The organism is Cryobacterium sp. MP_M3, assembly GCF_015752155.1.
Classification (GTDB): Bacteria; Actinomycetota; Actinomycetes; order Actinomycetales; family Microbacteriaceae; genus Cryobacterium.
Genome location: NZ_JADOVI010000005.1, coordinates 171,007 through 226,719 on the forward strand (window position 1 = coordinate 171,007; position 55,713 = coordinate 226,719).

Annotated in this window: 52 protein-coding genes and 5 pseudogenes (2 of these 57 cut by a window edge); 20 read left to right on the forward strand and 37 right to left on the reverse strand. The window is 63.2% G+C overall.

The window, feature by feature from the left end; genetic code table 11:
- Window positions 1-644: the 5' portion of a DUF6603 domain-containing protein gene (locus IWX89_RS08195; RefSeq protein ID WP_196903072.1), read on the reverse strand. The gene continues 2,446 nt to the left of window position 1, outside the view; only the first 644 of its 3,090 coding nucleotides appear in the window; the start codon lies at window positions 642-644; its stop codon lies beyond the left edge, outside the window.
- Between the two features lie 330 nt (window positions 645-974).
- Between IWX89_RS08195 and IWX89_RS08200 the strand changes: the two genes are divergently transcribed.
- The gene (locus IWX89_RS08200) at window positions 975-2,267 is read left to right on the forward strand and encodes a DUF2235 domain-containing protein (RefSeq protein WP_196903073.1); all 1,293 of its coding nucleotides are present in this window, start codon (window positions 975-977) and stop codon (window positions 2,265-2,267) included.
- Here the strand turns inward: IWX89_RS08200 and IWX89_RS08205 are convergent.
- Together IWX89_RS08205 and IWX89_RS08210 are read right to left on the reverse strand one after the other, a co-directional pair.
- Window positions 2,257-3,540, reverse strand: a complete 1,284-nt coding sequence (locus IWX89_RS08205) for a hypothetical protein (protein ID WP_196903074.1) — start codon at window positions 3,538-3,540, stop codon at window positions 2,257-2,259. The two genes, IWX89_RS08200 and IWX89_RS08205, sit on opposite strands and share 11 nt — an antisense overlap.
- Window positions 3,533-5,569 (reverse strand): hypothetical protein, encoded by a 2,037-nt coding sequence (locus tag IWX89_RS08210; RefSeq protein WP_196903075.1) that lies wholly within the window; start codon window positions 5,567-5,569, stop codon window positions 3,533-3,535. Before IWX89_RS08210 ends, IWX89_RS08205 begins: the two co-directional genes overlap by 8 nt.
- Before the next feature lie 257 nt (window positions 5,570-5,826).
- Between IWX89_RS08210 and IWX89_RS08215 the strand changes: the two genes are divergently transcribed.
- On the forward strand, window positions 5,827-8,166 hold the full coding sequence (locus IWX89_RS08215) for an FdhF/YdeP family oxidoreductase (RefSeq protein ID WP_196903136.1): 2,340 nt from the start codon (window positions 5,827-5,829) through the stop codon (window positions 8,164-8,166).
- A 29-nt stretch (window positions 8,167-8,195) separates the two neighbouring features.
- Here the strand turns inward: IWX89_RS08215 and IWX89_RS08220 are convergent, their stop codons facing one another.
- Together IWX89_RS08220 and IWX89_RS08225 are read right to left on the reverse strand one after the other, a co-directional pair.
- The gene (locus IWX89_RS08220; RefSeq protein ID WP_196903076.1) at window positions 8,196-8,510 is read right to left on the reverse strand and encodes a DUF6457 domain-containing protein; all 315 of its coding nucleotides are present in this window, start codon (window positions 8,508-8,510) and stop codon (window positions 8,196-8,198) included.
- Window positions 8,511-8,651: 141 nt separating this feature from the next.
- Window positions 8,652-9,299, reverse strand: coding sequence for an HAD family hydrolase (locus IWX89_RS08225; protein WP_196903077.1), 648 nt, complete (start codon window positions 9,297-9,299; stop codon window positions 8,652-8,654).
- 265 nt (window positions 9,300-9,564) lie between these two features.
- Here IWX89_RS08225 and IWX89_RS08230 point away from each other — a divergent pair, with 265 nt between their 5' ends.
- Window positions 9,565-11,178 (forward strand): phospholipase D-like domain-containing protein, encoded by a 1,614-nt coding sequence (locus IWX89_RS08230; protein ID WP_307836469.1) that lies wholly within the window; start codon window positions 9,565-9,567, stop codon window positions 11,176-11,178.
- Between the two features lie 79 nt (window positions 11,179-11,257).
- Here the strand turns inward: IWX89_RS08230 and IWX89_RS08235 are convergent, their stop codons facing one another.
- Window positions 11,258-11,914, reverse strand: a complete 657-nt coding sequence (locus IWX89_RS08235) for a histidine phosphatase family protein (protein WP_196903078.1) — start codon at window positions 11,912-11,914, stop codon at window positions 11,258-11,260.
- 362 nt (window positions 11,915-12,276) lie between these two features.
- Between IWX89_RS08235 and IWX89_RS18445 the strand changes: the two genes are divergently transcribed.
- The gene (locus tag IWX89_RS18445) at window positions 12,277-12,426 is read left to right on the forward strand and encodes a hypothetical protein (protein WP_231383043.1); all 150 of its coding nucleotides are present in this window, start codon (window positions 12,277-12,279) and stop codon (window positions 12,424-12,426) included.
- 140 nt (window positions 12,427-12,566) lie between these two features.
- Here IWX89_RS18445 and IWX89_RS08245 read toward each other — a convergent pair whose 3' ends face one another.
- Window positions 12,567-13,595: an aldo/keto reductase gene (locus IWX89_RS08245; protein ID WP_196903079.1), complete on the reverse strand. Its 1,029-nt coding sequence runs from the start codon at window positions 13,593-13,595 to the stop codon at window positions 12,567-12,569.
- Window positions 13,596-13,806: 211 nt separating this feature from the next.
- Window positions 13,807-14,907: an enoyl-CoA hydratase/isomerase family protein gene (locus IWX89_RS08250; protein ID WP_307836470.1), complete on the reverse strand. Its 1,101-nt coding sequence runs from the start codon at window positions 14,905-14,907 to the stop codon at window positions 13,807-13,809.
- A gap of 127 nt (window positions 14,908-15,034) precedes the next feature.
- On the opposite strand from IWX89_RS08250, the pseudogene IWX89_RS08255 reads away from it, so the two are divergent.
- From IWX89_RS08255 to IWX89_RS08265, 3 genes and pseudogenes are all read left to right on the forward strand, one after another.
- A pseudogene (locus IWX89_RS08255) lies at window positions 15,035-15,400 on the forward strand (ATP-binding cassette domain-containing protein); the annotation flags it as partial.
- Between the two features lie 228 nt (window positions 15,401-15,628).
- On the forward strand, window positions 15,629-16,042 hold the full coding sequence (locus tag IWX89_RS08260) for a hypothetical protein (RefSeq protein ID WP_196903081.1): 414 nt from the start codon (window positions 15,629-15,631) through the stop codon (window positions 16,040-16,042).
- Window positions 16,043-16,208: 166 nt separating this feature from the next.
- Entirely contained in the window at window positions 16,209-16,901 is a 693-nt protein-coding gene (locus tag IWX89_RS08265) for a DUF4386 domain-containing protein (RefSeq protein WP_196903082.1), read from the forward strand.
- 242 nt (window positions 16,902-17,143) lie between these two features.
- On the opposite strand, the gene IWX89_RS08270 is transcribed toward IWX89_RS08265, so the two are convergent.
- The 7 genes from IWX89_RS08270 to IWX89_RS08300 form a co-directional block, all read right to left on the reverse strand.
- On the reverse strand, window positions 17,144-18,925 hold the full coding sequence (locus tag IWX89_RS08270) for a DUF2075 domain-containing protein (RefSeq protein ID WP_196903083.1): 1,782 nt from the start codon (window positions 18,923-18,925) through the stop codon (window positions 17,144-17,146).
- Window positions 18,912-19,232 (reverse strand): nucleotide pyrophosphohydrolase, encoded by a 321-nt coding sequence (locus IWX89_RS08275; RefSeq protein ID WP_196903084.1) that lies wholly within the window; start codon window positions 19,230-19,232, stop codon window positions 18,912-18,914. Before IWX89_RS08275 ends, IWX89_RS08270 begins: the two co-directional genes overlap by 14 nt.
- 61 nt (window positions 19,233-19,293) lie before the next feature.
- Window positions 19,294-20,613: a DUF1524 domain-containing protein gene (locus tag IWX89_RS08280; RefSeq protein ID WP_231383044.1), complete on the reverse strand. Its 1,320-nt coding sequence runs from the start codon at window positions 20,611-20,613 to the stop codon at window positions 19,294-19,296.
- Between the two features lie 160 nt (window positions 20,614-20,773).
- Window positions 20,774-21,439, reverse strand: coding sequence for a hypothetical protein (locus tag IWX89_RS08285; protein WP_231383045.1), 666 nt, complete (start codon window positions 21,437-21,439; stop codon window positions 20,774-20,776).
- A gap of 20 nt (window positions 21,440-21,459) precedes the next feature.
- Window positions 21,460-21,723 carry a helix-turn-helix domain-containing protein gene (locus IWX89_RS08290; protein WP_231383046.1) on the reverse strand — a complete coding sequence of 88 codons (264 nt, stop codon included), beginning with the start codon at window positions 21,721-21,723 and terminating at the stop codon, window positions 21,460-21,462.
- Window positions 21,724-22,064: 341 nt separating this feature from the next.
- Complete coding sequence (locus tag IWX89_RS08295; protein ID WP_196903086.1) at window positions 22,065-23,537, reverse strand: APC family permease; 1,473 nt, start codon at window positions 23,535-23,537, stop codon at window positions 22,065-22,067.
- Window positions 23,538-23,583: 46 nt separating this feature from the next.
- Complete coding sequence (locus tag IWX89_RS08300) at window positions 23,584-24,678, reverse strand: alcohol dehydrogenase catalytic domain-containing protein (protein WP_196903087.1); 1,095 nt, start codon at window positions 24,676-24,678, stop codon at window positions 23,584-23,586.
- Window positions 24,679-24,835: 157 nt separating this feature from the next.
- Between IWX89_RS08300 and IWX89_RS08305 the strand changes: the two genes are divergently transcribed.
- Complete coding sequence (locus tag IWX89_RS08305; RefSeq protein ID WP_255548538.1) at window positions 24,836-25,417, forward strand: helix-turn-helix domain-containing protein; 582 nt, start codon at window positions 24,836-24,838, stop codon at window positions 25,415-25,417.
- Window positions 25,418-25,672: 255 nt separating this feature from the next.
- On the opposite strand, the gene IWX89_RS08310 is transcribed toward IWX89_RS08305, so the two are convergent.
- Entirely contained in the window at window positions 25,673-26,014 is a 342-nt protein-coding gene (locus IWX89_RS08310; RefSeq protein WP_196903089.1) for a rhodanese-like domain-containing protein, read from the reverse strand.
- Between the two features lie 82 nt (window positions 26,015-26,096).
- On the opposite strand from IWX89_RS08310, the gene IWX89_RS08315 reads away from it, so the two are divergent.
- On the forward strand, window positions 26,097-26,540 hold the full coding sequence (locus tag IWX89_RS08315; protein ID WP_196903090.1) for a MarR family winged helix-turn-helix transcriptional regulator: 444 nt from the start codon (window positions 26,097-26,099) through the stop codon (window positions 26,538-26,540).
- A 254-nt stretch (window positions 26,541-26,794) separates the two neighbouring features.
- On the opposite strand, the gene IWX89_RS08320 is transcribed toward IWX89_RS08315, so the two are convergent.
- Window positions 26,795-27,757 carry a helix-turn-helix domain-containing protein gene (locus IWX89_RS08320; RefSeq protein ID WP_196903091.1) on the reverse strand — a complete coding sequence of 321 codons (963 nt, stop codon included), beginning with the start codon at window positions 27,755-27,757 and terminating at the stop codon, window positions 26,795-26,797.
- 136 nt (window positions 27,758-27,893) lie between these two features.
- Between IWX89_RS08320 and IWX89_RS08325 the strand changes: the two genes are divergently transcribed.
- Window positions 27,894-28,922: an NAD(P)-dependent alcohol dehydrogenase gene (locus IWX89_RS08325; protein WP_196903092.1), complete on the forward strand. Its 1,029-nt coding sequence runs from the start codon at window positions 27,894-27,896 to the stop codon at window positions 28,920-28,922.
- Between the two features lie 659 nt (window positions 28,923-29,581).
- On the opposite strand, the gene IWX89_RS08330 is transcribed toward IWX89_RS08325, so the two are convergent.
- From IWX89_RS08330 to IWX89_RS08350, 5 genes are all read right to left on the reverse strand, one after another.
- Window positions 29,582-30,190 carry a cysteine hydrolase family protein gene (locus IWX89_RS08330; protein WP_196903093.1) on the reverse strand — a complete coding sequence of 203 codons (609 nt, stop codon included), beginning with the start codon at window positions 30,188-30,190 and terminating at the stop codon, window positions 29,582-29,584.
- Complete coding sequence (locus IWX89_RS08335) at window positions 30,187-30,681, reverse strand: GNAT family N-acetyltransferase (RefSeq protein ID WP_196903139.1); 495 nt, start codon at window positions 30,679-30,681, stop codon at window positions 30,187-30,189. The genes IWX89_RS08330 and IWX89_RS08335 overlap by 4 nt, the downstream gene beginning before the upstream one ends.
- 14 nt (window positions 30,682-30,695) lie before the next feature.
- On the reverse strand, window positions 30,696-30,986 hold the full coding sequence (locus IWX89_RS08340; RefSeq protein ID WP_196903094.1) for a hypothetical protein: 291 nt from the start codon (window positions 30,984-30,986) through the stop codon (window positions 30,696-30,698).
- A gap of 425 nt (window positions 30,987-31,411) precedes the next feature.
- A complete protein-coding gene (locus tag IWX89_RS08345; RefSeq protein WP_196903095.1) occupies window positions 31,412-32,770 on the reverse strand; it encodes an NAD(P)-binding domain-containing protein in 1,359 nt (452 codons plus the stop codon).
- Window positions 32,771-33,281: 511 nt separating this feature from the next.
- Window positions 33,282-34,196 carry an alpha/beta fold hydrolase gene (locus IWX89_RS08350; RefSeq protein ID WP_196903096.1) on the reverse strand — a complete coding sequence of 305 codons (915 nt, stop codon included), beginning with the start codon at window positions 34,194-34,196 and terminating at the stop codon, window positions 33,282-33,284.
- A 79-nt stretch (window positions 34,197-34,275) separates the two neighbouring features.
- Here IWX89_RS08350 and IWX89_RS08355 point away from each other — a divergent pair, with 79 nt between their 5' ends.
- Window positions 34,276-34,995, forward strand: a complete 720-nt coding sequence (locus tag IWX89_RS08355) for a TetR/AcrR family transcriptional regulator (RefSeq protein WP_196903097.1) — start codon at window positions 34,276-34,278, stop codon at window positions 34,993-34,995.
- Here IWX89_RS08355 and IWX89_RS08360 read toward each other — a convergent pair.
- Entirely contained in the window at window positions 34,953-35,906 is a 954-nt protein-coding gene (locus IWX89_RS08360; protein WP_196903098.1) for a DUF5937 family protein, read from the reverse strand. The genes IWX89_RS08355 and IWX89_RS08360 overlap by 43 nt on opposite strands.
- A gap of 55 nt (window positions 35,907-35,961) precedes the next feature.
- On the opposite strand from IWX89_RS08360, the gene IWX89_RS08365 reads away from it, so the two are divergent.
- Entirely contained in the window at window positions 35,962-37,218 is a 1,257-nt protein-coding gene (locus tag IWX89_RS08365; protein ID WP_196903099.1) for an MFS transporter, read from the forward strand.
- A gap of 110 nt (window positions 37,219-37,328) precedes the next feature.
- The gene (locus IWX89_RS08370; RefSeq protein ID WP_196903100.1) at window positions 37,329-38,117 is read left to right on the forward strand and encodes a glycoside hydrolase family 16 protein; all 789 of its coding nucleotides are present in this window, start codon (window positions 37,329-37,331) and stop codon (window positions 38,115-38,117) included.
- Window positions 38,118-38,222: 105 nt separating this feature from the next.
- Here the strand turns inward: IWX89_RS08370 and IWX89_RS19005 are convergent, their stop codons facing one another.
- The 3 genes from IWX89_RS19005 to IWX89_RS08385 all read right to left on the reverse strand — a co-directional run bounded on the left by IWX89_RS19005 (window position 38,223) and on the right by IWX89_RS08385 (window position 40,334).
- Window positions 38,223-39,077, reverse strand: a complete 855-nt coding sequence (locus IWX89_RS19005) for a carbohydrate kinase family protein (RefSeq protein WP_196903101.1) — start codon at window positions 39,075-39,077, stop codon at window positions 38,223-38,225.
- Window positions 39,078-39,315: 238 nt separating this feature from the next.
- Window positions 39,316-39,537 (reverse strand): hypothetical protein, encoded by a 222-nt coding sequence (locus IWX89_RS08380; protein WP_196903102.1) that lies wholly within the window; start codon window positions 39,535-39,537, stop codon window positions 39,316-39,318.
- A gap of 44 nt (window positions 39,538-39,581) precedes the next feature.
- Window positions 39,582-40,334 carry an MBL fold metallo-hydrolase gene (locus IWX89_RS08385; RefSeq protein ID WP_196903103.1) on the reverse strand — a complete coding sequence of 251 codons (753 nt, stop codon included), beginning with the start codon at window positions 40,332-40,334 and terminating at the stop codon, window positions 39,582-39,584.
- 632 nt (window positions 40,335-40,966) lie between these two features.
- Between IWX89_RS08385 and IWX89_RS08390 the strand changes: the two genes are divergently transcribed.
- Window positions 40,967-42,397: an MFS transporter gene (locus IWX89_RS08390; RefSeq protein ID WP_196903104.1), complete on the forward strand. Its 1,431-nt coding sequence runs from the start codon at window positions 40,967-40,969 to the stop codon at window positions 42,395-42,397.
- 98 nt (window positions 42,398-42,495) lie between these two features.
- On the opposite strand, the gene IWX89_RS19090 is transcribed toward IWX89_RS08390, so the two are convergent.
- The 5 genes and pseudogenes from IWX89_RS19090 to IWX89_RS08415 form a co-directional block, all read right to left on the reverse strand.
- On the reverse strand, window positions 42,496-42,984 hold the full coding sequence (locus IWX89_RS19090; RefSeq protein WP_196903105.1) for a transposase: 489 nt from the start codon (window positions 42,982-42,984) through the stop codon (window positions 42,496-42,498).
- Window positions 42,985-43,009: 25 nt separating this feature from the next.
- Window positions 43,010-43,174: pseudogene (locus IWX89_RS19095) on the reverse strand (transposase); the annotation flags it as partial.
- Window positions 43,137-43,403: pseudogene (locus IWX89_RS19100) on the reverse strand (transposase); the annotation flags it as partial. The pseudogenes IWX89_RS19095 and IWX89_RS19100, both read right to left, overlap by 38 nt.
- A 126-nt stretch (window positions 43,404-43,529) precedes the next feature.
- Window positions 43,530-43,841 carry a metal-sensitive transcriptional regulator gene (locus tag IWX89_RS08410; RefSeq protein WP_304505283.1) on the reverse strand — a complete coding sequence of 104 codons (312 nt, stop codon included), beginning with the start codon at window positions 43,839-43,841 and terminating at the stop codon, window positions 43,530-43,532.
- Window positions 43,842-44,275: 434 nt separating this feature from the next.
- On the reverse strand, window positions 44,276-45,004 hold the full coding sequence (locus tag IWX89_RS08415; protein ID WP_196903106.1) for a hypothetical protein: 729 nt from the start codon (window positions 45,002-45,004) through the stop codon (window positions 44,276-44,278).
- Between the two features lie 564 nt (window positions 45,005-45,568).
- Here IWX89_RS08415 and IWX89_RS08420 point away from each other — a divergent pair.
- A pseudogene (locus tag IWX89_RS08420) lies at window positions 45,569-45,757 on the forward strand (transposase); the annotation flags it as partial.
- 111 nt (window positions 45,758-45,868) lie between these two features.
- Here IWX89_RS08420 and IWX89_RS08425 read toward each other — a convergent pair.
- The 4 genes from IWX89_RS08425 to IWX89_RS08440 are packed head-to-tail and all read right to left on the reverse strand — an operon-like array spanning window position 45,869 to window position 49,672.
- Window positions 45,869-46,141, reverse strand: coding sequence for a YHS domain-containing protein (locus IWX89_RS08425; protein ID WP_196903108.1), 273 nt, complete (start codon window positions 46,139-46,141; stop codon window positions 45,869-45,871).
- A 51-nt stretch (window positions 46,142-46,192) separates the two neighbouring features.
- A complete protein-coding gene (locus tag IWX89_RS08430; protein WP_196903109.1) occupies window positions 46,193-48,460 on the reverse strand; it encodes a cation-translocating P-type ATPase in 2,268 nt (755 codons plus the stop codon).
- 46 nt (window positions 48,461-48,506) lie between these two features.
- Window positions 48,507-49,463 carry a heavy-metal-associated domain-containing protein gene (locus IWX89_RS08435; RefSeq protein WP_196903110.1) on the reverse strand — a complete coding sequence of 319 codons (957 nt, stop codon included), beginning with the start codon at window positions 49,461-49,463 and terminating at the stop codon, window positions 48,507-48,509.
- On the reverse strand, window positions 49,460-49,672 hold the full coding sequence (locus tag IWX89_RS08440; protein ID WP_196903111.1) for a heavy-metal-associated domain-containing protein: 213 nt from the start codon (window positions 49,670-49,672) through the stop codon (window positions 49,460-49,462). Before IWX89_RS08440 ends, IWX89_RS08435 begins: the two co-directional genes overlap by 4 nt.
- A gap of 216 nt (window positions 49,673-49,888) precedes the next feature.
- Between IWX89_RS08440 and IWX89_RS19105 the strand changes: the two genes are divergently transcribed.
- The gene (locus tag IWX89_RS19105; RefSeq protein WP_374220501.1) at window positions 49,889-50,113 is read left to right on the forward strand and encodes a TetR family transcriptional regulator C-terminal domain-containing protein; all 225 of its coding nucleotides are present in this window, start codon (window positions 49,889-49,891) and stop codon (window positions 50,111-50,113) included.
- 142 nt (window positions 50,114-50,255) lie between these two features.
- Here the strand turns inward: IWX89_RS19105 and IWX89_RS08445 are convergent, their stop codons facing one another.
- A complete protein-coding gene (locus IWX89_RS08445) occupies window positions 50,256-50,447 on the reverse strand; it encodes a hypothetical protein (protein ID WP_231383069.1) in 192 nt (63 codons plus the stop codon).
- Window positions 50,448-50,990: 543 nt separating this feature from the next.
- Between IWX89_RS08445 and istA the strand changes: the two are divergent.
- Window positions 50,991-52,503 (forward strand): annotated as a pseudogene (gene istA / locus IWX89_RS08450) (IS21 family transposase).
- A complete protein-coding gene (locus tag IWX89_RS08455; protein ID WP_196903112.1) occupies window positions 52,500-53,249 on the forward strand; it encodes an ATP-binding protein in 750 nt (249 codons plus the stop codon). Before istA ends, IWX89_RS08455 begins: the two are co-directional and overlap by 4 nt.
- A gap of 367 nt (window positions 53,250-53,616) precedes the next feature.
- On the opposite strand, the gene IWX89_RS08460 is transcribed toward IWX89_RS08455, so the two are convergent.
- Window positions 53,617-54,597: a GlxA family transcriptional regulator gene (locus tag IWX89_RS08460; RefSeq protein ID WP_231383047.1), complete on the reverse strand. Its 981-nt coding sequence runs from the start codon at window positions 54,595-54,597 to the stop codon at window positions 53,617-53,619.
- Window positions 54,598-54,642: 45 nt separating this feature from the next.
- Between IWX89_RS08460 and IWX89_RS08465 the strand changes: the two genes are divergently transcribed.
- On the forward strand, window positions 54,643-55,251 hold the full coding sequence (locus tag IWX89_RS08465) for a DJ-1/PfpI family protein (RefSeq protein ID WP_196903113.1): 609 nt from the start codon (window positions 54,643-54,645) through the stop codon (window positions 55,249-55,251).
- Between the two features lie 197 nt (window positions 55,252-55,448).
- Window positions 55,449-55,713, forward strand: partial view of a hypothetical protein gene (locus tag IWX89_RS08470; protein ID WP_196903114.1) — the 5' portion only. The gene runs 128 nt beyond the window's last position; only the first 265 of its 393 coding nucleotides appear in the window; its start codon is at window positions 55,449-55,451; its stop codon lies off the right edge, out of view.

Sequence of the window (55,713 nt, forward strand, 5' to 3'; positions counted from 1 at the left end):
ACCTGGTCGAGCGTCATCGCGCCGAGCTTCACCTGGCCGGAGCGAAGGAACGTGGCCGCGAGGAGGAACTTTCCGTCGGTGCGGTCCAGGGCGAGGTTGTCGCCGAGTTTCTTCACCAGGTCGTCGACGCCGAGCACGTTCTTCCCGAAGCTGTTCAGGAGTTTGCCGGAACCGGCGCCGAGATTCTTGAACGGTTGCGCCCACGGGTTCCACAGGTCCATCAGGCTGGAACGGACGGTCTCGTCGACGGTGCCGTCCGCCTTCTTGGCAAGCTCCTTGGCGACGATGTTGAACGCCTCGTCCATGGCTGCGAGGGCCATGCCGATGCGCACGGCGACCCTCGACGCGGTATCGACGTTGAAGTCGTCCTTGTCGATGTCGTCTGCCGACTCCTTCACCATCTTGGCGATGAGTTCGGTCTGCTTCTTGATCTTCTCGGCAATCGGTTCCACCAGGGCGACGGCGGCCTTGATGTCGGCCTTGAGCTTGTCGAAGGTCGGCTTCACGTCGCCGACGACGCCGAAGGTGACGATCGACTCGAGGAACGGCACCGTGTCTTTGAAGGACGTGCCGCTCATGTGGCCGAGGCGTGAATTGGCGAAGGCTTCGATCCCGTTGAGGAATCCGGTTCCGATGTCGGTCATCGTGTCCCACTTTGTGTTCAGGAGCAGCGCTGGCCTGCGGTCCTGGCTTCGTGCGTCCGTCCGCGGTGCTGGGGACGTTTCGGCTCCGGGCGCGGACCGACGGGTGTGCGGGTGCGGAGCGCGGGCGGAGGACGCCCGAACACAGCGGGCATCGCGAGAATTCAGTTGTTCCGGGGTGGTCAAGTGGCGCGACGTTGCGGGAGCTGAGAACTAATCTGGTGAGGACTATAGTCCCGGGGCAGGGCGGGCGTCTAGAGGCCCGCACCCATCCTCACGTTCGTTCGTCGGTGCGTTCAGGCCGAACAGATCGAGCAGATCGTCAGCAGCCCCGTGGCACCCGCACCACGGCTATCGTGTTATCGATCCGTTCTTCATTGCGATGCGAGCAAGTGGAGGTGCCCCATGGGTAGGAACCTGGTTATCTGTCTCGACGGCACGGGCGCGCAGCCGCGAGCAAAGGGCGACTCGAATGTCATCAAAGTGTTCGGGATGCTCGACCTCACCGATCCGGCGAAACAGATCGCGTACTACGACCCGGGGGTGGGTACATTCTCGTCGTCCGCTTCGTGGGGACCGCTCGCCCGTTGGTTATCGCGCATCGGGGGGCTTGCGTTCGGCAACGGGCTGCGCCAAAACCTTGGCGAGGCGTACACCTGGCTGATGCGGGAGTGGAACCCCGGCGATCGCATTTTCGTGTTCGGATTCAGTCGCGGCGCCTATACAGCGCGCGCCTTGTCTGGCATGCTCCGCACGATCGGCCTTCTGCACGCCGGTTCCGAGAATCTCGTGCCGTACGCGGTTTCCGAGTTCACCAGGCGCAGCAAGGATGACCGCCCTCAGGGAAGCGATGGCGTCACCACCCCGGCCAGCACACCCCCCGGACGCCCGGCACCCCGCACCCCGCAGAACGTCGCCTCGAGGGCATTCTGGGCCGCCATCGACGAGTTTTCCGGGAACTTCGCCCGGAAGGTCAACGGGCGGAGCACCGTGCCCGTCGCCTATATCGGCGCATTCGACACCGTGAAGGCGGCCGGCTTTCTCAGGTGGGACATCAAATGGCCCTACACGCGCAAGCTCGAGAACGATCTGCGCGTGCGCCACGCCGTGTCGATCGATGAGAAGCGTCGGCCGTTCCGCGAATACCTCGTCACGCCGTCTCCTCAGTCCCGGCTGGAGGAGGTCTGGTTCGCGGGCGTGCACACGGATGTCGGGGGCACCTTCGAAGATGACCCGCGCCTCTCGACCGTCACCCTCAAGTGGATCGTCGAGGGCGCCATCGAGGAGGGAATGCTCGTCGAGCCTCGTCCGTACGCGAAAGCGTGCACCGTCGCTGAGCTCAACGCCAACGGAACCGTGCACTCGAACAGCTGGATCTGGAGGATCTTCATCGATCGAACCCGCCCGATCCCGCCGAACGCGTTCATCCACTCGAGCGTCCGGCCCCGAATGGCGACTTCGGGCTCCTATGCCGCTCGCGCCCCGGCGGGCGTCCAGTGGGCCGACCCGAATTGGATGAACCTCGCCCCGCTGACCGGTCAGGCCACCGCTCCCACCGAGCCGGCTCCCGCACCTGCACGATCCCCAGTGCCAGAGGAAGGACCGGTCCGGCCCGTTACACCGTGAAGGTCACCTCACTCCACAGCAATCCCGGATCGACTACCACCTCGGGGGGCGCCGCGACGGGAGCATCCGCCCGGATCAGGTGCGTGTTGTGTTGCGCCAGGGCAGTCAGCAGTTCTGCTTTGGGAATGGTGTTCTCCCAGCGTTTCACCAGTCCCCACGGCAGCATCGCGTAGGCCCCGTCCCCGAGTACGGATTCGACGAACGGCTTCGGAGTCGCGTTGTGTGACCCGTGGTGGCCGATCTTGTAGAACGCCACGTTACTCACCAGCGCCTTTGCCGCGGGGTCGTCGAGGATGTGCTCCCACGCCCCCTCTTGCGAGTCGCCCACGAAGAGCAACCGGGTTCCGACCACGTCGAGCACGAAGTACACGCTGGTGTTGTTCACGGACCGTTCGAGTACGGCAGCTGCCGCGAGTAGCGCGTCGTCGTCGGTGCCGAGCTGGGTGAGGCGAAGGGATGCGCGCGCATCCCGCAGCTCCGAAGGGATCGACTGGACTTCCTCATCCGCCACCACGTAGATCGGCGCGAACATAGTCGGAGTTTCGTCGTCGTCCGCGTTCTGGTCCGGGTCGAGCTGAAGCCACCGTGCCGACGCCGGAGGATCCATCAGCGCGAGCTGCTTTGGATCGCGCGATGGACCCAGCAGGTGGATGCTGGCCCCCTCGATGGGCAGGCCGATCACGTTCTTCGCCGGGTCCACGTCGGGAACGTACATGACCGGCGGCCTGTTCTTGAATTGCGTACCGTTGCGGCTCAGTAGCCGGTCGGTCGCTTTCGCGTTGCCCATTGAGTTCGCTGCCAGCGAGCTCGCCAGCGCAAGCGGGGCCGACATGTTCCCGGAGTTCGCCTTGGCCCTCGCTTCGATGAAGCCGTGGATTTGGGTCGCCGTGGACACGAGCGAATTGCGCAGCGCCCGGGCATCCGGATCGTTCGCGTCTTCCACGAACGGGACCAGCACCTGGCCGACGTCGACACTGGTCCATTTGTCGACGGCGAAGCCGCTGATGTGGTCCTGGTGGTGGTGGGTGGCGACGACGATGTCCAGGTGCGGGGGCGAGCCGGCAGGAGCGACCGCGGTGAGGTCCGCGATGATCGTCTGGACCACATCGGAGATGGTGCGTGTGACGCCGCTGATCGTCGCTCGGCCCTGGCTGTGCACCCCGCAGTCGACGAGCATCCGCCATGCCTTGGCACCGCGCGTGATCGTGATCATGAAACAGTCACCGAAGCCGACGTTGTACATCCGTACCGTGACAGACGTCTGGTCAGGCATGGGGACCTGCTTTCGGCGTCGGGTTCGCCTCTGCAGCGTGCAGCGCCGCAAAGGTCATGCGCAGTAGCGATGGTTGGTCGGTCCAGGCCGCCAGCGCATCCGCCGACGTCACGTGGTCGCTCCACGCCTCCAGCGTTTTCGCCCGCTTCGCGCCCATCTCCTGGCACGATTCCGCGAACGCGCGCACCGCATCCGGTTTCCCGGCGAATGTCTCCGGCTCCGAAAGCGCACCAGGGTTCGTCAGCGGCAGCGGCTTGACCACGACATGCATCACCTGCCCGTCGACGCGCGCGATCACCGTCGTTCCTGCCCGGATTGCTATTCGTTTGCCTGCCGGCAACGACTGGTCCTCAAGCTCCAGGTGGCGTTGCGCGAACAAAGCCACCACGATCGGGCGTGGTTGCAGGTCGGCTGCTTGCGCGAAAACCGCGTGCACCCCCACCAGCTCCAGGGCGAGGTCCGGATCCAGGCCGAGTTCGTGCGCGTGATACTTGCCCCACTCGATGAGCGCCACGGCCGTCGCCGAATTCGATTTCGCCGCTCCCGACTTCGGCACCGTCACCGGATGCGCCGACACCGCAGGCCTCGCATGAGTGGAGGCCGGTGCCGGTGCATCCGGTTCCTTCGACCCTTCGATCTCGGGGTCCCCGCTCGCGCCCGTGATCGATGTCGACGCCTCGCCGCCCAAATCGAGGTTCTGCGTCGCCTCCAGAATGAGGGGCGCCATATCTACCCGGTGTGCCCCGCGGGTCAGGCTGAGTGTCGGATCGGCCGGCCCCGGCCACGCCAACGCTTCTTCCGCCAGCGAGGACACCGACGGTGGGTGGATCCCACGCCGCCTCAACGCCTCGACGAGGTTGGTCCGCAAGCGCATCGCATCATCCGGGAAGAGCGCCCGGTCGGCCGTCACGATCCCACGGACCACATCCCCGAACGTCACGTCGACCACCGGCAGATATTCGAAGGCCCGCACGACCATCCCGAGCAGCCGGTCTGCGTTCCGGATAGCCTCTACCGTCACCCGTTTCACCAGGTCAGGTGGCAGCGCCCCCGGCGGCAATACCCCCGTTCCGCCCGTCGCCAACCGGCGAAGGTCGCCGATCTGCCTCAAGTAGGTGTCGAGGTAGGCGTCGAAAACCGCCGCCACGAAACACGCCCCGCGTGAGTGGGGCTCGGTCGCCGCCAGGAACGCGTCTGGAGTGCGCGGCGACCCGATGGCCGACCGCAATGCCGCACCGCGTCCCGTCGACTCCCCGAATTCCAGCGCCAAGTTGAGCAATGCCGACCCCTCCTTCAGGTCCGTGCTCGAGTTGGCCACCGCCTCAGACACCACTTCGGGGAAAAGGAAGTGGTGGAACAGCGCCACCAGGTCGGCGAAGGCCTCGTGCCACGCGAAGACATCCGGATTCGACGCCTCTGAGAAGTACTTGCGGATGCGGTGGACTATCGCATGCGTCACTTCGTGAGCCACAACATCGACGCTCAAACACGTGAACATCACCTGTCCGGGCAGGTTCGATCCCGGATCGTGTTCGTCGGCCTTGTAGTAGCCGAAGAGCACCGCCCGCCGCGTCGGATCGAAGAACGCATTACGGCCTTCGAACGCGTGCGGCACGATCCGCAGCTCCCGCCCACCGCGCCAGCGGAACCGCCGTCCCCCGAACCGTTCGAACCGTTCGATCACGCTCATCGCCACCGCGTAGACGACCTGCTGGTGCGTGCGCGGATCGCTTTCGGACGGACGAAGCCCGCCCTGGGCCAGGATCGCCGGATCGTTCAGGTCGACCGGCCGGTACCAGACACCGTGGGCCGCGTCGTAGTCGACCACCTGCAGCAGCCCTCCCGAGGGCCCCGGCTCCAAATCCCGTTCGAAGGGAACGTCGACCGTCAAAAATCGGCCGCTCAGACGTGTCGACATCGGATCGAACGCGTAGACCGGCAACGGCCGCCGAGCGGGCAGCCTCACCGGCGGATCATTCCGGAGTGCCGGGCGTGATCGCGGCTTGTCTCTGGGTTCTGCGTCACCCATTAGTGCCTTCTTCCTTCGCCTCACCCTCCACGGTGAGTGCTGCGCACGAGATGCTGACTCGATCATCCCGCTCGTTGCACGGATTGGGAACCCTAGACGAGGCCCAACCACCCTCCGAATGTTGGATTGGCGCGCGACCGTTCCCGGCCCGCGATCACTTTCCTGTTCCCGGTAACCCTCGCGAGGCGTTTAGTGTTGATCCAACGGTGCGGACCCCATCTGGGGTCGCCGCGGCGAAACTCTCTGGGGGCATGGCCATGGTGAGCAAGAATCCGAAGGTCGAGGAAGCCGATGAGAGCGAACTCGAGGTCAGCAAACCCAAGGAGTGGGCTGCGGGAATCCCGGGCGTAACGCACTCCATGGTGCCGGCGATCGAGCACATGGGCGTCAACCGGACCCGCAAAACGGTGCTCGCCATGAACCAGAAAGACGGCTTCGACTGCCCCAGTTGCGCCTGGCCTGATCCGCACCACCGCAAAGCGTTTGAATTTTGCGAGGAGGGCGCCAAGGCCGTCACCTGGGAGGCGACTCCCGTCGTCATCGCCTCTGAATTCTGGGCTGAGCATTCCGTGAGCGACCTGCGGGCTCGCAGCGAGTACTGGCTGGGCATGCAGGGCCGGCTGACCGAGCCCGTCTATAAGCCCGCCGGCGAGGATTACTACCGCCCCATCACCTGGGACGAGGCCATCGAACTGGTCGCCACCAGGCTCAACGCCTTGGGCTCTCCGGATGAAGCGGCCTTCTACACCAGCGGCCGCACGTCCAATGAGGCGGCGTTCCTGTACCAGTTGTTCGTGCGCGGTTATGGCACCAATAACTTGCCGGACTGTTCGAACATGTGCCACGAGTCCTCGGGCTGGGGCATGGGCCAAACCATTGGCGTCGGCAAGGCGACGGTCACTTTCGACGATTTCGCGGCGGCGGACCTGATCATCTTGATGGGGCAGAACCCCGGCACGAATCATCCTCGCATGCTCAACGAACTGGAGGCCTGCAAGCGCAATGGCGGCTCCTTGGTCGCTGTCAATCCGCTGCCCGAGGCGGGGCTCAAACGGTACAAGAACCCGCAAAAGGTTCGCGGCGTCGCAGGAAAGGGCACCGAGCTGGCCGACCAGTTCCTGCAGATCCGGCTGGGCGGGGACATGGCCTTGCTGCAGGCGGTTTCCAAGCGGGTGCTCGACGCCGAGGCCAGGAACCCCGGCACTGTTCTTGACCACAAGTTCCTGGCGGAGCACTGCGAAGGCCTTGAGGAGCTGAAAGAGCACCTGGCTCAGCTCGACGAGCAGGAGGTGCTCGAAGCGACCGGATTGCGAAACGAGGAGATCGACGAACTCGCGCAGCGGTACCTGAAAGCGGACAAGGTCATCATCACGTGGGCCATGGGCATCACGCAGCAGAAGAAGGGGGTCGCCACCATCAAGGAGATCATCAACCTCCTGCTACTGCGGGGCAACATCGGCAAGCCCGGAGCCGGCGCCTCCCCCATCCGCGGCCACAGTAACGTGCAGGGCGATCGCACCATGGGCATCTGGGAGCAGATGCCGCCGGCATTCATGGACGCCCTCGGGAAGGAGTTCGACTTCGAACCGCCACGGGAGCACGGTGCCGACGCCGTCGAAACGATCCGCCGGATGCAGGAAGGAAAGATCAAGTTCTTCCTGGCCCTCGGGGGCAACCTCGTGGCGGCGATCTCCGACACTGCCGCAGCGGAAGCGGCGATGGAACAGACCGACTTCACTGCCCAGATCTCCATCAAGCTCAACCGGTCCCACATCTCCACCGGGAAAGAAGCGCTCATCCTGCCCACCATGGGTCGAACTGAGATTGACATTCAGGAGACCGGCAAGCAGTTTGTCTCGGTCGAGGACACCGTGTGCGCCGTGCACGCATCCTGGGGCAGAGTGGAACCGGTAGCCCACACGCTGTTGTCAGAAGTGTCGATTCTCTCGCGGCTGGCCAAGGCGACTCTCGGGAACAAGGTCAACGCCGACTGGGACGGCTTTGAAAAGAACTACGACTTGATCCGCGACCATATTTCCCGGGTGGTGGCGGGGTGTGAAAACTACAACGAGCGGATCCGGCAGGACGGCGGCTTCATTCTGGAGAACGGCCCGCGGGACTCACGCACCTTCCACACGCCCACCGGCAAGGCAGTGTTGACGGCGAACGACCTTGAGGCGGTGGAACGCCCTACCGGGACGCTGATCCTTCAGACCCTGCGCTCTCATGATCAGTTCAATACGACCATCTACGGCTTCAACGATCGATACCGGGGAATCAAGAAAGGCCGTCACGTCATCATGGTCAACGCGGAGGACATCACCGAACTGGGTTTGGCCGACGGTCAACTGGTGGATGTCTACGGAGAGTACAAGGACGGCAAGGAGCGGGTACTACGCGATTACCGCGTGGTCTCCTACCCGACGCCGCGCGGTTGCGCCGCTGCTTATTATCCGGAGGCGAACGTCCTCGTGCCGCTCGATCACGTTGCGGATGGCAGCAACACGCCAGTCTCGAAGGCCGTCATCGTTCGACTGCGGCTGCCCAGGTCCGCCGAGACTGATACGGCTGGTGCGACGGCAACCGCTCCGGCGTAATCTTGGAAACCCAACAACGCCCGCCGATCTTACTGGGCTGAGTCGACCCAGCCCTTACTGTCGGGACCGTCGTGAGTACCGCCGCTGACCAGGCCACGGGCCTTCTCTACCGCCGTGTGGACGGCGGACTGAACGTCCTTCTTGCCGCTGTTGGTTGCCTGTCCGGCTGCGAACCCCACGACAAAGGCGCTGATGGGCCCGGCGGAGGGCCTCACCGCCGTGGATTCCTCAGCCAACTGCAGGATCAACTGGCTATCGACTTCCAGGTCCAGGAGCTGCAGCGCCTGAGTCAGACGGCGACTCCATTGGGCCAGTGCGAGCTTTTCATCGGACGAATCGGTCATCGGTGCTCCCCAAACGGTGGTCCCCCGGAATACCCGGGAACGGCATCCGTCAAGACTGGCACCGTCGTCGGCTCAGCACAATGCGCGGCAACTACTCCCGGCGGGATTTACGGCTAGCTCGGCCCGAAGGCCCGAGCGCGGTCACAACACACAGGTTCCCGGACGGGCGCTTGAAGGTCGCCAGGTATTCCCGGAACGGCTCAATCCCCCGCACCGTTCCCATTCCCGGCTTCTTTCCAGTTGGCGCAGTCCGCGATGTGCAGAATCCCAATCTTCATGAGTTGTCCCTGGGGCGTAATGGGCGAGCTGGGTGGCGAGGCCGCCGAGTGCAGAGATGATGTGATCCGGCTCCGCGAAGTAGCTGGGGTAGATCTCGTCTGCGCGGTTCAGCCATGCTGTGCGAAAGCCCGCCTGTGCGGCCCCGTGGATATCCCAGGGGTGCACGGCCACCAGTAGCAGATCGGCCGGCTGGACCCCGCAGACATCAGCGGCGTAGTCGTCGGCAGAACGCACCGGCTTCCATGCGGGGGCGTCTTCAACCGTGAGCAGTGACTCGAACTCGCTCCGGAGACCGGCCCGGGCCAGGAGGGACTCGGCCACCTGCGCAGACCCGTTGGACAAGGTCACCAGGCGCAACCCCGCCTTCTTCAGATCCCGAATGCCGTCGGCAATGTCCGGGTGCAGGCTGAGTGTGGCGAAGCCGTTCATCACGTGGTCCACGGCCTCGTCAAGGCTGCGGGTCAGCGCGACGTCGTGGAGGATCGCCCGCAGGATCTCGGAACCGATCACGGCAAACTCGGCAGTTTGAGTTTGAGGTGCGATGGTGCATACGGGCGGAGGTGTTCGACGGCATCAAGGTAGGCCTCACTGTAGGTCGGAAAGTGATGCAGCGTTCTGGTTGTGGACCGCGCCGGCAGTCTACGCAAGCGCGGTGATGTTCCCCGGGAAGCACCACGAACGCGGCCCCGTCGGCTGGCCGAAGGCCAGCGGCTCACGCGGCCTGCACATGCATCGGATCTCGGCATCGGATCGGTCGTGCCGTAAAGTGCATCGCGTGCGCACTGATCCGAGTACCTGGTTCCTGAGCCGGGCCGAGCGCGGAAACCTGGCCACGGACGTGCATGCGGGTGGTGCCGGATCGTCGGCCTGGTCGGAGGGCAACCTCGTGGTGCCCCTGGTGCATGGCGCTACCTACTTCGCTCGGCTGCACGAGGAGCTGACGGCGTTGCAGGCGGGAGACCGTGTCTGGTTCACCGACTGGCGTGGCGATGCCGACGAGCGGCTGCTGCCGGACGGGCCGTCAATCGGCGATCTGCTCGCTGGGCTGGCCCGCTCGGGAGTGGAAGTGCGCGGCCTCGTCTGGAGATCCCACGGGGAAAGCGTGTCGGCCCCGATGAGCGGCCGCTCCAACGAACGGCTGGGTCGCGAGATCAACGAGGCCGGCGGCGAGGTGCTGCTGGACCAGCGCGTGCGCTTCTTCGGCTCGCATCACCAGAAGTTCTTTGTCATCCGCCGTCGGGACGACCCGTCGCGGGACATCGCGTTCGTCGGCGGACTCGACCTTTGCCACGGCCGCCGGGACGACGCCGACCACGCGGGAGACCCGCAGGCGCTGGATATGGATCCCCGGTACGGCAAACGCCCGCCGTGGCACGATGCCTCCCTCGAACTGCACGGCCCCGTGGTGGCAGACCTACTGGCGGTGTTCGCCGAGCGATGGAACGACCCTCACCCACTGGACCGGCGCACGCCCTACCGGATGCTGCTACAGCGTCTCGCCCGCATGCCCCGACACCCCAGGCCCCTGCCGGAATCCGCGCCGCCACCACCGCCGGCGGGCCCGCACGCCGTGCAGCTGCTGCGCACCTACGGTGTGAAGCGCCCACCGTTCCCGTTCGCGCCTGCCGGGGAGCGCAGCATTGCCCGCGCCTACGGGAAAGCCTTCGCCCGCGCACGCTCGCTGATCTACATCGAGGACCAGTACCTGTGGTCCACGGAAGTCGCAGCCGCTCTCGCGGCGGCCCTCACACGCAACCCCGAGTTGACCGTGATCGTCGTCGTGCCCCGGTATCCCGACTCCGACGGGCGTCTCGCCGGGCCGGCAAGCCGGCTGGGCCAGTTGCGGGCACTCAGCATGCTCCGCCGCTCCGCGCCGGGCCGGGTCGGCGTTTTCGACCTCGAGAACGCCGCGGGCACTCCGATCTACGTGCACGCCAAGGTCTGCATCGTCGACGACACGTGGGTCACCTGCGGCTCGGACAACTTCAACCGCCGATCGTGGACCACCGACAGCGAACTCACGTGCGCAGTCATCGATACCACCACAGGCACCCCGGAAGCACCCGGCGCAGGGAACGGCCCCGATGCTTCCGGGCGCCTGGCCCGGGACCTCCGCCGGCAACTGTGGTCGGAGCACCTGGGCCTGGACCCGGACGATCCCGCCCTCGGCGACCCCGCCGCCGCGCTCCGCCTGTGGAACACCACCGCCGACGGCCTCGACGACTGGCACGCAACCGGCCGCCGCGCGACCCGACCCGCGGGACGAGTGCGCCGCCACACTCCCGAACCGGTCACGCGCATCCAGCGGCTCTGGGCGATCCCGATCGGGCGCTTCGTCATGGACCCGGATGGCCGGCCCCGCCCGCTGCGAGGCACCGCGCGCTTTTAGGCCGCGCAGTTCCAGGTCCGAAGGTTTCGCCCAGGCAGCGTCACCGGATCGCAAGTCCTGCAGCAGCTTGGGTTGCGTTCTAGGACTCTGAGGGCACCAAGGGCAGTTCGGCTCCGTAATTCCAAGACATGATGGCCGGCTGCTCGCGGTAGAAGCTGAGCACGGAGACCGATCCAGCGTCCAGGGTGATTTGAGCACCGAATCGAGGGGCCATTCTCAGGTACACGGCTGTCAGAATACGCAGGAAATGGCCGTGCGCGATCAGGGCGACGTTTCCCTCCTCCATCGCAGGCAGCACCCGCGTGAGCACCCGCGATGCGCGGGCGGCGACCTCCTCGACCGTCTCACCGGGCGTGTCACCACGAATCACGCCGTGGGTGAATGCGCTCCAGTTGTAGCCGAGCTCGCTGCGGATGTCGCGGGTCGTACGCCCCTCGTACCCGCCGTAGTCCCATTCGACGAGAAGCGGATCGACGTCGGCACAAAGGCCCGCGAGCTCAGCAGTCCGTCGCGCACGCTGCAGCGGTGAGGTCAGTACGAGCGAGAAATCGTAACCGGCCAGTAGACCACCCGCGCCGCGGGCAAGGTCCTCTCCCCGGGCAGTGAGCGGAACATCCGTGAGCCCAGTGTGTTTGCCATCCTTCGACCACTCCGTCTCCCCGTGGCGCAAGAGAATCAGTTTCCCTGACGGGTTATCCGGAGCGGGTTGGTTGGGCAGCGGATCGTTTGTGATCATAGGGCAACAGTAGTGTCGCGCCTCGGTTCCGATGGAAGTTCTTGATCACCGAAAAGGGTTCAGAATCGTGCCAGGAAGTATCCACCGGAGTTGAAGGCCAACGGGTGCGTCTCCGCCCGCGCTTAGTCAGCGAGGGTCATCACCAGGCGAGGTTCTGCGCGGTAGCCAATCACGGCCAATTCAAGGAGACTGGAGGCGAGCCCGCGCCTCGAGGATTTCATCCGCGCCGCGGCGTCCTTCCGGGCGGTCTCCCGAAGAACCCGGGGTGCGGCCGGGCGGAACCGGCACGTCGCGGAGCAACAGGATTCAGATACACCTGGCCAAGACAACGATGAACGACCCGAGAAAAAGGATCATCCAACATGACTCGCAGTGACATCGGCCGCCACCCGGACTCCTTCGATCTGGAGACCGCCACCACCGAGAACACCAACTATCGAACCGTCGCCTGGACCGGCCGGTATTTGCAGGTCACCCTGATGTGCATCCCGGCCGGACGGGAATATCCATAAAACGGCCGCCGACGCCGGCGAGGACGAGAGCGCCGGCACGGACACTCCACCGGCGTGGACAAAGCAGCCGGCCACGTCCCACCCCGACCAGGCAGCAAGCGACCAATAGCAGAAGCGTTTGCTGAGGCGTCGGACTCGATTCAGTCTGGAAGGCGACCGCGGGAGCGTTGCGCGACCGCGGCCTCCCCATACGGATAGTCGGAGACGACCGGAGCGCTCAGGGCTCCCAGCCGGTCCAGCTGACCAGCACTCAGCTGCACGTGGGCCGCGGACAGGTTCTCGGAGAGCTGTCCGACACTTCGCGCTCCGAGGATCACCGAGGTCACCCCCGGTTGCGCCTCGAGCCAGGCCAAAGACACCTGTGCGCTCGTGGCACCGATCTCGGTCGCGACCTCGGCGACGGCATCGATGATCCGCCAGGTGCGTTCCTTCATATTACGCGGGGCCCAGGCCTCCATTCCACGTGCGGGGTCTTCGCCCAGCCGTGTCGCACCGGTGGGATCGGTGTCGCGCTGGTACTTGCCCGATAGCCACCCACCGCCGAGCGGCGACCAGGGCAGAAGTCCCAGACCCGCATCGAGGGCCGCCGGCACGATCTCAGATTCGATCTCGCGAACGAGCAGGTTGTACTGCGGCTGGAGTGTGACCGGCGCCGTGAAGCCCAAAGCCTTCGCCACGTGCACGGCTTTGGTCAGCTGCCAACCGAGAAAGTTGGAGAAGCCGTAGTAGCTGATCTTTCCGCTTCGGATGGCGTCGTCGAGAAAGCGCAGCGTCTCCTCCGACGGCGTCAACGGGTCCCAGGCGTGCAGTTGATACAGGTCGATGTGCTCCGTTCCCAGCCGACGCAGTGAATCGTCGAGGGCCCGGTGCAAGTGCCGACGACTGGTACCCCGATCGTTTAGGCCGTCGCCCATGGCGAACCGGCCCTTGGTGGCGAGAACGATCTGCTTCCTTTCGGTCGGGTGCGAGGCCAACCACGACCCGATCATCTCTTCCGAGGTTCCGGAACTGTAGACATCCGCAGTGTCGACGAGGGTGCCGCCGGCGCCCACATACGTGTCCAGGAGCGCGTTGGCCATCTCCTCATCGGCTTCCGCCCCAAAGGTCATGGTGCCCAGTGCGTAGGTCGAAACGACTGCGCCGCTGTTGCCGAGTGTGCGATATCGCATCTGCCGGTCCTCTTCTTCTTCAAGGCGGGAGACCCGCAGGGTAACGATCTGAAAGGCTCGAAACACTGAGCTGCACTCCATTATCCGTGGGCGTCATGACCGCGGCAGATGCGATCGTGCCCTCGCAGACGTCGGTCTCCTTCCTCCCCCTCCACGGGCCTGCCTATGGAGCAGGAGCTATCACGCCAGGCCGGATTCCCTGGGGCTGTGTCTAGCGCGAACGCCGGGCTGCACGTGGCAAGCGCAGCTCACGCTCCCCCAACGACGCGAAGTGCGCCTGCACGTCCGCGTCCGTCACCGCCTCAATGGTGCCGGGTTGCCAGACCGGAGTGCGGTCTTTGTCGATGACCTGAGCACGAATACCCTCGACCACATCGGGGCCGGCCACCATGCGCAGCGACACCCGGTACTCCTGCTCCAGCACGTCTTCGAGGCTGCCGAGGTCGCGGGCCCGGCGCAGGGAAGCGAGGGTGACCGAGACGGCGGTCGGCGACTTGGCCAGAATTGCGGTCGCTGCATCGTGCGCTGACGCGACGGGCGACTGCTGCAACCGGGCGATGATCGTGGGCAGGTCGTTGCCGGCGTAGCATTCGTCGATCCAGGCGCGTTCGGCCAACAGCGGGGCCGGTGGCACGGTCGACGCGGCGTGCTCGGCGATGGCTGCGGCAGCGGGCATCCGTTTCAAAGTGGCCACCAGAGAATCAAGCCGCGTCGAGTCGACGAAGCTGTCGGCGAGGCCGAGCGCGATGGCATCGGCGCCGGTCATGGTCGAAGCGGTCAGGGCGAGGTGGGTACCCAGGTCGCCGGGGGCGCGGGAATAGAGCCAGGTTCCGCCGACGTCGGGCACGAAACCGATCGTCGTCTCGGGCATGCCGAGCTTCGTGCGTTCGGTCACGACCCGGTGCGAGGCGTGACCGCTGAGGCCGACTCCCCCGCCGAGCACGATGCGATCCATCAGAGCCACAAACGGTTTGGGATACCTTTTGATCTGGGCGTTCATCGTGTACTCATCGGCCCAGAACTGCGCGTTCCCATCGGGATCGGTGCGGGCATCGCGGTAGATCGACACGATGTCGCCGCCGGCACACAGGGCACGGTCGCCGCTGCCGGTGAGTAGCACGGTGTGCACGGTGGGGTCGTCGGCCCACTCGGTGAGGGCCGCAGCGATCTCACAGATCATCGGGTGGGTCAGCGCGTTGAGCGCCTTGGGCCGGTTCAGAATGATGCGGGCCAGCTGGCCCTCCCGCTGCAGCAGCAGGTCAGGTTCAGTGACAGCGGATGCCGCCGTAGCGCCACTCGACGCCTCTGCCACGCGCGTATCTGAGGAGTTGTGGACCGCGCCAGTGCCAGGCATAGGAGACCTTTCCGCGGCGTTGCGGTGTCGATTCGAGAATAGAGCCGGGTGTCCTGGCCCAGTCTATCGACGGGATTTCTTGTGCGAGCGTGGCTACCGGCTATCCGGGGGTGAGCGCCAGCGGATGACCATCGCGAGGCTCCTGCTCGCCCAGCCGCGCGTCGTCATCCTCGACGAAGCGACTGCGGCGCTGGACTCGACATCTGAGGCCGCCGTGCAGGCGGCGCTCAGCGAGGCGCTCGAGGGACGGACGGCGATGGTGATCGCACACCGCCTCTCCACCATCCGCAACGCGGACCTGATCCTCGTGGTTGAGGACGGCTCGATCGTGGAGCGCGGTACGCACGAGGAACTGCTGGCTGTGGGTGGGCGGTACAAGGAATTGCACCGGACCCAGTTCGCCGTGCAGAACAATGTTGCGGCCGATGAGGAAGCGCTGAGCCGGACCTAGTCACTGTGTCGTTTTCCAAGGTCGCCTGCACCAGCCGCGGAGACACGCGGCGCAGACCATGTAACGGCCAATCGCGTCTGCATATTCACCGGGGATTTCAGCACACTTGCATGTACCCAAGGTAGACACCCGCCGAGTCGACACTGTGGTGCGCGAGGCCGACTAGCTACTCTTCCTGTTGTGACCGAAAGAGAGATGATGCCCCGAACAGCGCGAACCCGGAGGTGGGTGCTGATTCTGGCGATCGGAGGAGGCCTGGGATTCTGGGTTGCCAACTTCGCGATTTCGCTGACCCCCATCGCCGCGGAGTACCGGGCCGCGCTATCGATTGCCTACGGGCCGATGCTGCTGGAAGCCCTGCTCGGCGGACTGGTTCTCGGATTCGGTGTCAGCTACTTGTTGCTCCGCCTCTTCGACCGTCTCCCCACGGAGAGTCCTGTTTGGAAGTCACTGCTGCTGAGCCTCGCCGCCCTGGTCGCCGTCACCGTATTCGTCGAAGTGCCCGCCAAGTTTCTCACCCCGACGGATGATGCCTGGCGATACTTCCTGATCGCGGCGCTGTTCAACGTGGTCAGGATTGCCGCGCTCGGTGTCGTCATCGGCCTTCTCTACGGGAGGCTGCACAGGCGAGTGGAGGACTGACCGTCGGCCCCCGATCATCGCTGCGGCCCGATCTTGCCCCGACTGGGGGTTCCCGTGACTGGATGTCCCCGTTCCGCATCCGTGGGCCCGCTGCTACCCTGCCCATCAGTGACGCGGCTCAGTCGAAGAGGAGGCGAGTGGGATGCCAGCAGGAAAAGTCAATGATATGCCGCCGCGCACTGTGGCCCGCGTCGCTGGCGCCGTCTACCTCGCGTTCGTCCTGGTATCGGTGCTCGCCGGCCTCGTCGGGCACATCGGCATGGGCGGATCCGCGCAGGTCTACGATTCGATCATCACGAACCCCTGGTCATTCCGGCTCGCCCTTGTCTTCGCGTATCTGTCGGCCTTCTTCTTCCTCGTGGCCGCCTGGGGTCTCTACGTTCTGCTGCGACCGGTCAACGGGCATCTGGCGCTGCTCTTCCTCCTGCTCAATGCGGTGGGCGTCGGGATCCAGTGTGCAAGCATGATCCCGCTCATCTCCGCGCTCCTGCAGCAGGATGGAGCGGGCCACCTGCAGTCCTACTCAGCGGACCAACTGAAAGACCTGGCGTACCTGTCAATCGACGTCTACAAGACGGCCTTCGCCACGGCCCAGCTGTTCTTCGGCACGTGGCTGTTCCCGCTGGGCTATCTGGTGTTCAAGTCGGGCTTCCTCCCCAGGATCCTGGGGGTCATTTTGATGATCGACGGCGTTGGGGTCATGATCTGGTTTCTTCAGGCCCTGCTCCTTCCTGCCTACCCCGCGATCAGCTACCCCTCGTTCGTCATCGGCTTCATCGCCGAGGTCGGACTGGCGTTGTGGCTGCTGATCATGGCCGTGAAGGTCGAGCCCGCCGAGGGCGGCCGAACAGGTAAGTGACACCGATTCAGGACGTTGTTTCATCAATCCACCTGCTCTTCGGGTGGGCACGCCTGAATCCCCATCCCCCGCAGGGCGACGGAACCGCGCGCAGGCAGGCTGCTTGGGTGCCGCCGATGAATCTGAACGACGTTCCGGCCCCATCGTCACCGCTCCGCGCTACACGAAAGGACATGGCGGACGAGGCTCGCGCCTGGGCGCGCGCGAACGGCACCGAACTCCGGCTGAAGGGACAGGACCAGCTACACAGCGCCCGAAATGAATCCCCGGAGGTAGGCGCGAAGTGCCGGATCGCAGACGTAGACGTAGGTTCCGCGGATGCCACGGGTCATTAGAACCGCGTAGATGTTGGTGATGAACCGCAGGAGGTCGTCGTCTGTGTATTTCTTGCCGAGGACGTCGTTGTTCTCCTTGCCCTTCTTGTCGAAGTACGACCCCCGATCGACGACCAGCCGGCGCTTCACGGCGTCGTAGCGAAGGTCCGGACCGATAATCACTCCGGCGTAGTTGAGGTCGTACCCCTGCACGGTGTGAATCGAGCCCACTTCGTCCACCGAATTCGACGATGCAATCCAGTCGGTCTGCGTGCTGTTCCAACGCAGTTGACAGCCGTCCAGCTCAATGTCGTACGCGGTCTTGTCTGTCTTGGTTTTCCAGGCCCACGCATATCCGGCGAGCAAGCGCGAGAGGCCGACCTCGGCATCCCTTCGGCGGATCTCCGCGCGCATCGCCACGAGGCTGTCAAACATCCGAAAGTCGTAGCCCTCGAAAGCCTCGGCCTTCACGGTCTGCTGCTCGCTGCCCTGGGGCCCGGCAGCGAGAATACGCCTGATGTAGGCGACATAGTCCGACCCCGCCTGCACTCGCATTTGCGACATCAGTGGATAGTGGCGTCTCGTGAGCTGCGCTTCAACGACGAGACTGTTCAACAGTTCGGGAGGCACATCAGCCGGCCGAACGCTTTGCGCCGCGTCGAGCAGGAAGATCTGATGCTTGCTCTTCGCCGTGATCCAATCGAGCTGGGTCTTCGACTTGTCATCACTGCCAAAAAGCTTCTGGGTGATGAGGCTGAAGTTCTTGTTCTGCACACCGGAGGGCTGATTGGCGCGCTGGTTCAGACGGTGGGATTCGTCGACGATGAGCAGGTCGAAGTCCTGATCGGCGAATCCGACGTCGAACGCTGTCATGACCATGTCCCGCCGAAGCCCCGGAGTCTTGCGGAACACCTTCTTGATCGACTCGCGCAGCGACTGCTGCGGCACCACAAGGCCGATCCGGATGTCGGTGAGAAGCTCCCGATAGCCGTCGACGAAGAACTCGGAAAAGAGGGAGTCCTTGTCCACGTCTTCGTCGGGAGCCAAGTTCGCTATGTCCATGAGCAGTTTGAGCAGGTAGATGGCAACGACAGTCTTGCCGGTACCGGGGTCCCCCTGGACGACGATCGTGCTGTCGGTGCCAGCCGCCAGATCTTCAAAGAGGCCCTCGAGGATGCCGTCCACGGCCACGGCCTGATCCTGCGAGAGGGCTTTGAACGGTGAGAGCTTGAAGAGGTCGCTGTTCTCGATCTCGGGGATGCTTCGAGTGAAGACCCCGTCGCGCCTGAGCTGGTCGAAGACCTCGCGGAACGTCTCGCGGTATCTGCTGCGCTCGTAGTAGTCGGCCTCGGTGATTCCGTCGTTACGGTTCAGGACGCGGTAGACACCGTCACCGGCGAGCATCCGGATGAGGTACGACTCCAGATCGAGGCACACGGACTTGTTGAAGGTGTCGTCAACGATGACCCGAACTGTGCTCAAGTGCTGCTTCTGGGACGAGTCAAAGTGCTGGCGCATTCGTGCCGCCGCGCTCCGAGACTCCCCTACATAGACGTCGTTGAGCCCTCCCGTAATGGCAGGTCTCCTGCCGGCCTTAGCATCGTCCAGGACGTAGACGACAGGCCAGTTGGTGTTGCGGTGGTCGCGCGGCGCCCACGCCCGGACCGCTTCTTTCGTGAAGTCGAGCCTCTCGATTTCAAAGGACGTCATACTTGGCGCTGCGCCCCCGCGACTTGTCCACCGGATACTTCTCGCGCGTCTTGGCCAGCTTGTCCAGAACGATTTGGTTCGGATCGACCCCAAGCCGGTCGGCAAGCAGGATGCAGTAGGTCAGCACGTCGGCAAGCTCATCACGCACTCGATCCGTGTCGGCATCCGCATTCCATTGGTAGCACTCGAGCAGTTCGCCGGCTTCGATGACGATGCTCTTCGCCAGGTTCTCGGGGCTGTGAAACTGCGCCCAATCACGCTCGGCAACGAAAGCCGCGATCTCGTCGCGGACGGAAATATCGTCCATGTCGTAAACCTAACAGCGTCGAGTTGCGTCAAAGGGCTACTGAGCGGCGGTTCGCCGTTCATCAGGCGTCGCAGCCAACGCCGTCCTTGTCGCGGTCAAACTTGGGCTGGAAACCCGGCGATCCCGCGTAGATCGGGGCCGCTCCCGCGGCGCGCACAGCATCGCAGTTCTCGTAGTAGACGTCGACTGGTGCCGGCGCAGGGGCAGGTGCCGGAGCCGGAGCCGGAGCAGGTTCAGGGGCCACGACGACAGGAGCCGGCGCAGGAGGAGCGACAACAACCGGAGCTGGAGCAGGTGTGAACGAGGAGGTCAGCGCCAACTCACCAGCGCAGGAGCCGAGGACGCGGGTCATAGCGTCATGCTCAGCCTGCGTCACCCAGAGACCGTAGGTTGCCTTGACGGACACCTGACGGGCGACATAGTTGCAGCGGATCGCCTTGTTCGACGGCAGCCACGTTGCCGTGTCGCCGTCGCCCTTCTGGGCATTGGAGCGTCCATCGACGGCGAGGAGATTGATGGGATCGTTTGCCAGAGAAATGCGCTGAGCCTGAGTCAGCTGCTGGGCGCCCGTCTGCCATGCATTCGACAGAGCCACCAGGTGGTCGATCTGCACCAACGCCGACGTGTCCTGCCCTCGAACGAAGGCGATGGACGTGGCGGTGTACGGCGAGACCAGGTAACCGGTCATCACCCGACAGGTTCCCGACTTGGTGATGGGGCTCAAGTCCCGAGCGAGGATGTCGTTGCGGGTGTCGCATCCGTTGCGGTCCACGTCGATCCAAGCGGAGCCAAACATGCCCGTGCGTTCGTAGCCGGTCTTCGCGGCCTTCCCCTTGACCGGGATAGTCGCCAGGACCGCAAGTGCCGTCGTGTTGGTGGAGCTTGTGTCAACAGCCACGACCGACGCGACCTCAGTCGGGGCGGAGACGGTCGTAGGGTCAACCGGCGCTTCTTCGGAGAACGCCGGCCCGGGCGTTGTTGTGGGGGTCGGTGTCGGGGTAGGTCTCGGTGTCGCGCTGGTCGTTACTTGCGCAGCCACAGGAGCTTCACTTACACCTGTCGCCGCAGCAGCGACCCCACCTGAAATGAAGAGAACAAGGCTGGCAGCCAGCGCGATCGCAGCCGTCTTGCGGGTTGGAACGGATACCCACGGCCGGCGACCACTGATCGCGTACACGCCCGTCACCAAGGCAGCCATGCCAAGAATGACGAGAATTGCAGGGAATCCACCGACGATTGCGTACATCAGAGAGAAGAAAGCCACCAGGCCGCCGAGGATCCAAGTGGTGAGAGTCAGCTTGGACCGCTTCTGTGTGGCGGCCACGATTGTGGCGGCAGGAGCCTGCGTTGGCTCCGGTTTTTTCCGGCCAAATTTCATCATCTGATCCCCCCACTTCAACGCACTCAACCCGAGTGCAGACATTCCCATTTGAAACGTACTGGAGACAGCGATTGGTCAGAGACCAGACGCACACCCCAGAACGGGGAACCCGTGGGACCGAGCCGGGCCTGGAATGCCGCGCCGCGTGATTTGTGGTCGGTTATGGAGCCGCGAATCGCAAGGTCGAGATGGTTGCCGGCACACAGTGTCCGACACACGCGAAAACGTCCAACTCAGCCGGGCTACGTCCCCGGGCGATAGCCGCCCGGATCACGTTCACCTCGGGTGCTGTGAGCGCATCGGGGAGATGCGGTTCGCGGTACAGGCGGGACACGTGGTCCATCGGATTGCTCGGGAGAATCTCATGCCGCACCGCCAACTCAAGCGCAAGCCGCAGAACGACACGACCTTGCTTGGCCCGGCTGTGGGAGAGCTTCGCCAGCTGCTTGATGAAGTGATCGCAGCGGGCGACGCCAATCTCGCGCAGCGTGAGCCTGCGGAACACCGGGAGCACGAGCGTTCGCATGTTGCGCTCGTACAGATTCCGGGTCGTCCTCGAGATCCGATTTTCCATGTCGATGTCCTCGAGCCAGTACGTCGCCAAGTCCTCGAACGAGCTGTCCGGCGTCAGCGATGTGTTCGTCGGCTGCTGCAGGTATCTCGTCGTGAGCTTGCTCTTCAGCGCTCGCTCGGCGGCCCGGGCGGTGTCTCCGGTGGCCTGAACCTGGCGTGTCTGACCGTCCCAGTCCCGGTAGCGGGTCCGAGCCTCGAACCGGCCGGACGGCGTCACCCGGATGGTGATGTCGCCGAAGGTACTGATCGTCAACCGTGGCCGCGACATTCAGCTCACCGCCGATCGGTACGCCGGGGCGGGCTGGAGGGTTCGCGCTGCTCGGCGATCCAGGCACGCACGTCGGAGATGGCGAACTTCAGGTGCTTGCCGAACCGGTAGGCCGTCGGACCTTTGCCGTGCACGCGCCAGTCGTAGACGGTGGAGATCGGGATGCCCAGGTAGGACGCCAACTCGTTGATGTCCATCAGGGGCTCCAGGCCCCACGCATCGGCGGAGGGGGTAGAGGAGAAGGTTGGGTATTCGTCGTGGATGCTCATACCAGAAAGCTGCGCACCGCAATCCCGGACGATCGGGATGGACCGAGAGCGACGACGGCGTCCCGGATGGGAAGGCCGTCTCAGCGGCCTCGGGGAGGAGTAAATGATGGGCTTGTGATGGGGTAGTCAAATCTCTAACCAAAAAAGTCCCGGAAACCCTTGAGTTTCCGGGACATTTGGTGGGCTGTTCGCGAAACCCGTCAGAGCGCGGATCGCACTCGATCACAGCATGCGTTTTCCTCCGTGTTCCATTCGATTTTCCTCTGGAAGTCCAACGACGTCGCACCGGAAGACAGGGCGTGACCATGAAGGTCCACTGCCCGCGTTACTGCCGCAGGACGTCAGCGAGCTTCGGGCACACTCGCGTTGCTGATGTCGTCGGCGCTCAGCCCGGCATCCACGTTGTCATCAGCGAAGCTGCCGGCCCGGCTGGCAGCCGCCGGACGCCGGAACTTCACGACCGCGTAGAAGGCCAGTCCGATGACCATAAGTACGATGAAGTAGTACGGCAGCGAATTCAGCGGCGCCGCGGGCGCCGGGAAAATGTTGCTGTAGAACACGTAGATCAAAGACAGCGCCCCAATCAGGCCAAGAATCATTGTGCTGACAACGCCCTTCGCATTCGCTTTGCTCAGGAATATTGGCGCGCCGATGCACACCACGATGTAGGCGAGCATGTAGCCGAAAACACCCACGGTGTCGATGTACGTCGTGGCGGCCAACGGGGCTACTCCGATCAGCAAGACCACAGCCGTCGGGACGAACACCACAGGAGCCAGGGTGTAGATCGCATTTGATGGTGTTCGGTGTTTGGGGTGGGCCTTGCCAAACCATGCCCCAATCAAGCCCTCGTTGCCCCATGCGAATACCAGGCGTGCGGCAACCGTGATGCACGCCATCACGACTGCCATGAAGGATGCCGCGAAACCGAGATTGAGGATCGGCTCGATGCCAGTGAGCCCATACTGGGACGCCAAATCGTCCATAGGTGACGTGCTCGCACCAAGCGCGTCCGCTCCCCCCTTGAACGCCGCCACTTGGGCATATGTTGCGAAGACGTAGAGAATGCCGGCGAAAAGGGCGCCGCGACGAATCGCCCGCGGAATCGCCTTGTAAGGGTCTTTCGCCTCTTCGCCGAGAGCCGCCGCGCCCTCGAACCCCACGAATCCGAGAATGGCCAACACGACAGCGAAAACCATTCCGCTGAGGGTCGCCCCGGTCAGCTGGAACTGAGCGGCATCAAAGACGTTGTCACTGGAAATAAGCACGATGGCCAGAACGACGACGATCACGCTGATGGAGAGCACCTCAAGGGTGGCAGAGACTCTGGTCGAAAGCCGAACGCTCGAAATGGTGAGGTAGACGGCGACGATGACCAGCAGCGCGTCGACCAGGATTTGACCCGGCATCTCCCTAAAGAGCGTCAGGCCGAAGCCCTCGAGGAATCTCGAGGCGAAGAAGCCCGCACCGGCGAGGGAACCGGAGGCAATGCCCAAGACCCCAATGAACAGCGCCCAACCGGTGACAAAGCTTCCAGACGGGCCCAAGGCGGGCCGAATGAGAGAGTAGAGCGATCCAGCACCTGCGCGCCGACGAGCCATGACAGCAATCGTCTGGGCGACGGCGAGGATGATCACCATGCCAATCGCAAACGAGAACCAGGCGCCATTGCCTGCGTACAGTGCCATTGCTCCGGGTCCGAACGCAATGACGGCACTGGGCGCGATGTTCGCCACGCTTTGAGCGAGGACCTCGAACGGGGTGACGCTTCGTCGCGCCAACCCGCCAGAGTGGTCGGAGATTCGTGCACTCATTATGGAACCTTCCTTGAGGGGTGGTTTGTACTCTGTTAGCGGCTGGTTAAGGAATAAGGAGTTGCCGGAGTGCGATTCCGGAATCGAGGTCAGCCAGTGCGGCCTCAGCCTCGGCGAGGGGCCGTCGGGCTGAGATCATGGATTCAAGGTCGAGATCACCCGACATCATTTCGTCGACGAGCCTCGGGATATCGCGCTGGGGAACGGTGGATCCGTAGTTGCAGCCGAGAATGCGCTGGTCCGCCTCCGCGAGGATTAGCGGATCGAATCGCGCGGTTTGACCCGTAGGCGGGAGTCCAACCACGACGGCGCAGCCACCGAGCCCGAGCGCCTTGATTGCCTGCTCGGTGGTCGCGATCTTTCCGATCGCATCGAACACGTAGTCCAGGCCTTCCGGCATAAGCTTCTTCATCTCGGCGGGCACGTCCATTTCGGGTGTCACCAACAGGGTGCTGGTTGCACCTAGTTTTCGGGCGAGCTCGAGTTTTTCCTGGGACACATCGACCGCCAATATTTTCGACGCCTTCTCGAGACGGGCACCCTGGATCACAGACAGACCCACTCCTCCGCATCCGATGACAGCAGCCGTCGAGCCCGCCTTGAACTGAGCGGTGTTTCGCACTGCCCCCACTCCCGTCGCGATAGCGCACCCGATAAGGGCGATGAGATCAAGCGGGGCATCGGAACGAACCTTGATCGCGCCCGATTCAGGGACCACGGCCTGCCTCGCGAAAGATGAGACACCGAGGTAGTGGTGAATACTCTCCCCACCGCGCGAGAGGCGACTCGTCCCGTCGAAGAGGACACCACCCGGAGCCACGACAGTGGCCGCCAGTTCGCACTGAGCTGGTCGTCCGAGCTCGCAGTAGCGGCACTTTCCGCAGTAGGGCACCCAGGACAGGACAACGTGGTCGCCAACGTCGAGTGACGTGACACCCTCGCCGACCGCGGCGACGACACCGGAGCCTTCATGCCCCATAACCAGCGGCAGCGGTACCGACCACTCGCTACGAATAACGTGCAGGTCCGAGTGGCAGACTCCAGCAGCGGCGATATCCACCAGGACCTCACCAGGGCCGGGAGCAGCGAGAACAACATCACTGTAATGAACTCTCTTACCGTCGAAAACCACAGCCTTCATCAGCCAAACCTCGTTGTCAGTCCCGGTGCACCGTCGCACTTTGCGAAGTGGATCAGATACTTACAGGTTTTATGGCATAAATCAATCAACTCGTATCGCGAGTGCTGGAATGCGCGATCATAGAGTCATGTCATCCCTCCCAAGCGAAGCCCGAGGCATGGAAGACGTGGGTCCCCAACTCCGGAAGACGCGCGTAACCCGAGGAATGTCCCTCACCAAAGTTGCCGAAATGGCCGGGATCACGAAGGGTTTCCTGAGCCTCGCCGAACGTGGCAAGACGCGAGTTTCCGTTCCCGTGCTCCTGAAGATCTGTGAGGTCTTGGACGTCACGATCGGCTCACTGTTCACCTACCCGAGCGAACCGCTCGTTCAGGGCGGAGTCCCCATTTACATGGGCGGTGTCGACCTTCAGGAATTTCTGCTTACGCCAGTCTCCGAAAAGCACATTCAGGTCATGCGTACGACCATGCAGCCTCAGGGCGGCTCCGACGGGGTCTACACGCTCGACGCAGAGTCGATATTCGTTGTCGTGACACAGGGCCAACTGTCGCTCGAATTGGATGGACAAGTACAAGTCCTCGAGGCAGGACACTCGATGACGTTTTCCGCACGCAAGCCCCACAGCTGGCATAATCCCTTATCGACTGAAAGCCAAGTTCTCTGGGTCATCTCGCCGCCCTTGTCAATGAAGAAACAGGACGCCCTCGCCCGGCAGATGGGCGATGCCGGCATTCACTAGGAGCACGGTCGGTACATTGGAAACCAGGGGTTTCGATTGCCCAGCCGATGGTGCGCTCGCCATGTGCCGTCGTAATCGACGATGACGATCGCACGACTCTCACGACCACCGATCAGGCAACCAGGGGTTGGGGTCGGAAGCCCGACCCGGGCGCGCGGTCGCAGATAGACGACATGTAGTCGTCTTGCCAGCAGGCGCCCGGGTCATGGAGCCCCGCCGCGGACATGCACCCAGCGGCGGGCCCGACCGGATCGGTCAGGGACGGATGTACGCGCCAGACTCGATCGGCAGGCCGGCCTCTACCCAATCCTGAATGCCCTCGCTGTACTTGCGAATATTGGAGTATCCAGCAGCAGTGAGCATGTTCGCAACGTTCTGACTGTTCGGGCAGGAAGCATTCGAACAGTAGGTGATGATCGCGGCGTCCTTGTCCGGAAGCAAGCTCGAGGCCTGCAGCGCGACATCCGCTCCCACGAGTGGCAGCGCCCCCGGAAGGTGCTGCTGCTCGTAGTACATGCCTCCCAGCGCGTCGATCACGGTGACGGTCCGAGAGTCGATGGCCGCCTTGAGGTCGTCGCGGGTAATGAGTTTGGTCATGATGCCCTTTCTTGTTTATGTGCGTGCGCACGCAACAATATCAATCTGTGCGTGCGCACGCAACTCGGGTATGTTTTAGGGCATGCCCTCTCGCAAGAAGCTCGCCGCCGAAGCTTGGGGCGCACTGCTTCAAGTGCACGCCGCCCTCGTCCCTGCGCTGGACAAGGAAGTCCAAAGGCAGACCGGCTTGCCTCTGTCGTGGTACGACGTGCTGCTCGAGCTAGCGGCGGAACCTGCCGGCCGGCTGCGGATGACCGACCTTGCGGAACGGGTGGTCCTTAGCCGATCCAGGGTCAGCCGTCTCGTCGATGAACTGGCGAGCCGAGGCCTGATCACCAAGGAGGAGCATCCAGACGACCGGCGCTCAGCGTACGCAGCAATCACAAAAGCGGGACTCGCCGAGTTCCAGTCAACCGCCCCGGTTTATGTGAGCGCGATCGAATGCCAGTTCGCGGCCAACCTCACAGACGAGGATCTAGCACTCTTGGGGCGAGTCCTCAACAAGATCCGAAAGCCCGCAGGATGACCCTAAGGCCAATAGTGCCCGAGAATCTGGCGTTCACGGAACTATAAACAACGGAGTTCAAGTCCCCAACGCGTTCCCGCACGAGAATCGCGTGCATGAAAGCGCCGATTCATTGAAGAGCTCACAACGACGGGATGTCGCCCTCGACGCAGGATTCATCGGAGCGCCTCTTCACGCCTCCTCCTCAAAGCAGAGCGGGGGTGTCGGCGCCGTTTGACGGCGAGCCGACGACCACACAAACTCAAGTAATACAGCTACTTGACGTCCCGACGATCAACAAACCGCCTGCGGTATTCCGTTGGGGTGATGCCGACCAGTCGCGTGAAGTGATGTCTCAGCAAGGGGGCCGCACCGAACCCTGATTCTGCCGCGATGTCCTCAACCGAAAGACGCGTATCGTCCAACAGCTCCCGCGCGCGTGCGACTCGTTGCTGGGTGAGCCACGTATGTGGCGCACAGCCGACTTCGGCCATGAAGCGACGTGTGAGCGTCCGTTCCGCAACACCAGCGACGCGTGCCATGGCCGCGACCGTGATGGTGCGCGCGAAGTTTTCGGTGATCCAATCAAGAGTGGGCTGCAGACTCTGATCTGAGCGACCAACCACCGGTCTCTCGATGAACTGCTTCTGACCCCCGTCCCGGTGGGGCGAAACAACCATGCGTCTTGCAATTCGGTTCGCCACGGCCGAGCCAAGTTCCGTGCGCACAATGTGCAGGCAGGCGTCGATCCCCGCGGCCGTGCCCGCGCTGCTGACGATCGTCCCATCCTGCGCATAGAGGATGTCGCTGTCAACTCGCACGGCCGGGTATTCGCGCGCCAGCAGTTCCGCATAGCGCCAATGCGTGGCCACCGTGCGGTCGTCCAGGAGCCCGGCCGCTGCCAGCGCGAAGGCACCCGAGCAAAGAGACATCACGTACGCACCCCGTCGCTCAGCATCCCGTAGCGCGCTCATCACCGCTTCGCTCGGCGGGCCGGTGAGCGACGACGAGGGGACGGCGACCAGATCAGCGTCTGCTGCGGCGTCCAACGCCTTGGTTGCCACAACGAACGAGCCTGGTCCCGCTGCCAGCGGCTCGTTCGGATTCTCGGCACACACTACATACTCGAACTTCGGCACTCCGTCGGCCGACCGATCAACGCCGAACACTTCTGTGAGCACGCCGAATTCAAACAGAGCGACGGGGGGTTGAAGGATGACGGCGATCTTCTTGAGCACTCGACCAGTATGGCCGTATCTTGTCTATAAGCCGCGTTTATGCCACTGGCATGTGCCAAGTTACAACACGACGATAGGTCTTATGTCCCTTCTCTCGAGCAATGTCTCATCCCCTTCTCACAGTGCACCGGGCGTCATGACGGCGTGGACCACGACCGGCAACGGCATAGAGAATATGTCAACCGTCTGGGTTCCGGTGCCCCAACCCGGCCGAGGCGAGGTGTTGGTCAAGATCGCCGCCCTCTCGCTGAACTATCGCGACCTCATGGTGATCAATGGGGTCGGCAACTGGAAGCCAACGAGCCGCGTGGTGCCGCTTTCAGATGCCGTCGGCACAGTCGTTGGCGTCAGAGAGGGCGTTGACCGGTTCGATCTCGGGGATCGTGTTTCGGCCATGTTCCTGCCGAAGTGGCGATCGGGTCAGCTTACCCGCGAGACGTATGTGAATCCGATCGGCGGACCCATCAATGGCGGCATGTTGGCCGAGTACGTGGTCGTGTCACAGGACAACGCCGCGAGAACGCCGCGCAGCCTCGACGACGAGCACGCCGCAACTCTCCCGATTGCCGCCCTGACCGCATGGCATGCCGTGGCACGGCGAAGTCGCGTCCAGCGGGGTGAAACAGTACTGATCCACGGCACTGGCGGCGTGGCCTTGTTCGCGCTGCAGTTTGTCCTGGCGCTCGGCGGGATTCCGATCATTACCTCCAGCAGTGACGAGAAGCTGGATAGAGCGCGCAAATCCGGCGCCGCATACTCGATCAACTACAAATCCACCCCCGACATCGCCGCGGAAGTGATGAGGCTCACTGGCGGGGAAGGGGTCAATCATGTGATCGAAACGATCGGCGGGGAAAACCTCAATCGATCGCTTGAAGCCGTGAAGATTGGCGGGACGATTAGCTTCGTTGGGCTCATCGCCGGCCTGGCCGCGCAGATCAACACCTACGAATTCGTGACAAGACATGTGACCATTCACGGAATCGAAACCGGATCGCGGGAAATGTTCGAGGAGATGGTCCAGTTCATCGATAACCACGGGATCGTTCCTGTCCTCGACTCTACGTACCCCGTTCACCGGATCCGTGAGGCGCTGCAGCATCTGACAGAGGGCAAGCACTTCGGCAAGGTTGTGATCACGATCCCAGCCTCGAACCTCCAGTAGTTCATCCGAGTTATCCCGGACGAGTCGGCGCGCGAGTCAGATCCCACGCCAGCTCCACTGAAGCTCAGTGTCGAGCAGGATTATGTCCTCCCGCGCTGCGTGCTGCTGGAGCGGGACTCCCCCTCGCAGATATGGGCGTGGTGCTCGGCAGGAGCGCGAACGGTTCCAAAATGCCGGGGCGTCTGCTGCCCTTCAGGCCAAGCCCTGCCAAGGCACGAGGTCAGAATAGACCGTCTATGTCGTGCCCAGGCACTACAACGGGGCATTAAGTGAAAGCTTCTCAAGGTCAGCAAGCGGCTTCCGTTTGCTCCCCCGGCTGCAGCACGAGCTCCCTACAGGTCACGTCCTCGCGAGTGGTGGGGTTCCCCAGTCGTGAGCGTTGACGATTCTGTGCGACCCCAACCGATCCCGATGCCCGTACCGGGGCCAGCGGATTGTCGGCCTGAGTCATATCAATCTCTATGACCCGGCGCGGAGGACGTCCGGCAGCTCTCGGACGAGCACCTGGACGACATGTTCGCTACCTCGCCGGTGGACAGGGTGCACGCCCTGCACCACAGGTGCACTGTCCGAACTGGGGCAACGTTTTGGACTGCAGAGAAGACGGCGCTCAACTGCACTGCGCCGCACCTTTAGGCCCGGCCTCTGGGGCGCAGTGGCTATCGGGCGTCCGGGCGGAGCCGTGGTACCTGTTCGAGCAGATCGGCGGTGGTAACGACCGTGGCGAATTCCCCGTCTAGATTTACCCCGGTCATCCGGGACAGGGCAGCTGCCGCGACGTTCTCACCGTCCTGAGCGATGCGGTCAAAGGTATGGGTGGCGTCCAGGGGGAAGTACACCCGGTAACCGAGGTTGCCCCCCACTCGCGCTGTGGTTTCGCAGCAATGGTTGGTTGTGATTCCGCAGACGACCAGTTCCTCGATGGCGTTCTCTTGCAGCCAGGCGTGCAGGTCAGGAGTGCCGTGGAAGCTGGAATTGACACTTTTCGTCACCAGGAGATCCGAGGTGCCCGTGATGATGTCCTTGAACGCGTTTCCGGGGTTATCCGGGTGGAGAGGTGAGGAGGGTGCGGTGGAGTCATGGCGGACGAAGATGACGGGTCGACCGGTTTCCCGCCAGCGCGTCAACAGAGCCTCGATGTTCGCCTCGCACGACGGATTATCTCGCGGACCCCAGTAGGCGGCCTCATCGAAGGCCTGTTGGACGTCGACAATCACGAGAGCGGCGCGCGGATCCAGGATTCGAGGCAAGGACCGGTGGTCAGTCATGGTGTTCCGTTCAGAGAGTTGCGTCGTTCTATGAGGATGGTATCGCGCCACGTGCCAGCAGCAGGTCCGTACGACATCAGCGCGATTCGTTCACGTCGGCCGATAACCCGGAATCCGGCGCCCTCGTGTAGGCGCAGGCTGGCTGTGTTCTCCGGGAAGACCGAGGACTGGATCGTCCAGTGCCCATTCTCCTCGGCGGCGGTGATGAAGCTCTTCAGGAGCAGGCTGCCGACGCCGGCGCCGCGCGCGTCTGATGCGACATAGACCGAGTGCTCGATGACTCCCCGGTAGACCGCGCGCGTAGACACGGGTGTTGCAGCGACCCACCCAAGGACTCTGTCGTCGTCTACAGCGACGAGGCGTGGTTCCAGGATGCGCGTGCAGTCGAACTGCGCCCATCCGGCCGGCGGGTTCGCCTCAAAGGTGGCGTGGCCAGTGGCGATCCCCGCGGCATAGATCGTCCGCACAGCCGGCCAGTCCGCCGCTGTCATGGGGCGCACGATCGTCACGAGCAGAACCCCTCAAGCGGTGTCGCGGAGCACGACGACGTGGACGCAAGCGATGCGGAGCAGACGGCGGCGGCAGGCAAGGTCAGGGCGACGGTTGATGCCGCGGTGCGGCCACCGTCGAGGTGCGCGACTCTGGAGCGGACGGCGTCAAATATCGGGAGTTCGTCGGCTGATATTGCCGACTCAGTGGCGCCACGCAGAACCAGCGGCCCCGACACATACTCAGCAGTTGCAGGGTCGAACACCGGATCGGTGAGGAAGGTCCGCCATCCGAATTCAACAAGCATCGTTGCTGTATCTACATTCGCCACAGTCGTCTGCAATGGTCATCCTTTGAATTCTGACTTCACCATCAGATAAAACACGTACGTACGATCGTACAGGTAATTTGGGCGACTATACGCACGATGGACTGGGGCGTATCCAGTACAGGCTCGACCAGAAGTCGACGACGACGCCGATGCCGGTGACGGTGACGGCGACTTGCCTATTCAACGGTGCGCGCATGCAGGTGCTCCCTCTTACGACCCGATCAGTTTGAAGTCCAACCCACCGGACGTCTGTGCCGTGCCCCGAGACGCCCAGTTGGCTGCAAACAGTTCATCCGTTTCAACTAAGGTCAGAACGATTCGGGAGCATGGCACACGCAGTCCTACCCCTGGCACACGCCCGGACGGCGCCGGCGACGAGCTCTGCACTCGCGGACGAGCGGTCAGCTGCAGCAGCCGGCTTGAGAAGGATGTCTGGTTTCGTCGGCCGTCGCACATGAGGATCCGTCCGGCGTGAGGCTGGTGGAGCACACGCCCGTCGCCGGCAGCGTGAGCTCGACGTTGCTCGCTGCCGTGATGTCGCCGGCGATCCATGCGGTGATGGAGCGTACCTGTTCGTATCCGGTGGCGAGCAGGAAGGTGGGCGCGCGGCCATAGCTCTTCATTCCTGCCAGGAAGAATCCAGGCTCCGGGTGGGTGAGCTCGGCAAAACCGTGAGGCTCGACGTCGCCACAGGTGTGGACGTTTGGGTCGATGAGCGGCGCGAGGCGCTTGGGCGCTTCAATGATCTCGTCTAGTTCGAGGCGGATCTCTCGAAGCATGCCAAGGTTCGGTCGAAATCCGGTAGCGCTGACCACGAGGTCGGTGTCGTGCTGGAAGAATTCGCCGGCGCGGGCGCCGTAGAGGCGGACTCCGTCGTCGATACGGCCGAGTCGCACGATCTCGAATCGGTCAACAACGTCGATACGCCCGGCGCTGACGAGCGCGTCGACGCGGCGGCCGATCGACGCCCGCGCAGCGAGCCCGTCGTCGTCAGAAGTCGTAACCCGGGCAGCGCTTGCGTTTCGGATCAACCACGTGATTCGAGTTCTCGGTTCCTGCTCGGTCAGCTCCGCCAACGCCAGCAGCGTGTTCGCGGCGGAGTGACCTGCGCCGACCACCGTCGTATGCCGGCCGGCGAAGCGCTCGCGATCACGACCGAGAACGTCGGGCAGGGCGTGGCTGACCCGGTCGGCAACCTCGGCGAGTCCGAGTGGATCCAGCCCCGACGAGGCGAGGCTGTTCGGATGCGCATAGGTGCCCGACGTGTCGATCACGGCGCGCGCAGTGAACTCCTGGACGCCCTCAACGGTTCGAGCACGGATCAGGAACGGCGTCGACGCACGATGTGCAGTGCGGGTGCGGTCCATGCCCCGCCGAGTCACCGCCTCAACCACGACGCCGGTCCGGATGCGCAGGGCAAGTGAGTCGAGCGCCGCAAGGGGCTCCAGATAGTTCTCCACGAGTTCGGCACCCGTCGGGAGACCCTCGGGGTCCGGCAACTGCCACCCAGTTGCTTCGAGCAGTCGGCGCGACGCGGGGTCAACGACGTGCTTCCACGGCGAGAACAGCCGAGTGTGCCCCCACTGCCGAATGCTGGAGGCGATCTCGTCGCCCGACTCGTAGATCACGAATTCGATTCCGCGCTCGACGAGGTTGGCGGCGGCAGCAAGCCCGACCGGGCCCGCGCCAATGATCGCGACCGGCAGGGTTTCCAGGCTGCGCTGCTGCACGCTCGGGACGGCGAGATCGATCAATGTCATGATGGTGTGCTCCCTTATATATCGATGAACGTCGATGTCTTGAGTTTGCACAGTTCATCGACGTTTGTCAATATTCGAGTAAAAGGCCACCAGGCCCACAACGCTGCTCCCTCTGAACCAGACTGAGGCGGCCCCTGCTGCACGCCGCAATCCAACGAAACCATCGATCCGGAGCGCGCAGTCGGTCTCGCGAAGAAGCTCAAGGCACTCGCTGACCCGACCAGACTCCGACTCGTATCACCACCGACCACGGTGCTGCCCACAGCACAAATCATCAGCTGAAGTGGCCGAATGAGTGTTTCACAGTGTCGAGCGTGAACTCCGATCCTGGCCAGAACCGTGTCGGTGATTCCTCGCGGGAGAGATAGGAGGTGATCGTGGGCGTGGGCAGCCCGGGATAGGTGACTCTCTTCCCTGCGATCGTGTGGTTTAGGTCGATCACCCGTCGCGTGTGGCGATTGGGGCTGGCCCCTCAAGGAAAGTTGGATTGTTAGGCATCAATTGTTCCCATTCATGGTTTGCGAGAAGTGGTCGGCGGTCGATAGCAAGCCCGGTGCCTTTCCACCGGTCTCGCCGGGGCGACGGGAAGAGGCGACGCGATGAACTCGAGCACGGCGTCGAGGGTGACGTCCGCCGATAGGATGCGCCGATGCCCGAGCCCCTCGGTGACGACCAGGTGCGAGCGCTCACCGTGAGCGGCGTGCAGTTGCTCCGACTGCTCGATGTCGACGACGGGGTCCACTCGATCATGGAGCAGTAGCAGAGCGACCGCGGCCGGAAGTGGGTTCAGGACCCCGGAGAAGCGTGAAAGTGCATCAGGTTCGTTCGCGAAGACCCGGCGCACGAACGCTGCGCCCAACTCTGCCGTCGCGGCCGGCTCCAGACCAAGCGACTGCCCGAAGTAGCTGAGCAGGTATCCGGGTTCGGCAACCCCCGAAATGCCAACTACACGTTGAGCGTCAAGGCCATTGGCCACGGCGGAGATCGCGCCGAGCACGCCGAACGAGTGGGCGACGACTGCTTCGAAGGATCCGTGCTGGCGCTGCAGCTGAACCATTGCGTCGACGTACTCGCGCACGTCGGTGTAGCGCCCGTCGGAACTTCCGTTGGCGGGCGCATCGAAGGAGACGACGGTGTAACCTTCGGCGCGCAGCTCACGGATGAGGCGGGCAAACTGGACGGCCCGGCCGCGCCAACCGTGCACGAGCAGCACTGCGCGCGCGCCGGTCCCCCACTGGTAGGTGACGACGTTTTTGTTGTTCACGGTGATGGTTCCCACGCGAGCGCTGTCGTGGGTTGCACGTTCGTCGGGGCGCACGGGCAGACTACTGCCCACACGCCTGAAGAGGATAAGGGCGAGTCGACCAGCCAGGCGCGGGGAGAGAGTTTCAGCAGCGGAAAAGGCCATCCGGATGACACTAGGCATGCTGGACTCCTCACCAGAAGAACAAGACGAACGTCCGTACATTCAACAATACGGATGATCGTACTACTAAACTGGTGTCATGAAGCCACTGGACGGTCGAAGAGCCCGCGGCGACGAGTCACGCCGCGCCGTTCTGGCTCGTGCCGTTGATATTGCGTCCGTCAACGGGCTGGAGGGGCTCACTATCGGGCGTTTGGCAGCCGAGGTGTCCGCGAGCAAGAGCGGCGTGGCCGCACTCTTCGGCACCAAAGAGCAGCTCCAGCTCGCCGCGATCGAGACTGCACGCGGCATATTCACCGCCTCCGTCATCGACCCGGCGCGCACAGAACCTCGCGGTCTTCGCCGACTGTGCGCCCTCCTTCGAAGCTGGATCGACTATTCTGCCGACCGTGTTTTTGAGGGCGGATGTTTTTTCTTCGCTGTTTCCGCTGAATTCGACTCTCGGCCCGGCGTTGTGCACGACGCCATTGTGCGGGCTGTCGACGAGAGAGACGCATACATTGCCGCCAACATCGGTCACGCCGTCGATCAGGGAGAGCTGCTCGACACCACCGTCAGCCGACAGCTCGTGTTCGAACTCACTGCTTTGATCGAGGCGTCCAACTCGTACTCGCTCCTACGCATGTCTGCGGAACCGTACGAATTCGCTCGCGGCGGCGTCGTATCCCGACTCCTGGCGAGCGGCGCCAACATGACGGTTCTCGCTGAGGCTGGCCTCGTAGATCCGGTCCCCGGCGAACCCGGCACCGGTCGACCCTATCCGCCGAGAAGCGCGGTACCCAACTCGCTTCGGAAATAGAGTACAACGCGGCCATGGCGCGTCGAGGTGACGAGGCGTCCGGCGTGGAGTGCCCGCAGGTGCTGATTGACTGCGGACGTCGTAACGCCCATACGAAGGCCGAGGTCCGTGGACGAAGTTGGCTCGCTGAGAACCGCCAGCAAAGCCGCTCGGGTTCGGCCGAGCAGTTGAATGGCCCCTGCATCAGTCGCCGACGTGCTTGTCTCCCACATCGCACCCTGGCCGCGTGCCGCGTACAGAATCATCGGCGGCCCGCTGGGATCACTCGGTGCGCTGGCGCCGCTCGTGAAAATGGTAGGCACGAAAGTCATACCGCGCCCTGCCACTGCCTTTGAGGTCGTCCGTTTGCACTCCACCTGCACAGAAAGGACGGCGTCGGCGATGGACACCCTGGTGTCAATGGTATTTATCATCGCCGACAATCCGAACTGTGCAATCTGCCGACCGCGATAAGCAATGTCAGCCTCGAGAAGGGTGCGCATCCGAAGCCAATGTGGTTGAAAGCAACTCTCCCAGTACCGCTCGAGAATGTTGGCCGTTCGGTCGAGAGCGGCTCTCGGATCGCCCCTCAACGCGGCCGGCATCTCGCCATGTAAAGCCTCGATCTGCCGCGTGAAAAGCGAAGGATCAGTCGACCGGAATCTGTCCAGCTCGTCGACGATCCGCGTCAGGGGACTTCCCGGTCGCGGATTGAGCAGGTCCGGCGTGCTCAAGCGCGTGTCGATCAGCGCGAGCAGCAGTTCAGTGTCCAGGCGTGAGCGCGCCTTTTCCGTGCGCCTCAGCCAGGGAAGCTGGAGCGGAAATCGGGCAGGGTCCTTGAGGGCACGGAGCGAGAGCCCCATCTCGCACAGGGGGGAAATACCGAATCGCACTTCGCCAACGTCTTCCTCAGTCAGCGTGTAGGTCAGCATGAAGCAATACCCTACATCAGTTCTTTTGCGCCCTCACCTCTGGCAGAACTGACATATGCCTACCAACGCTCCCGCAATCGACCGCATCGAAGTGCACCCCGACGGCCCATCAAGCCAACAGATGTTACGGATTCTCGCCACTCAGATATTCTTGAACTCTCTTGGACGCGGTGTCTTCCTGGCTCTCACCGTCCTGTACTTCACATTGATCGTCGGACTGAGCGTCACGGAAATCGCCGTCATTCTTACTGTCTCAAGCGCGTTGGGCGTGGCCACATCGTGGCTCGGTGGCAGCCTCGCCGACAGAGTGAGCGCCAAGCGACTCCTTCTCGCGCTCCTGGTGGTGGAAGGGCTTGCCTTACTGTCCTATGCTTTCGCCTCGTCGTTTATGGTTGCGCTCGTCATAGCCTGCGTGGTGAACGGGGCCAGCAGTAGCAGCAAGGCCGTGAGAGCGACCATCGTCGGCCGGGCCTTCGAAGGCGAAGTCCGGATCAGGACACGAGCGATCCTACTTACTGTAGGAAACGTCGGAATTGCACTTGGCGGCGCGGCGGCGAGCATCCCGCTGTTGTTGAATGTCCCGGACGCGTACCGCCTAACAATCGGTATTGCAGGTTTCGCGACCTTGATCAGCGCCGCCCGTATCGCCGCCCTGCCACGCCGCGTCGACGCTCTTGTGCTCTCCAAGGTCGATCGGGCGGCCTCAGCTCACTTGGTTGGCCGGTCACCCTGGCGGGACCCACGCTACCTGGGCCTGGCAGCGCTCTCCGCGCTCTTCGGAATACAGTTCGGTCTCGCCGAAATTGGCCTCCCGTTATGGGTCTTGCACCACACGGAGGCCCCGGTTGTCGTCGTTTCCATAGCTCTGATCGTCAACACGGTTTTGGTAGTCGCCCTGCAGATTCCGCTTTCGCGCGGTAGCCATGACATACGACGCGCAGGAAAAGCGGTTTCCTTGGCGGGCCTATTCATGGCTATTGCGTGCGCCGTCTACGCTGCGTCCGCAGGAGTGTCTCCCGTACTGGCTCTCGCGCTGATCCTCGCCGCAGCTGTTGCCCATACGTTCGGCGAAATCCTCTCCTCAGCGGGAATCTGGGGCCTTAGCTATGAGCTCGCCGACCCGCGTAGCGCCGGCGCATACCAGGGACTGTTCGCGATGGCGTTCTCAATCGGCACCATGGTGACCCCCGCTGTTATCGCCGTAACCGTTGTAGACAATGGAACAGCAGGTTGGGTCGTACTCGGCGTGATCTTCCTCGCTTCATCGGCCGGCATTCGCACGATCGCTCATCGTGCCTCGTCGAGCGCATGATCGTGTTGCACAGTTGATGGCGACCGAACGTCAGCCGCAGAAATCAGACGTGACTACGAATTCACGCCTCTTGAGAGGCGACCCGGGCGTGGCATGGATACGATACCCCCATGGGTCCTGACCGGTCGGGTTATGAAGTTGATTTTCTCGACACCTTCGAGGGTGACGAACTTGACCGAGCGCGTTGGGTTCCGTCGTACCTTCCTCAGTGGGGTAGCCGCGCGTTATCTGCTGCGCGGTACGTGCAGCAGAACGGCAAACTCCGGCTTCAGATCGAGTCGGATCAGCTTCCATGGTCGCCGGAGCACAACGGCCGCTTACGCGTGTCAAACCTTCAAACCGGGGTGTTCGCGGGTCCGGTCGGCAGTGAGATCGGCCAGCACCGATTCACGGCGGGGTTGCGCGTCCGCGAGGCCCAAGAGGAGCAGCGTTTGTACACGCCGCTGTACGGAATCATCGAGGCGCGGATAGCTGCGATCGCCGATCCGAACTGCATGGTGGCGCTGTGGATGATCGGCTTCGAAGACCAACCCGACCGTTCGGCGGAGATCTGCATCTTTGAGATCTTCGGTAAGGACGTCGCCGAAGACAAAGCCGTTGTGGGCATGGGTTTGCACCCGTTCGGTGACAAGCGGACTCATGACGACTTCGTCAAAATCCCCATGGCGATGGACGCACTTGAGTTCCACACCTACAGCGTCGAGTGGCTGCCAGGCGAAGTCAGGTTCTTCATTGACGATGAACTGGTCGCATCCATGGAACAGTCTCCCGACTATCCGATGCAGCTCATGCTGAACGTGTATGAATTTGAGGCGACAGCCGAAGAAAGCTACCCCAAAGTGTTCGAAGTCGATTGGGTGCGGGGCTGGCGACCATTCTCCGATTCCACCAGTTCGTGACCACGCGGTGAGCACGTCGCCTACGCGGCCCTCCGCTGAGAACCAGCGATAGGCGACGTTCATCAACCATCGAACCTACAAGCGCTACTCGCCACGGCTCGCAGGCTAGCGTTGTAAAGCCTCGAGGGAGGGGTGAAGGTGCTTGGTGCCGAGCGCAACTGCTGCCTGGCGCGTGGCCGCCAAGAGGGCCTCATCTGTGGATGCGCCGGACAGGGTGGCATCCAGATAACCCGCGAGAAACGCATCGCCGGCGCCGTTTGTGTCCCTCACATCCACCGCCACCGCGTTCACACGGTGAAGCCCGTCGGCGTCGAATGCAACGGCGCCGTCTGCGCCGAGAGTACACACCACTGCAGCGGCGCCTCCCTCCACCCGTGCGCGCATGAACGGCACCGGTTCATCCATTCCATCACCGTTCATGAAGACGAAACTGGCCACCTCGATGAACGGTTGGTGGAATTTGGACAGGCCGTCGTAGTCGTGCACATCCGTCCAGATGGGTATGCCAGTACCCGCGGCCGCGGGGAGGAGAGCTCGGGATGTCTCGGACAGGTCCATCACCAGCGCCGCTGCATCCACACTCAGCGCCTCGAATTGGGCGATGTTCGGTGCGATGAATCCGGGCACTGACAGGTAGATCGACACCCGCTCTCCGGCAGGCGTCATCAGGTTCAGGTGCCTTTCGCTGTCGCCGGGAATGTTATCTGCGACCACGGTGATGTCGGCGGACTCGAGCGCCGACCGTAACCGGTCGGACTCGGGGTCGTCGCCCAGGACGGTGTGACAAATGACGTGGCGGCCCAGTCCTGAAAGGTGCAGCGCTTTTCCTGCAGACGTTCCGCCGATCGTCTCGAAATGCTCGAGGGCGAACTGAGTGTGGGGGTGAGGCTCCGGCAGCCGGTCGAGGTACACAAGCTTATTCCACGAGACCGGCCCGCAGATGAGAATGTGATCGTGCACTGCTCGGAGCCTCAATTCTCAAGGGGGTCTGTGGTTCGGACCAGATTGACCCAGGCAGCTAGGCGGCGCGTTGCCAACTCCCGGCGATCGCCACTGGCATAACTCTACGCATTGACTGAATCTTCAGCGCACGGAATCGACTCTCGGGAACGGCAACTCCGCGGCACCGCAACCTCGATTCGGAGCCCCGTGTCAACCAGGCGTGTCACGGCCAACTCACTCGCGCCACACTGACGCGTCACGAGCGCCAGCGCCACCGTCTAGACCGTGTACTCAGCTCCGTGAGCAGTCCTTTCAGCCGGCCCTTGACGTCGTGGAGATCGCGGCCGCCGGTGTCGATGTCTCTGCCGACACGGTTGACGAGTTCCCAGTCTTCGTAGCGCTTGCCAGGCATGATCGGCCAGCCCATGGCGAGGCTGTGCGCATCGGTGAAATGGATGGTGGGCTGGGGGTCAGTCATGGAGTTGTTCCATTCAGAGTGCTGCCTCCGTCGGCGAGTGGGGCTCATGCCCCAAGGTCCCGCGGCACGCCGGGGGTGAGCCACTTGAGACGATCGGTCAGGCCGGCTCCTGCAAATGAAGCCACGATCTCGTCTTCTGTTTCTGTGAAGTGTTCCCAAGAGGAGTAATGAATCGGTACCACGATGTCGGCCGCGAGAGAGGCGGTGAACTTGGCTGCGCTCGCGCTGTCCATACTGATCATCTGGTCCCCGAGGATGGCGAACTTCGCCGCGCCGAGGTGCAGCACTGCTACTCCGATCGAAAAGATTTCGCTGATTTGATCAAGGTCGCTCTCATAGGTGGTGTCGCCGGAGATGTACAGGACCTTCTCTTCCCCAGGCACCTGGAGGATGAACCCAATCACGTCTCCCGCGGGACCGTGATGTGCAGGCGTCGCTGTGATGATCACAGACTTATCACCCACCGCGACCGTGTGGCTGCTCCAAGGCGCAACGCCCACCGCGTGGCCACCCAGCCGTCCCGCACCACTTTGGGTGGTTATGACGAGCTTGCCGTCCAGCAACCTCCTGCCGGCCTCATCTAGGTTGTCCGGGTGTTCGTCGTGACTGAGCAGCACGGCGTCAATTGGCGGAAGTTCGCTCGCGGGTATGGCTGGCTTGATGGTGCTCCGCAGGACTACCGGCCCCGAGACATACTCGGTCGGAGCGGGGTCGAACACGGGATCGGTGAGGAACGTCAGCCCCCCGAATTGAACGAGCATTGTTGCTGTGCCGATATGCGTCAGGGTTGTCTGCATGGGTCTTCCTCGGAATCTAGATTTTCAAACGCTCGTACCGTTTGATCGGCACGGCATTCATGGTTAGGGGCCAGAGGCCTGCATCGCTGACGAGAGGGCCAGCGTACGAGCCATAGTAACTATACGCACGATCGTACAGTATGTCGCAAGTTTTGAGTGAAGTGCGATGAAATCGGATGCTTCCAGGTCCCCCTCGCGATCTTCGACCTCATGGAAAAGGCGGTCGAGGGCGCGCTCTCATCGCGACACCAACTGTGATGCTCTCAACCCTCCGTAAGAATTTCGCCGAGGATGACCGCCCATGGCTTTCACGTCTCCTCGCCTGGATGGAACAGCTGTGCCGGCGACAACATTGTCGCCGGGGCCGCGCTGCACTGGGCGCGACGCTCCGGTGACCATCGGGTCGTCGACATCAGCGGCGCCCTCAACAACCCTGCCGCCACCGGAACCCGACCGCCGGGACGGACGATGACCAGACCGCCACGGCACGTCGGCGGAGCGAGAGTATCAATGTCGTCGCCTTCGACCTCCCGCAAGGGAATCGCGCTTGACGCGGTACCCCATGGGGGTATAGGTTCATACCCCTACCGGGTATCACTCGGTCTCTACTGTCATTTACTAAAGGAGCAGCAATGAGTTCGTTTACAGACCGCGGTAGCGGTCGGCGCTGGCTGGGCTTGGCTCTCATCGCCACCGCTCAATTCGTGGTAATCATGGATACGTCGATCATCGGTGTTGCGTTACCGGACATCCAGCGTGAGCTCGGGTTCACTCCCGAGTCGCTGTCTTGGGTTTTCAACGCTTATGTCGTGGCCTTTGGAGGGCTGCTACTGCTCGGCGGGCGGCTATCCGACCTCTTCGGCGCACGGAAGGTCTTCGTTGGGGGTTGGGCGGCACTGCTCATCGGCTCGGTCCTGGCCGGAGCTGCCGGAACAGTCGCTTTCGAGATCGCGGGCCGGGCCGTGCAGGGAATGGGTGCGGCATTGATCGCCCCTGCCGCATTGACCTTGCTCATGACCCTTTTCGGGGGAACACCGGACCTCCCGAAGGCCTTCGCGATCTATGGTGCAGCGGCCCCGATTGGAGGAACAGTCGGTGTGTTCCTCGGCGGTGTGCTGACTGAATATGCCAGCTGGCCTTGGGTCTTCTACATCACGATTCCCATCGCTCTGCTCGTCATCATCGCGGCCCCCTTCGCACTGCCAGCCATACCGGCACGCAGCGGGTCAATTGACGTTGGCGGAGCGCTGACAGCAACTGGCGGGCTCACGGCGCTGGTGTATGGGATCGTCCGCGCCCCCGAGGCCGGGTGGGTCGCACCGGAAACCTGGACCGCTTTCATCGCCGGCGTCGTGTTGCTGCTCCTGTTCTTCGTCATCCAATCCCGCAGTCGACAGCCCCTCCTCCGGCTCGGCATCTTCAAGGCGCCACTGCTCGGGGCGGCGAACGTGGCACAGTTGCTTCTCGGCGCAGCATGGATTCCCATGTGGTTCTTCCTGAATCTCTACCTTCAGCAGGTTCTGGGAGCGGGAGCATTCGCATCCGGCGCCGCACTGCTGCCGATGACCGCATTGATCGTAGTCGGCATGATTGCCCTCGCTCCACGACTGCAGGCCCGATTTGGAGCCAAACCGATGATTGTCAGCGGTCTGCTCCTGCTGAGCGCCGGCCTCGGCTGGTTGGCATTCGCGCGGCCAGACGGTAACTACGTGGTCGATGTGCTTCCGGCTTCTCTCGTCGCCGCGCTGGGAATGGCGCTTGCCTTCGTCCCATCGCTCGGAACGGCCATCTCCAGTGCACGGCCCGAGGAAACGGGCACGGCCGCCGGTCTGGTGAACACCAGCTACCAGATCGGTTCAGCAGTCGGGCTCGCTGCTCTCACCGCGGTAGCCGCCGTGTTCACGGGCGCAGCCGGCGATGCGCCTGCGCTCACAGACGGCTACTCCGCCGCCTTCATGGGGGCAGCCATCATCGCCTTCGTGGGGGCCCTGGTGGTCACTGTTGCCCTGCGGCCTGCAGTTGCTGCAGTGCAAGAACCCGCGACGTCGCAAGCCGCGGCCTGAACCGCCCAGTGGGGCAATGGCACATCATGCCATGCCCCACTGGTCCGCGCCCTTAGGTCGCGTCCCGCTGAGTGTGAAGTTTCTCGACACCGTGCAGGTCAGCCTTTCTGATTCGCCACAGTGAGCTCAGGAACGGGAATCACACCGTCACTGCGCCGGCGTAGACGCCGGTGGGGGTCTCGTTCAGGGCCTCCAGTTGCCGCAAAGGTCCCTCGGAGAGGTAGCGGCGAGTGGAGGCCTCCCACTCGCTGTGTTGCTCGACGAGAAAGCAGGGCCGCGGGGCTGGCGGAACACTCCCCCGACATCGTTGCGGCCTTTGGTCTTCCTGTTGAGGCGTTCGGGTTCCTGGACCAGATCTGCTGCCAGTGTTTGGGCGGGTACCCGCAGAACGCGAGTTGGTCGTCGCGGGCGTCGTGGAGCATCTGGGCGACTTTCGGGTGGGAGCGTTTGGGCATCCGGATGACTTCGTCGGGTTGGGCCTGAGCGTGCGTCGCGCCGGGCTGGGCGAAGATGGTGCGGATCACGCTCGCGACCATCTCCTGACTCGCACGTGGCGCGATCGAGAGAATGTTGCGCTTCCGGTGCACCCAGCAGCGTCGGCCAGCGGGCGCCTTGGAACGCGGTGTCGATGGCCTTCTTCAGCCCGGTGTGGGCGTCGGAAATGACGCGCGTCACAACGCCGAGTCCTCGGGTCTTCAACGAGTAGAGGAGGCTCGTCCAGAACGCCTCCGTCTCGCCGTCACCGACGTCGAAACCGAGGACCTCGCGGCCGGCCATCGGCGGCCACCCCGATCAGGACGACCGCGGTCTGGGAGATGACGCGGGGATCGACGGGCCGAGCAATACGTGGCATAGAGGAACACGTGGGATAGCCGGTCGCGCCGAAGTCCCGCCCGCGGAACGCAGCTACTTCACCGTCCAGATCCGCACAGCTCCGCGACACTTCCGACGTCGAGGTACCAGTGTCCGAACCGAGAGCCCTTACCGGGTCGTCGACTCTCCGCTTCGAGCTGCCGTGGAGTTAGCCTCCATGACGGCGGCGAACGGGGCCCGGACTACGCGTTGGCGCCACTCGAGGAGCACGCACCTGCGACCGCCGCGAAAGACGAGATGGTGATGTGAAGATTGTCTGTCAGGACCGGACGAGGCGGGCGATCGCGTCGCTGGCCTCTTTGATCTTCGCTTGCGCATCGGGGCCGCCCAAACGGGCGGCGTCGAGCACACAATGCGCGAGATGGTCGTCGAGAAGCCCCAAACCAACAACCTGCAGTGCGCTGGTGAGCGCGCTGATCTGCGTGAGGATGTCGATGCAGTACTTCTCCTCGTCGACCATCCGAGAGATTCCTCGAGCCTGCCCTTCGATCCGACGGAGCCGCTGAAGATACTTGTCCTTATCTGTGATGTACCCGTGCGGGTGTTCGTGTGTGATGGGCATTGTGCTCATTTCCAGTTCCTTCGTTCCCACTGCCGAGGACGGCCCGGGTGCTCGCTTCGGGGCCGAGATCGATGCCGCGCAACAGCTGCGTTGAGAGCGACCACGACCGTGGACAGAGACATCAGGATCGCGCCCAGTGAATCATGGAAATATCTTGTCCTTCGTGCGCCTCACGCGTGAGATCAGAGACGTGAGGTGCGTCGTGGCCTGGTGACGTCGGCATAGAATTAGGGTATACCCCGTTAGGGTATTAGGGCTAGTCTGTGTGGCCATGGTTCCGACAGTTTTCGTGCTGTCGAAACGTCGAGGAGACACGCCCTAGAACTAGGGATCTTGGCGGCGATCTAGTCCCTCAAGTATCCGTATCGACTCGAACTGTTCCGCCGGGTGACGGCAGGCAAGTTGGTGGTCTTGCCACCTGCTGTCCCTGGGTGCCGAGAACATCAGTTGCCCCACAAGATCCCGTGTCCCAGTGTGGCGGTGAAGAGCACCCAAATCACGGCCGTTAGGACAGGTAGCATCGCGTTGCCGGTGAATGGGGTTCCGGTGGCCGACGCTGTTCCACGACGCGGCGGAAACACGAGGAGTGGAAGTCCGGCGAGCCCGATCGCCAGCACCGTGTCGAGGAGATTGGTCGGGCCGAGTGGAGAGATCGACGCGGCGATCGTTACCGCAAGTGTGCCGGCTAGCCAGGAAGATCGAGAGACGCGGCGTGCGAGCGTGGCATTGCCCGCGATCGAGAGTAGGGCGGTGCGCGTGACCGCTGCGCTGATGATGTAAAGTGTGGCACCAGCAAGTGCGACAAGGATGCTCATACCGATTCCGGGGGGCCCGAGGGTGTGTGCCAGGAGGTCGTAGAGGTCTCCGCGGCGAAGGAGCATCGCTTGGATTGCGTAGCCACCTTCCCAGAACCATGCGAACGCGGTCACCAGCGCGAGGTACAGCTGCAGCGCAGGTGCGGGCGTGCGCAGTCGAAGTCTGAGAACGAGACATATGAGGCCCGCGAGGAGGTTGGCGGCCGGGCCGCCCGCTGCGACGACGGGCGTGGGGACCGTGCACCAAAACATGGACGTCGAGACGACGGTCGGGTGGCCTCCCACGGCGAGGCACATCGATCCGTGTCCGATGAATTCGTGTACGACGGACGGAGTGATCGCGGCGAGCACCGCCACTGGGAGCAGTACTAGCGCCGGGAACCGCAACCGCTCAGCGGCAATACCGGACGAGACCTGGGCTCCCGATTCGGCCTTCATCGCTGCCAACCATTGGCGATGAACGCGTTGAGCGCGAGAGACAAACCGACTGCGCCAGTGAGGCGAACGGTGAGCCGAATAGAAAAAGGCATCAAATACTCCAAGGAGATGAGGGGGTAGGGCCGCTCCTGGCGTAGCCGCGAACGCAATATCAAGCTACGTAATGGCCATTTCCGGCACGTCCCACTGACGGGTCGAGTAGGCGCCCCCGTTGTAGTCCCTGGGTACGCCACCGGGCGTTTCTTCTGAACACGAATCCTCGAGCTGTCGCCGCTCCTGGCGAGTGAGGCACGGCTATTGTGGCTCCGAGGCTGTCATCGTGACGACAATTTTTCCGACTACCGACGGTGTCGAGAACGGTCCGGTTGCGATATCCAGGCGGTCGGCCCGCTCAGCTCGACCGCCGACTCTGACAACGGCGCGCTCAATGAGGCTAGGGCGTGTCTCCTAACGCCTCGTGAGGGTTTTCGGCGGAATTGTGCCATGTCTCGAACCGCCGCGGTGTCTGACAGTGAGTGGGCGAGAATCGAGCCGTTGATGCCGTCGTCGTCTGGCCGTCCTGGTCGTCCATTTCAGGACCATCGCCGGGTGATGGAGAGCATCATTTACCGGTATCGGGCGGGGGTCCCATGGCGGGATCTGCCCGAGGTATTCGGTCCATGGCAGACAGTGGCGCTGTCCTGAGCGCCATCATCGTCTGGTTACACGAATTAGGAGACACGCCCTAGAACGAAGTGCGAGGTGATTCATGGACATCTCTGTCTCCCGCAACGCGACAATGATCTACGCCATGTGGGCGGCGTACTTGGCGGGATTCGAGTCGAAGGCCGGCCCACATCCGCCGCAGCAGAGGTAGTACCGCTCGCCCTCGTAGTCGCGATACAGACCGGTCGCTTCGGCAGCCTTCTTGCTGACAGGGTTGCCGACCATCACCGGGCAAGTGGTAATGTCATTTCCCACGCCGCCGAGCAGGTTCTCAGGGTTGCTGCTCGCCGCGGCAGGGGTGGGCGCGCTTGCACTACAACAGCTGGAGGTCGCCTCGTGGTCGTTCATCATGCTGGGTGATTCCCTTCGTAAGTATTTGCTGGTGTGGGGTTGGTGGCGCTGTTACTTCGCGACGCTTTTGAACCCGCGCAGGCGCAGGCTGTTGCCGACGACGAAGACGCTGGATAGCGCCATCGCACCCCCGGCAAGCATGGGGTTGAGCATTCCAAGCGCCGCGATGGGGATCGCCGCGACGTTGTAGGCGAACGCCCAGAACAGGTTGGTCTTAATCGTTCCAAGCGTCTTGCGGGACAGGCGGATTGCGTCGACCGCGCTGCGCAGGTCTCCGCGCACCAGGGTGATATCGGATGCTTCGATCGCGACGTCAGCGCCGGTGCCCATGGCGAGACCAAGGTCGGCCTGGGCAAGGGCTGGGGCGTCATTGACGCCGTCGCCGATCATCGCTACAACCTTTCCTTCGCGCTGCAACCGGGCGACAACGTTGACTTTGTCCTTCGGAAGAACCTCGGCAATGACTTCTTCGATGCCCACCTCGATGGCGATCCGCCGGGCTACTGCCTCGTTGTCACCGGTGAGCAGGATCGGTGTCAATCCGAGCGCCTTCAACTGTGCGATCGCACCGACGCTGGTCGGCTTGACGGTATCGGCGACGACGAGGATACCCCGCGCCTGCCCGTCCCAGCCCACCGCGACGACCGTCTTGCCTTCACTTTCGGCGCGCGCCTTCATGGAAGCAAGTTCGCGGCTTAGCTGTTGAGACCACTCAGCGAGCAACGAATCACGGCCCACCAGTACGGCGTGGCCATCGACAATTCCCTGCACGCCCTTGCCTTCGATGTTCGCGAAGTCCTCCGGGGTCGGTAGCGCACCGACCTCCTGCGTCGCCCCCTTCGCGATTGCCTGCGCAATCGGGTGCTCCGAGGCGTCTTCCAACGCCCCGGCCAGGCGCAGCAGCTCAGCACGGTCCGTGCCGGGCTCAACGACAACGTCGACGAGCGTCATCTTGCCGGTGGTGACCGTACCTGTCTTGTCCAGAAGGACAGTATCGATCTTGCGCGTTGACTCCAGCACCTCTGGGCCTTTGATGAGCACGCCCATCTGTGCTCCGCGGCCCGTGCCGACAAGCAGCGCTGTCGGCGTCGCCAAGCCCAGCGCGCAGGGGCACGCGATCACGAGGACCGCGACGGCAGCAGTGAACGCCGCGGTCACGGGGAACCCTGCGCCCAGCCAACCGCCCAGCGCGACGAACGCGATCACAATCACGATCGGCACGAACACGCCGGAGATCCTGTCAGCTAGGCGCTGCACCTCGGCCTTGCCCGTCTGAGCATCCTCGACAAGCTTGGCCATCTGCGCCAGCTGCGTGTCTGAGCCGATCCTGGTCGCACGCATGACGAGGCGACCGCCAACGTTCGTCGTGGCTCCGGTGACGGCGTCGCCCTCGGCAACCTCAACCGGCACCGACTCGCCGGTGAGCATGGAGGCGTCCACGGCAGAGGTGCCGGAGATCACGACGCCGTCGGTGGCGATCTTCTCCCCCGGGCGCACGATGAACTCGTCACCGACCTGCAGGTCTTCAACCGGGATCTTCGTCTCGATCCCACCGCGAAGCACCGAGACCTCTTTCGCGCCAAGCTCCAGCAGTGCACGCAAAGCCGCGCCGGCCTGCTTCTTTGACCGCTTCTCGAAATAGCGGCCGGCGAGGATGAACATCGTCACACCTGCGCCTACCTCGAGATAGATGTTTGCCGCGCCATCGGACGGGGCCAACGCAAACTCGAACGGATGCGTCATCCCCGGAGTCCCTGCGGTGCCAAAGAACAATGCATACAGCGACCAGAGGAACGCGGCCGAGGCGCCAATAGAAATAAGGGTGTCCATCGTCGCGGCCCCGTGCTTGAGGTTTGTCCACGCCGCCTTATGGAAAGGCCAGGCCGCCCACAGGATCACGGGGGCTGCGAGCGCGAGCGACGCCCACTGCCAGTAGATGAACTGCAACGCGGGGATCATCGCCATCGCGATTACCGGCAGGGTCAGCACGATCGACCCGATCAGCCGGATACGCAGCGACGTTAGCTCCGGGTCCGCATCGTCGGCGTCACCGGAGGCCGCGCCGTCCTTCTTCCTGTTCTTGGGGACGGGCATAGCGGCGGTGTATCCGGTCTTCTCGACCTCGGCGATCAGCAGCGCTGGATCGTAGCCATTTGGGACTGTGACCTTCGCCTTTTCGGTCGCGTAGTTGACTGTCGCGGTGACACCGTCGAGCTTGTTCAGCTTTTTTTCGATCCGCATCGCGCAGGAGGCGCAGGTCATGCCGCCGATCTCCAACTCGATGCCTGTGCCCAAACTCGGGACCGCTGATGTGCTCATGTGCTGTTCCTTCTCTTAGCTGTTGGGAAAGGGCGAGACCTTGCGGTCAGTGCCCCTCCGGATGCGATCCGGTCTCGGCGCCCGTGGGGCCGCCGCTGTGGGCGGCATCGAGCACGAACTCGGCGGTGTGGACTTTGCCGTTCACCTGAAAGTCCAGGTACAACAGGTATCGGCCCGCAGTCGGGGCCTCTGCGGCAAAAATGATTTCCGGCCCGGCCGTTTCGCCAAACTTGGGGTCTCGACCCTCGGCGTGCACGTGTAAAAAGGCGAGATCGCCCTCACGCAGCGCAACGAGGTGACCGAACGCTCCCAGGTACGGCTCCAAGGTGGTCACCGGTTCACCATCACGGCTGATGGTGATCCTGAGCTCGCTCGACGAGCCCGCCACCATTTCGCCGTCGATCGACACCGTGAAACCTGCGACCTGATCGACCTGAGCGGGCTGCGGCGCCACAGGGACGAACGCCCCGGCCACTTGAACCGTGCGAGTGAGGGTGATCCCGGAGGCCTTTGCCCCTGCCGGCGTGAAGTCCGCAAACACGCGGTAGCTCCCAGCTTCCGCCCATCGCCAGGGCATCGACCACGTGCCCGATGGCTCGTCCAACACTGGGTGAACGTGACGGAACTGGCTGCCATCTGACCGCGCCACGATCAGATGCAGATCCTTGTCGTGTGTGTTCGTGTACTCCGTGACCGGGGCGCCAGAGGCATCCTGAATCTGGAAGCTCAGCTCGCCGAGCTCACCAACCAATGCAGGCGCCTGAACAGGCGAGAGCACATACCCGTCAACGCCAAGCGCAAGGCCCTTCAGTGTGCCCGCGGCGGCAGACTTTACCCCGGCAGCACCGGCATCGTGGCCCGTTTCATGTCCGTTCATTTCGCTCCCTTTCGTCCACCCTGCAACGACGCGGTCAGGCACGACTGCCCCGGCGATTCCAAACGCGCCACCGAACGCCACCACAAGGCCGAGTCCATAGATGGCAAGACGCACGCCGGTATTCATGCCGCCCGAACCGCCGAGTAACCCGCTTCCTCCACGGCAGCCAGAACCTGGGCATCGTCGACCGAATCAGAGCCCGTCACAGCGAGCTTGCCCGTCTGCGCATCCACCTCGATGCCTTCGACTCCAGCGATCTGGCCGACCTCTTCACGGATCGACATCTCGCAGTGCCCGCAGGTCATGCCTGTCACCTGGTACTCGTTCGTGGCCATTACGTATCCTCTTCCTCCGGCAAGGTACCCCTACCGGGTACATGTAAGTGCAACGATATACCCCACTGGGGTATTCCGCAACGATAGAAGTCCGGACAGTGGCCACAATAATTCGATGCAAAAAGGCACTCATCGGTCCCGCGAACTTCAGAAGGCGGAGCCCCATCACGATCTGGCGTCACGCTGAAATGCCAACTACTCGGTGTACGCGACGCAATCGTACGAGCTCTCGACGAGAGAGACGCATACATTGCCGCCAACATCGGCCACGCCGTCAACCAGGGCGAGTTGCTCGGCACCACTGACAGCCGACAGCTGCTATTCGAGCTCGCTGCTCTGATCGAGGCGCCCAACTCGTACTCGCTCCTACGTAGATCTGCGGGAACCATACGAATTCGCTCGCCGCGGCGTCGTATCCCGACTCCTGGGGACCGGAGCTGACACGACAGTTCTCGCTGAAGCTGGCCTCACAGACCCGCCGCCTGGCTGACCTTGACGCGAGTGTCCCATCGCCACGATCTCATTTTTAGCGCGCTGCTGACCCGGCCGTTCCCGCCTCTCTCGGCGAGGTGGCCAGTCCCGTTCAGCGCATTTGGCGGGCACGAAGCTTTCCGCAGGCTCTCATCAAACGCGGCACTACGAAGTAGACGGCGACCGGAACTACGACGACCGTTAACACGAACGCGCGAATGACCGGATTCCAGTCAGCGGCAAAGGGCGCGATCGCGAATGACCCCAGCGCGACGAGGGGGAAAATAGCGATCCAGGTGATCACCGCGCGAACGTGTATCGATAGTGGCACGGGCGGCGCTGAGGGAAGGGAGAGGTTTGATATTGGTTGTGACACGGTGGTGTTCCTTTCAATCGCACAAGAACTGATAGACCTGCGAGTGCAGCATCGATGTCCGTCTGGAGTGGCAATCCACTGATTTCACTGGCGCAGCGCCCTCTGCTCCCCCGGCACTGGCTACGCGATTCACACGTCGAGGGTGGGAGTGCACGAAAATCTCCGGTTCATCTGGTTACGCCAACGACCCCGAAGAGACATACGTAAATCTGTATCCAATCTACGAACCGGGGCGATTCGCGTCGTCGGACTATCGGGCACTCCTTACAGCGGGAAAGTAGGACCCCGGTACTAATTGGGAATCTAGCTGAGTATTCGCGTTTCTGAGCGCCACCAGTATTGCCGTTGAGCGCCACTTGGTCGCTGTCGGGGTCGCGTCTTTGAGCGCCACTGAATATTCGGGTTGAGCGCCACTGTTCGTAGGCTCCTTCTGCCGTGTGCTCTATCACGCGGCAGAAGGAGTAATCACAGATGGTACGGAAGATCAAAGCGAAGCTGGTGCTCAGGCTGCGTAGCGAGGGGCTTTCGGGGCGGCAGATCGCCGCGCAGGGATTGTCCCGGCATAGCGTGGCGGCGGTGCTCGAGGCCGCGGATCGGGAAAAGGTGACCTGGGATGATGTCGCCGGCCTGAATGACGCTGCGGTGTATGCGCGGTTGTTTCCCGACCGGGGCGCGCATGAGAGCGTGCATACGCAGCCTGACTGGGGCCACGTGCATCGTGAGCTCGCGCGGGTGGGCGTGACGCTGAAGTTGTTGCATGGCGAGTACGTTGACCGGTGCCGAGCGGCAGCCGAGACGACGATGGGATACGACCGGTTTTGCAAGAACTACCAGCAGCATGTCCTCGTCATCGGCGCCGCGTCCCGGGTGGGCCATAAGGCCGGGCAGACGGTCGAGGTCGACTGGTCCGGGCCGACGATGCAGCTCACCGACCCGATGACCGGCCCATCGACACGGGTGTTCTTGTTCGTCGGGTGCTTGCCCTTTTCGAGATACGCGTTCGTGGAACCAACCGTGGATATGCAGCAGAACACCTGGCTGCGCGCGCACGTGGCGATGTTCGACTGGTTCGGCGGCAGTGTCCCTCGGGTCGTGCCCGACAACCTCAAGACCGGCGTGATCAAGCACCCCGCCGAGGGAGAAGTGGTACTCAACGATGCGTATCGGGAGTTGGCCGCGCACTACTCGGCGGCGGTGCTGCCGGGAAGGGTGCGGAAACCGAAAGACAAAGCGAGCGTGGAGAACACCGTCGGTCTCCGTCACCGCCAGTTCGGGACCATGGCCGAGTTGCGGGCCGCTGTCTATGAGCGGATGGAAGCGTATAACCGTGAACCGTTCCAGAAACGCCAAGGCTCACGCCTGAGCGTGTTCGACGCCGAGGAACGATCGCTGCTTCGGCCTTTGCCGGCGGTCGCGTTCGAGATCAGCCGATGGGCGTATGGGCGGCGGGTGCAGAAGAACGGGCACGTGGTCTGGGAGAAGAACTTCTACTCCGTGCCCTACGCCCATATCGGCCGCGCGGTCGATCTGCGATAGCGAGCGGCTGACCAGTCACCTGCTGGCGCCGGCAGGCGCAACCAACGAGTACCGCACGCATGACGCTGATCTGCCGGGCGGGCCCAGATACCGGCAATGGGACTCGGCCCGGGTCCGAGAATGGGCCGGGCGCATCGGCGAGAACACGGTGACCGTCGTGAACCGCATCTTCGAGTCCGTTCCCGTCGACGAACAGGGCCTGGACGCGGCACTGGCGGTCCTGCGACTAACCCGCCGCTACTCGGCGGCGAGGGTCGAAGCGGCCTGCCAGATCGCGCTGGCTTCCCGGGTGCGATCGCCCCGGTATGCGCACCTGCGCCCGATTTTGGAGACCGGGCAAGACAAACCCGGCAGCAGATGGCCGAGGTTCGAGCCCGTCACCGAGACGCTTGCCGAGCCGGCCGGATACGTCCGAGGCGCCGACTACTACGCAGGAAAGACACGATGACGCGCATTGATGGGGAGAGCAAACGCAAGCTTCGCGAGATGGGAGTGGCCTCGCTGGTCGACGCGCTCGAGACCCAAGACGACACCCTCACCCTCGGGATGCCTTTCGAGGAACGGATCAAGCTGCTCGTCGATGACGCACACGCGACCTTCACCCACGCGAAAGTCGAGGGGCTGATCCGCCGGGCCGGGCTGCGCTACCCCAACGCCGACCTCCGCAAGCTCGACCTCATCGAGCAGCGGGGCCTGGACCGCGGGATCATCGCCCAGCTGGGCACCTGCACTTTCATCGAGAGACGGCAGAACGTCGTGTTCCAAGGATTCACCGGCTCCGGAAAGTCCTACCTCGGATCGGCACTGGCGAAGCAAGCCTGCCAACACCGGTATCGCGCGCACTACATCCGCATGCCCGACCTCGAAGAAGCCTGGGCCGCAGGCCGCGACAAACCCGGAGGAAAAGAGAAATTCCTCCGGAAATACGCCGCGTTCACCCTCCTCGTGATCGATGAATGGCTGCTCGACCACCCGGACGACAACACCCGCAGCATGCTCCTCGAACTCCTGGAGCGCCGCTACGACACCACCTCAACCGTCTTCTGCACCCAGTACGCCAAGAAGGACTGGCATCAGCGCCTGGGCTCCGGCGTTCACGCCGACGCGATCATGGACCGAATCGTGCACCGCACGATCTGGATCGAGACCGGCGGCACCAACATGCGCGAACACACCGCGGACAACGCGGCGTGACCCACGCCGGTGAGCGCGAGGCTGAACCGCCTGGCGCTCACCGGCAATACCCAGTGGCGCTGAAACGCAATATTCAGTGGCGCTCAACCGCAATAACTGGTGGCGCTCAAGGGGTCAAATACTCATCTAGCCGCCAGTAGCTCCGAGCTAATCGTCCGAATGTTCGGCCTCATCACGCTAGGCGGTCATCCTTTTCGCCCAGGAAGCATCGGACACAGACGTCAAGCGTTCGACTTGACGCTGGAGGAGAAGACCAACTTCACAATTACCCGCATGGTCCACCTCCGGATTGCTGTTGGTCGAACTGACTCGTTGACGTCTATTCCACAAAGAAGCTTTCGACTCCGTGCGGATGGGTACCGGTTCCCTACGTCCCGCGGTGAATTCGTCGGTAATTTGTGGGAGTTGTCGCGAGATCGCCCGCGAAGTGAAATCGCAGGTTGCTGGATGTCCCGAGTCCGCAATGCTGCGCGATTTCCTCCACGGTCAGATCGGTGACCTCGAGCAGTCGCCGTGCCTCGTCGACGCGCCGGGACGTGAGCCATCGTAAGGGGGTTGTGCCCGTCTCGGCCAGGAACCGGCGGGCAAAGGTGCGTGGAGACCAGCGCGCGTGTTTGGCCATGTCGGCGACCGATATGGGCTCTGCGAGGTGATCGACCGCCCACGCACAGGTGGCCGCGAGCCCTTCAGAGTGGGCGACGACAGGGCGCTCAACGAATTGCGCTTGGCCGCCGTCGCGGTGAGGTGCCACAACCATGCGCCGAGCAATCCTGGTCGCGGCATCGGTGCCGAAATCTTGTCGGACAAGGTGCAGGCACAGGTCGATGCCTGCGGCGACTCCTGCGCTTGTGCTGATAGCGCCGTCAACGACGTAGAGCACGTCGGGGTCGACGCTGATGCGCGGATAGCGGGAGGAGAGTTCGGCGGCGTCTCGCCAATGAGTTGTCGCCCGTTTGCCGTCCAGAAGCCCGGCGGCCGCCAACGCGAACGCGCCGGTGCACACGGAAACCATGCGGATGCCGCGCCGAGACGCTTCACGCAGCGCGTCGAGTACGGCGGCCGACGGGTCTCCAAGGGGGACGAATCCTGGAACGATGACAGTGTCCGCGTCCAGCAGCGAGTCCAGGCCACGCGTTGCCTCAATGGCGAATCCGGATGTCGTCGGGATCAGTCCCGGAATCTCCGCGCAGACCGAGAATGAGTAGCGTTCGCGCTCGTCACTGTGGCCGAAGACCTGCGCCGGTATTGCGAGGTCGAAGGCAACCACGTCGGGGAGAGCCAGAGTCACAATGTGATGCATGCAGTCAGTTTCGCACAATTCAGGCAGAATGCTTTCGATCTGTGGCATTCCTGCCACTTTCGTCTGTCGAACGGTCCTGCCATCGTGTGTCTCATGACAACTCCTACTGCCGCAGAGGCCCGACACATTGGCATCTTCCTCTTCGACGACGTCGAAGAACTCGACGCTGTGGGGCCGTGGGAAGTCTTGGCAAATTGGACCCTCAGATTTCCGGATGACGGATACGAGGTCTCCTGCCTCTCCCGTGACGGGCGTTCGGTCCGGGCTTCGAAGGGTCTCGTTCTCGGTGCACACCACTCTTTTGCGGACGCGCCAAACTTTGACATCTTGCTTCACCCCGGCGGGCAGGGAACCCGCACGCTGATGAGGGACGAAGCGCATCTGGATTGGGTACGCGCTCAGCGTGCGACGATCCCGCTCATGACGAGCGTATGCACCGGGAGCCTCGTGTACGCCGCTGCCGGTATTCTCCGGGCAAGGCCGGCGACGACGCATTGGGAGAGCCTGGGGCTGCTCGCAGAGCTCGATCCCACGATCGTGACCAGGTACGACCGTTTCGTCGACGACGGTGACCTGATTACCAGCGCCGGGGTCAGCGCGGGCATAGACATGGCACTTCACCTCGTCGAACGCCTCGCCGGTGTCGACCGCGCCCGCAATGTACGGCGGGATCTTCAATACGACCCCCAGCCGCCGGTCTGAGCTCATTCCCTACATGACGCGCCGGGACTTGGGCGCTCGTCCTGGTGCCGCGCGCCATGCAACCGTCGGATTCGCCCCGCTTCATGCTCTGACTCCGAGTCCATTCGCAGCCGCAAGGCCAATACACGCCAGGAGACGCGATGCCATTCCCCGCCGACATCAGGGCGCACGACCAGACACCACGGTGGCCTACGACCATGGTCTCACCAGCAATCGGCTGGGGAGCAGTTGTCGGAGTAGTCACGGCGGCCGCTCCACTCGGATTGTGGTGGCTCACCCCATCACTCGTCTACGCGCTCGTTTTGGCAATCATCGCGGCGGTCTACATCGGGTTCGCCGTCGCGGACGGGCGGGCACGGGTCCTCGTTCTGGAGAGCACGGTCGCGGTGCTATTCGTGGCGCTGGCAGTTGCGGCGCTCACGGGGTCCGTCTGGCTGGTCGTTGCCGGTTTCGCGGGCCACG

What these genes read in the sequence shown, in the direction of transcription:
- IWX89_RS08410 (WP_304505283.1), bottom strand. Translation starts at nt 43,841, where the DNA reads ATGAGCACAATGCCCATCACACACGAACACCCGCACGGGTACATCACA.
- IWX89_RS08270 (WP_196903083.1), bottom strand. Translation starts at nt 18,925, where the DNA reads ATGACGTCCTTTGAAATCGAGAGGCTCGACTTCACGAAAGAAGCGGTC.
- IWX89_RS08435 (WP_196903110.1), bottom strand. Translation starts at nt 49,463, where the DNA reads ATGAATACCGGCGTGCGTCTTGCCATCTATGGACTCGGCCTTGTGGTG.
- IWX89_RS08205 (WP_196903074.1), bottom strand. Translation starts at nt 3,540, where the DNA reads ATGCCTGACCAGACGTCTGTCACGGTACGGATGTACAACGTCGGCTTC.
- IWX89_RS08325 (WP_196903092.1), top strand. Translation starts at nt 27,894, where the DNA reads ATGACGGCGTGGACCACGACCGGCAACGGCATAGAGAATATGTCAACC.
- IWX89_RS08385 (WP_196903103.1), bottom strand. Translation starts at nt 40,334, where the DNA reads ATGCAGACAACCCTGACGCATATCGGCACAGCAACAATGCTCGTTCAA.
- IWX89_RS08440 (WP_196903111.1), bottom strand. Translation starts at nt 49,672, where the DNA reads ATGGCCACGAACGAGTACCAGGTGACAGGCATGACCTGCGGGCACTGC.
- IWX89_RS08245 (WP_196903079.1), bottom strand. Translation starts at nt 13,595, where the DNA reads ATGCGATATCGCACACTCGGCAACAGCGGCGCAGTCGTTTCGACCTAC.
- IWX89_RS08295 (WP_196903086.1), bottom strand. Translation starts at nt 23,537, where the DNA reads ATGAGTGCACGAATCTCCGACCACTCTGGCGGGTTGGCGCGACGAAGC.
- IWX89_RS08430 (WP_196903109.1), bottom strand. Translation starts at nt 48,460, where the DNA reads ATGAGCACATCAGCGGTCCCGAGTTTGGGCACAGGCATCGAGTTGGAG.
- IWX89_RS08365 (WP_196903099.1), top strand. Translation starts at nt 35,962, where the DNA reads ATGCCTACCAACGCTCCCGCAATCGACCGCATCGAAGTGCACCCCGAC.
- IWX89_RS08305 (WP_255548538.1), top strand. Translation starts at nt 24,836, where the DNA reads ATGGAAGACGTGGGTCCCCAACTCCGGAAGACGCGCGTAACCCGAGGA.
- IWX89_RS08310 (WP_196903089.1), bottom strand. Translation starts at nt 26,014, where the DNA reads ATGACCAAACTCATTACCCGCGACGACCTCAAGGCGGCCATCGACTCT.
- IWX89_RS08380 (WP_196903102.1), bottom strand. Translation starts at nt 39,537, where the DNA reads ATGACTGACCCCCAGCCCACCATCCATTTCACCGATGCGCACAGCCTC.
- IWX89_RS08290 (WP_231383046.1), bottom strand. Translation starts at nt 21,723, where the DNA reads ATGAGCATCCACGACGAATACCCAACCTTCTCCTCTACCCCCTCCGCC.
- IWX89_RS08370 (WP_196903100.1), top strand. Translation starts at nt 37,329, where the DNA reads ATGGGTCCTGACCGGTCGGGTTATGAAGTTGATTTTCTCGACACCTTC.
- IWX89_RS08465 (WP_196903113.1), top strand. Translation starts at nt 54,643, where the DNA reads ATGACAACTCCTACTGCCGCAGAGGCCCGACACATTGGCATCTTCCTC.
- IWX89_RS08360 (WP_196903098.1), bottom strand. Translation starts at nt 35,906, where the DNA reads ATGCTGACCTACACGCTGACTGAGGAAGACGTTGGCGAAGTGCGATTC.
- IWX89_RS08350 (WP_196903096.1), bottom strand. Translation starts at nt 34,196, where the DNA reads ATGCCTAGTGTCATCCGGATGGCCTTTTCCGCTGCTGAAACTCTCTCC.
- IWX89_RS08455 (WP_196903112.1), top strand. Translation starts at nt 52,500, where the DNA reads ATGACGCGCATTGATGGGGAGAGCAAACGCAAGCTTCGCGAGATGGGA.
- IWX89_RS08300 (WP_196903087.1), bottom strand. Translation starts at nt 24,678, where the DNA reads ATGAAGGCTGTGGTTTTCGACGGTAAGAGAGTTCATTACAGTGATGTT.
- IWX89_RS08275 (WP_196903084.1), bottom strand. Translation starts at nt 19,232, where the DNA reads ATGGACGATATTTCCGTCCGCGACGAGATCGCGGCTTTCGTTGCCGAG.
- IWX89_RS08215 (WP_196903136.1), top strand. Translation starts at nt 5,827, where the DNA reads ATGGTGAGCAAGAATCCGAAGGTCGAGGAAGCCGATGAGAGCGAACTC.
- IWX89_RS08345 (WP_196903095.1), bottom strand. Translation starts at nt 32,770, where the DNA reads ATGACATTGATCGATCTCGCCGTCCCGAGCGTGCAGCAGCGCAGCCTG.
- IWX89_RS08235 (WP_196903078.1), bottom strand. Translation starts at nt 11,914, where the DNA reads ATGATCACAAACGATCCGCTGCCCAACCAACCCGCTCCGGATAACCCG.
- IWX89_RS08340 (WP_196903094.1), bottom strand. Translation starts at nt 30,986, where the DNA reads ATGCTTGTTGAATTCGGATGGCGGACCTTCCTCACCGATCCGGTGTTC.
- IWX89_RS08315 (WP_196903090.1), top strand. Translation starts at nt 26,097, where the DNA reads ATGCCCTCTCGCAAGAAGCTCGCCGCCGAAGCTTGGGGCGCACTGCTT.
- IWX89_RS08355 (WP_196903097.1), top strand. Translation starts at nt 34,276, where the DNA reads ATGAAGCCACTGGACGGTCGAAGAGCCCGCGGCGACGAGTCACGCCGC.
- IWX89_RS08280 (WP_231383044.1), bottom strand. Translation starts at nt 20,613, where the DNA reads ATGATGAAATTTGGCCGGAAAAAACCGGAGCCAACGCAGGCTCCTGCC.
- IWX89_RS18445 (WP_231383043.1), top strand. Translation starts at nt 12,277, where the DNA reads ATGACTCGCAGTGACATCGGCCGCCACCCGGACTCCTTCGATCTGGAG.
- IWX89_RS08210 (WP_196903075.1), bottom strand. Translation starts at nt 5,569, where the DNA reads ATGGGTGACGCAGAACCCAGAGACAAGCCGCGATCACGCCCGGCACTC.
- IWX89_RS08390 (WP_196903104.1), top strand. Translation starts at nt 40,967, where the DNA reads ATGAGTTCGTTTACAGACCGCGGTAGCGGTCGGCGCTGGCTGGGCTTG.
- IWX89_RS08460 (WP_231383047.1), bottom strand. Translation starts at nt 54,597, where the DNA reads ATGCCACAGATCGAAAGCATTCTGCCTGAATTGTGCGAAACTGACTGC.
- IWX89_RS08335 (WP_196903139.1), bottom strand. Translation starts at nt 30,681, where the DNA reads ATGACAGCGGCGGACTGGCCGGCTGTGCGGACGATCTATGCCGCGGGG.
- IWX89_RS08265 (WP_196903082.1), top strand. Translation starts at nt 16,209, where the DNA reads ATGCCGCCGCGCACTGTGGCCCGCGTCGCTGGCGCCGTCTACCTCGCG.
- IWX89_RS08425 (WP_196903108.1), bottom strand. Translation starts at nt 46,141, where the DNA reads ATGATGAACGACCACGAGGCGACCTCCAGCTGTTGTAGTGCAAGCGCG.
- IWX89_RS08330 (WP_196903093.1), bottom strand. Translation starts at nt 30,190, where the DNA reads ATGACTGACCACCGGTCCTTGCCTCGAATCCTGGATCCGCGCGCCGCT.
- IWX89_RS08220 (WP_196903076.1), bottom strand. Translation starts at nt 8,510, where the DNA reads ATGACCGATTCGTCCGATGAAAAGCTCGCACTGGCCCAATGGAGTCGC.